51 protein-coding genes and 1 pseudogene are annotated in these 49936 nt (G+C 37.3%); 40 read left to right on the top strand and 12 right to left on the bottom strand.

Going from position 1 to position 49936, the window contains the following annotated elements; all coding sequences use genetic code 11:
• The first annotated feature begins 440 nt into the window (after window positions 1-440).
• From BEN26_RS11685 to BEN26_RS11675, 3 genes are read left to right on the top strand one after another with little or no spacing between them, the layout of a single operon-like run.
• Window positions 441-1172 carry a (Fe-S)-binding protein gene (locus BEN26_RS11685; RefSeq protein WP_069799501.1) on the top strand — a complete coding sequence of 244 codons (732 nt, stop codon included), beginning with the start codon at window positions 441-443 and terminating at the stop codon, window positions 1170-1172.
• On the top strand, window positions 1169-2590 hold the full coding sequence (locus tag BEN26_RS11680; protein WP_069799499.1) for a LutB/LldF family L-lactate oxidation iron-sulfur protein: 1422 nt from the start codon (window positions 1169-1171) through the stop codon (window positions 2588-2590). The genes BEN26_RS11685 and BEN26_RS11680 overlap by 4 nt, the downstream gene beginning before the upstream one ends.
• Entirely contained in the window at window positions 2587-3288 is a 702-nt protein-coding gene (locus BEN26_RS11675) for a LutC/YkgG family protein (protein WP_084818820.1), read from the top strand. The genes BEN26_RS11680 and BEN26_RS11675 overlap by 4 nt, the downstream gene beginning before the upstream one ends.
• A gap of 78 nt (window positions 3289-3366) precedes the next feature.
• On the opposite strand, the gene BEN26_RS11670 is transcribed toward BEN26_RS11675, so the two are convergent.
• Window positions 3367-4695 (bottom strand): FMN-binding glutamate synthase family protein, encoded by a 1329-nt coding sequence (locus BEN26_RS11670; protein WP_069799497.1) that lies wholly within the window; start codon window positions 4693-4695, stop codon window positions 3367-3369.
• A 229-nt stretch (window positions 4696-4924) separates the two neighbouring features.
• Here BEN26_RS11670 and BEN26_RS11665 point away from each other — a divergent pair, with 229 nt between their 5' ends.
• Window positions 4925-6034 (top strand): UDP-N-acetylmuramoyl-tripeptide--D-alanyl-D-alanine ligase, encoded by a 1110-nt coding sequence (locus BEN26_RS11665; RefSeq protein ID WP_255421899.1) that lies wholly within the window; start codon window positions 4925-4927, stop codon window positions 6032-6034.
• A 20-nt stretch (window positions 6035-6054) separates the two neighbouring features.
• Here BEN26_RS11665 and BEN26_RS11660 read toward each other — a convergent pair whose 3' ends face one another.
• Window positions 6055-7107 carry a CapA family protein gene (locus BEN26_RS11660; RefSeq protein ID WP_084818819.1) on the bottom strand — a complete coding sequence of 351 codons (1053 nt, stop codon included), beginning with the start codon at window positions 7105-7107 and terminating at the stop codon, window positions 6055-6057.
• A gap of 177 nt (window positions 7108-7284) precedes the next feature.
• Between BEN26_RS11660 and BEN26_RS11655 the strand changes: the two genes are divergently transcribed.
• A complete protein-coding gene (locus BEN26_RS11655) occupies window positions 7285-7851 on the top strand; it encodes a GNAT family N-acetyltransferase (protein WP_069799493.1) in 567 nt (188 codons plus the stop codon).
• 2 nt (window positions 7852-7853) lie between these two features.
• Here BEN26_RS11655 and BEN26_RS11650 read toward each other — a convergent pair whose 3' ends face one another.
• The 3 genes from BEN26_RS11650 to BEN26_RS11640 form a co-directional block, all read right to left on the bottom strand.
• Window positions 7854-8324 (bottom strand): NUDIX hydrolase, encoded by a 471-nt coding sequence (locus BEN26_RS11650; RefSeq protein WP_069799491.1) that lies wholly within the window; start codon window positions 8322-8324, stop codon window positions 7854-7856.
• A gap of 171 nt (window positions 8325-8495) precedes the next feature.
• On the bottom strand, window positions 8496-9524 hold the full coding sequence (locus BEN26_RS11645; protein WP_069799489.1) for an aldo/keto reductase: 1029 nt from the start codon (window positions 9522-9524) through the stop codon (window positions 8496-8498).
• A gap of 133 nt (window positions 9525-9657) precedes the next feature.
• Entirely contained in the window at window positions 9658-10044 is a 387-nt protein-coding gene (locus BEN26_RS11640; protein WP_069799487.1) for a PaaI family thioesterase, read from the bottom strand.
• Window positions 10045-10251: 207 nt separating this feature from the next.
• Between BEN26_RS11640 and BEN26_RS11635 the strand changes: the two genes are divergently transcribed.
• From BEN26_RS11635 to BEN26_RS11615, 5 genes are read left to right on the top strand one after another with little or no spacing between them, the layout of a single operon-like run.
• Window positions 10252-11670 (top strand): isochorismate synthase, encoded by a 1419-nt coding sequence (locus BEN26_RS11635; protein WP_069799485.1) that lies wholly within the window; start codon window positions 10252-10254, stop codon window positions 11668-11670.
• The gene (menD, locus tag BEN26_RS11630; RefSeq protein ID WP_069799483.1) at window positions 11660-13432 is read left to right on the top strand and encodes a 2-succinyl-5-enolpyruvyl-6-hydroxy-3-cyclohexene-1-carboxylic-acid synthase; all 1773 of its coding nucleotides are present in this window, start codon (window positions 11660-11662) and stop codon (window positions 13430-13432) included. Before BEN26_RS11635 ends, menD begins: the two co-directional genes overlap by 11 nt.
• On the top strand, window positions 13416-14255 hold the full coding sequence (gene menH, locus BEN26_RS11625; protein ID WP_069799481.1) for a 2-succinyl-6-hydroxy-2,4-cyclohexadiene-1-carboxylate synthase: 840 nt from the start codon (window positions 13416-13418) through the stop codon (window positions 14253-14255). The genes menD and menH overlap by 17 nt, the downstream gene beginning before the upstream one ends.
• On the top strand, window positions 14245-15063 hold the full coding sequence (gene menB, locus BEN26_RS11620; protein WP_069799479.1) for a 1,4-dihydroxy-2-naphthoyl-CoA synthase: 819 nt from the start codon (window positions 14245-14247) through the stop codon (window positions 15061-15063). Before menH ends, menB begins: the two co-directional genes overlap by 11 nt.
• Window positions 15064-15086: 23 nt before the next feature.
• Window positions 15087-16562 (top strand): o-succinylbenzoate--CoA ligase, encoded by a 1476-nt coding sequence (locus tag BEN26_RS11615; protein ID WP_069799477.1) that lies wholly within the window; start codon window positions 15087-15089, stop codon window positions 16560-16562.
• A gap of 43 nt (window positions 16563-16605) precedes the next feature.
• Here the strand turns inward: BEN26_RS11615 and BEN26_RS11610 are convergent, their stop codons facing one another.
• Both BEN26_RS11610 and BEN26_RS11605 read right to left on the bottom strand, forming a co-directional pair.
• Window positions 16606-17388, bottom strand: coding sequence for a DUF4367 domain-containing protein (locus BEN26_RS11610; RefSeq protein WP_069799475.1), 783 nt, complete (start codon window positions 17386-17388; stop codon window positions 16606-16608).
• Window positions 17385-17951 carry an RNA polymerase sigma factor gene (locus BEN26_RS11605; RefSeq protein ID WP_069799473.1) on the bottom strand — a complete coding sequence of 189 codons (567 nt, stop codon included), beginning with the start codon at window positions 17949-17951 and terminating at the stop codon, window positions 17385-17387. Before BEN26_RS11605 ends, BEN26_RS11610 begins: the two co-directional genes overlap by 4 nt.
• Before the next feature lie 297 nt (window positions 17952-18248).
• On the opposite strand from BEN26_RS11605, the gene BEN26_RS11600 reads away from it, so the two are divergent.
• From BEN26_RS11600 to BEN26_RS11555, 10 genes are all read left to right on the top strand, one after another.
• Window positions 18249-18395 carry a hypothetical protein gene (locus BEN26_RS11600; RefSeq protein WP_181482282.1) on the top strand — a complete coding sequence of 49 codons (147 nt, stop codon included), beginning with the start codon at window positions 18249-18251 and terminating at the stop codon, window positions 18393-18395.
• A 68-nt stretch (window positions 18396-18463) separates the two neighbouring features.
• Window positions 18464-18829 (top strand): hypothetical protein, encoded by a 366-nt coding sequence (locus BEN26_RS11595; RefSeq protein WP_069799469.1) that lies wholly within the window; start codon window positions 18464-18466, stop codon window positions 18827-18829.
• A 521-nt stretch (window positions 18830-19350) separates the two neighbouring features.
• Window positions 19351-20325: an IS21 family transposase gene (gene istA, locus BEN26_RS11590; protein ID WP_181482281.1), complete on the top strand. Its 975-nt coding sequence runs from the start codon at window positions 19351-19353 to the stop codon at window positions 20323-20325.
• Between the two features lie 274 nt (window positions 20326-20599).
• Window positions 20600-21058: an ATP-binding protein gene (locus BEN26_RS11585; protein ID WP_069799465.1), complete on the top strand. Its 459-nt coding sequence runs from the start codon at window positions 20600-20602 to the stop codon at window positions 21056-21058.
• Window positions 21030-21224 (top strand): NUDIX hydrolase, encoded by a 195-nt coding sequence (locus BEN26_RS13990; RefSeq protein WP_220126435.1) that lies wholly within the window; start codon window positions 21030-21032, stop codon window positions 21222-21224. Before BEN26_RS11585 ends, BEN26_RS13990 begins: the two co-directional genes overlap by 29 nt.
• Window positions 21225-21458: 234 nt before the next feature.
• Entirely contained in the window at window positions 21459-22196 is a 738-nt protein-coding gene (locus BEN26_RS11575; protein WP_068725454.1) for a class I SAM-dependent DNA methyltransferase, read from the top strand.
• A gap of 169 nt (window positions 22197-22365) precedes the next feature.
• A complete protein-coding gene (locus BEN26_RS11570; RefSeq protein ID WP_069799463.1) occupies window positions 22366-22734 on the top strand; it encodes a BlaI/MecI/CopY family transcriptional regulator in 369 nt (122 codons plus the stop codon).
• Window positions 22731-24905, top strand: coding sequence for a M56 family metallopeptidase (locus BEN26_RS11565; RefSeq protein ID WP_069799461.1), 2175 nt, complete (start codon window positions 22731-22733; stop codon window positions 24903-24905). The genes BEN26_RS11570 and BEN26_RS11565 overlap by 4 nt, the downstream gene beginning before the upstream one ends.
• Window positions 24906-25130: 225 nt before the next feature.
• Window positions 25131-25313, top strand: coding sequence for a hypothetical protein (locus tag BEN26_RS11560; RefSeq protein ID WP_068725444.1), 183 nt, complete (start codon window positions 25131-25133; stop codon window positions 25311-25313).
• A complete protein-coding gene (locus tag BEN26_RS11555) occupies window positions 25298-25504 on the top strand; it encodes a type II toxin-antitoxin system RelE/ParE family toxin (protein ID WP_069799459.1) in 207 nt (68 codons plus the stop codon). Before BEN26_RS11560 ends, BEN26_RS11555 begins: the two co-directional genes overlap by 16 nt.
• 545 nt (window positions 25505-26049) lie before the next feature.
• On the opposite strand, the gene istA (BEN26_RS11550) is transcribed toward BEN26_RS11555, so the two are convergent.
• A complete protein-coding gene (gene istA, locus BEN26_RS11550) occupies window positions 26050-27060 on the bottom strand; it encodes an IS21 family transposase (protein ID WP_308789542.1) in 1011 nt (336 codons plus the stop codon).
• 344 nt (window positions 27061-27404) lie between these two features.
• Here istA (BEN26_RS11550) and BEN26_RS11545 point away from each other — a divergent pair, with 344 nt between their 5' ends.
• Window positions 27405-27635 carry a hypothetical protein gene (locus BEN26_RS11545; protein ID WP_181482283.1) on the top strand — a complete coding sequence of 77 codons (231 nt, stop codon included), beginning with the start codon at window positions 27405-27407 and terminating at the stop codon, window positions 27633-27635.
• A gap of 27 nt (window positions 27636-27662) precedes the next feature.
• Here BEN26_RS11545 and BEN26_RS11540 read toward each other — a convergent pair whose 3' ends face one another.
• Window positions 27663-28583 (bottom strand): LysR family transcriptional regulator, encoded by a 921-nt coding sequence (locus tag BEN26_RS11540; RefSeq protein WP_069799453.1) that lies wholly within the window; start codon window positions 28581-28583, stop codon window positions 27663-27665.
• 234 nt (window positions 28584-28817) lie between these two features.
• Here BEN26_RS11540 and BEN26_RS11535 point away from each other — a divergent pair, with 234 nt between their 5' ends.
• From BEN26_RS11535 to BEN26_RS11485, 11 genes are all read left to right on the top strand, one after another.
• Window positions 28818-30650 (top strand): thiamine pyrophosphate-dependent enzyme, encoded by a 1833-nt coding sequence (locus BEN26_RS11535; RefSeq protein WP_069799451.1) that lies wholly within the window; start codon window positions 28818-28820, stop codon window positions 30648-30650.
• Window positions 30650-31210, top strand: a complete 561-nt coding sequence (locus BEN26_RS11530) for a 2-oxoacid:acceptor oxidoreductase family protein (RefSeq protein ID WP_069799449.1) — start codon at window positions 30650-30652, stop codon at window positions 31208-31210. The genes BEN26_RS11535 and BEN26_RS11530 overlap by 1 nt, the downstream gene beginning before the upstream one ends.
• On the top strand, window positions 31210-32586 hold the full coding sequence (locus BEN26_RS11525; protein WP_069799447.1) for an SLC13 family permease: 1377 nt from the start codon (window positions 31210-31212) through the stop codon (window positions 32584-32586). Before BEN26_RS11530 ends, BEN26_RS11525 begins: the two co-directional genes overlap by 1 nt.
• Window positions 32587-32668: 82 nt before the next feature.
• A complete protein-coding gene (locus BEN26_RS11520; protein ID WP_069799445.1) occupies window positions 32669-33574 on the top strand; it encodes a dihydrodipicolinate synthase family protein in 906 nt (301 codons plus the stop codon).
• A gap of 113 nt (window positions 33575-33687) precedes the next feature.
• On the top strand, window positions 33688-34728 hold the full coding sequence (locus tag BEN26_RS11515) for a YeiH family protein (protein WP_069799443.1): 1041 nt from the start codon (window positions 33688-33690) through the stop codon (window positions 34726-34728).
• 46 nt (window positions 34729-34774) lie between these two features.
• Window positions 34775-36142, top strand: coding sequence for an MmgE/PrpD family protein (locus BEN26_RS11510; protein WP_069799441.1), 1368 nt, complete (start codon window positions 34775-34777; stop codon window positions 36140-36142).
• A gap of 321 nt (window positions 36143-36463) precedes the next feature.
• Window positions 36464-37399 (top strand): NAD(P)-dependent oxidoreductase, encoded by a 936-nt coding sequence (locus BEN26_RS11505; RefSeq protein WP_069799439.1) that lies wholly within the window; start codon window positions 36464-36466, stop codon window positions 37397-37399.
• Window positions 37377-38432: an Ldh family oxidoreductase gene (locus BEN26_RS11500; RefSeq protein WP_069799437.1), complete on the top strand. Its 1056-nt coding sequence runs from the start codon at window positions 37377-37379 to the stop codon at window positions 38430-38432. Before BEN26_RS11505 ends, BEN26_RS11500 begins: the two co-directional genes overlap by 23 nt.
• A gap of 20 nt (window positions 38433-38452) precedes the next feature.
• Window positions 38453-38923: a tripartite tricarboxylate transporter TctB family protein gene (locus BEN26_RS11495; RefSeq protein WP_069799435.1), complete on the top strand. Its 471-nt coding sequence runs from the start codon at window positions 38453-38455 to the stop codon at window positions 38921-38923.
• Window positions 38924-38943: 20 nt separating this feature from the next.
• Window positions 38944-40449 (top strand): tripartite tricarboxylate transporter permease, encoded by a 1506-nt coding sequence (locus BEN26_RS11490; protein WP_084818812.1) that lies wholly within the window; start codon window positions 38944-38946, stop codon window positions 40447-40449.
• A gap of 41 nt (window positions 40450-40490) precedes the next feature.
• Window positions 40491-41522: a tripartite tricarboxylate transporter substrate binding protein gene (locus tag BEN26_RS11485; protein WP_069799433.1), complete on the top strand. Its 1032-nt coding sequence runs from the start codon at window positions 40491-40493 to the stop codon at window positions 41520-41522.
• A 30-nt stretch (window positions 41523-41552) separates the two neighbouring features.
• Here the strand turns inward: BEN26_RS11485 and BEN26_RS11480 are convergent, their stop codons facing one another.
• The gene (locus BEN26_RS11480) at window positions 41553-41987 is read right to left on the bottom strand and encodes a transposase (protein WP_069799431.1); all 435 of its coding nucleotides are present in this window, start codon (window positions 41985-41987) and stop codon (window positions 41553-41555) included.
• A gap of 192 nt (window positions 41988-42179) precedes the next feature.
• Here BEN26_RS11480 and BEN26_RS11475 point away from each other — a divergent pair, with 192 nt between their 5' ends.
• The 5 genes from BEN26_RS11475 to BEN26_RS13980 all read left to right on the top strand — a co-directional run bounded on the left by BEN26_RS11475 (window position 42180) and on the right by BEN26_RS13980 (window position 46254).
• On the top strand, window positions 42180-43886 hold the full coding sequence (locus tag BEN26_RS11475; RefSeq protein ID WP_069799429.1) for an aldehyde ferredoxin oxidoreductase C-terminal domain-containing protein: 1707 nt from the start codon (window positions 42180-42182) through the stop codon (window positions 43884-43886).
• On the top strand, window positions 43876-44094 hold the full coding sequence (locus BEN26_RS11470) for a MoaD/ThiS family protein (RefSeq protein ID WP_069799427.1): 219 nt from the start codon (window positions 43876-43878) through the stop codon (window positions 44092-44094). Before BEN26_RS11475 ends, BEN26_RS11470 begins: the two co-directional genes overlap by 11 nt.
• Window positions 44095-45088: 994 nt before the next feature.
• The gene (locus BEN26_RS11465) at window positions 45089-45382 is read left to right on the top strand and encodes a transposase (protein ID WP_069799425.1); all 294 of its coding nucleotides are present in this window, start codon (window positions 45089-45091) and stop codon (window positions 45380-45382) included.
• 62 nt (window positions 45383-45444) lie between these two features.
• Complete coding sequence (locus tag BEN26_RS14315; RefSeq protein ID WP_399168419.1) at window positions 45445-45681, top strand: IS3 family transposase; 237 nt, start codon at window positions 45445-45447, stop codon at window positions 45679-45681.
• Between the two features lie 12 nt (window positions 45682-45693).
• Window positions 45694-46254 carry an IS3 family transposase gene (locus BEN26_RS13980; RefSeq protein WP_308789541.1) on the top strand — a complete coding sequence of 187 codons (561 nt, stop codon included), beginning with the start codon at window positions 45694-45696 and terminating at the stop codon, window positions 46252-46254.
• A gap of 102 nt (window positions 46255-46356) precedes the next feature.
• Here the strand turns inward: BEN26_RS13980 and BEN26_RS11455 are convergent.
• Both BEN26_RS11455 and BEN26_RS11450 read right to left on the bottom strand, forming a co-directional pair.
• Window positions 46357-46512 (bottom strand): annotated as a pseudogene (locus BEN26_RS11455) (IS4 family transposase); the annotation flags it as partial.
• Between the two features lie 10 nt (window positions 46513-46522).
• Window positions 46523-46825 (bottom strand): thioredoxin family protein, encoded by a 303-nt coding sequence (locus tag BEN26_RS11450; protein WP_084818811.1) that lies wholly within the window; start codon window positions 46823-46825, stop codon window positions 46523-46525.
• Window positions 46826-47089: 264 nt separating this feature from the next.
• Here BEN26_RS11450 and BEN26_RS11445 point away from each other — a divergent pair, with 264 nt between their 5' ends.
• From BEN26_RS11445 to BEN26_RS11435, 3 genes are all read left to right on the top strand, one after another.
• On the top strand, window positions 47090-47908 hold the full coding sequence (locus BEN26_RS11445) for a GTP pyrophosphokinase (RefSeq protein WP_181482280.1): 819 nt from the start codon (window positions 47090-47092) through the stop codon (window positions 47906-47908).
• Window positions 47898-49307 carry a dipeptidase PepV gene (gene pepV, locus BEN26_RS11440; RefSeq protein WP_069799419.1) on the top strand — a complete coding sequence of 470 codons (1410 nt, stop codon included), beginning with the start codon at window positions 47898-47900 and terminating at the stop codon, window positions 49305-49307. Before BEN26_RS11445 ends, pepV begins: the two co-directional genes overlap by 11 nt.
• A gap of 84 nt (window positions 49308-49391) precedes the next feature.
• The gene (locus BEN26_RS11435) at window positions 49392-49604 is read left to right on the top strand and encodes a YneF family protein (protein WP_069799417.1); all 213 of its coding nucleotides are present in this window, start codon (window positions 49392-49394) and stop codon (window positions 49602-49604) included.
• Window positions 49605-49936: the final 332 nt, after the last annotated feature.

Here is a 49936-nt window from a genome sequence, read left to right as displayed (position 1 = left end):
ACTATTAGCATCCCGATAGCTCTGTACGATGGATAAATAAATGCGACCAGTTTTTTTATTTTTCACTTGTCTAAGAAACATGAACATGGCTCCCTTAATTGAATACGATTTTACCTTCATTATACCATATTATTCTACAAAAGTCTACTAAAATATGACAAAAAATAAAATAAAAATCCCCGGAAACATCAATGAAATCAATGCTTTCGGGTTAATAGTTGTTTAAATGTGTTGCAAAATTGGGGAATAAAAGTATTGATGTAATCTCTTTTTTTCATTAAAAAAAGTGGCAAATTTTAAAAATTTTCTATTGTACTTACAGAATATGTGAAATAAAATAAAAGGAGTAGATCATAGAACAACCTCATGATGTGATGAGGTTGTTTTTATAGGCAGGTCATCTGATGACCATACAATCTTATGAATGGGTGTGAGGAGAAATGAAGGTATCGCTTTTTGCAACATGTATTACAGACATGTTTTATCCAGATGCGGGGAAGGCGGCAGTCAATCTGTTACGACGTTTTGGCGTAGAGGTTGATTTCCCACAAGGACAAACTTGTTGTGGACAGCCATCTTATAATAGTGGTTACATGGAGGAAACTCGTCAAGCAGCTAAACAGATGATACGAGCATTTGAAAACAGTGAATACATTATTGGCTTATCTGGTTCTTGCAGCTCAATGTTAAAAGTTCACTATCCAGAACTCTTTGAAAATGACCCAGAATGGTATCCAAAGGCAGTGGCATTATCTAAAAAGGTGTATGAATTTTCTCAGTTTTTTGTTGATGTATTAGGTATTACCGATGTGGGGGCAGAGTTGGATACAGCAGTAACCTTGCATATTGCTTGTCATACACGTAGAGGGATGGGGGTTGTTGATCAACCAGAGGCAATGTTGAAAGCGGTTAAAGGATTAAAATTTGTGCCTATTCCAAATGCAGAGGATTGTTGTGGATTTGGTGGAACCTTTTCAGTTAAAAATCACCTGATATCTGAGGAAATGGTTCAAGAGAAATCTGAGCATGTATTAGAAACAGGGGCTAAGATCTTAGTTGGAACCGATATGGCTTGTTTAATGAACATTGGTGGTCGGTTACGTCATAATGGTAAACCGCTTCCAATGATGCATATCGCAGAATTATTAGAACGGGGGTTGGCGAACAAATGAGTAATGAAACCCAACAAGCTTTCGTTGATCGAGTAAAAAAATCAAAGGAGGATGAATTCCTTAAACTTTCGCTTCAGCGGGCACAAACTAGATTTCGTGATGGAAGACAGGCTAGGTCGGAAGAATTAGGCAATATCGAAGAATGGAAGGAAAGGGCAAGCCAAATTAGAAGACACACAATCGAGAATTTGGATAGCTACTTAGAACAATTTGCAACAAATGTGCGCAAGTTAGGTGGACATGTACACTTTGCCCCAACAGACTCAGATGCTTTAGACTATATTAAAAAAGTAATGAAGGAAAAAGATACTCATTCCATTGTTAAATCAAAATCAATGGTATCTGAAGAAATGCATCTTAATGAAGCTTTAGAAGAGATTGGGATCCGGATGGTTGAGACAGATTTGGGTGAATATATCATTCAACTAGCTGGAGAAAAACCTTCTCATATTATTGTTCCCGCTATTCACAAAAATAAGGAACAGGTTGCAGAATTATTCTCAAAAGTAGCTGGGGAAGAGTTACCTGCAGATCCAGAAAAGCTAACGGCGTTTGCAAGACAAAAACTACGTCAGGAATATCTAAAGGCAGAGGTTGGAATTACTGGTTGTAATTTTGCTGTAGCAGAGTCGGGTTCCTTTGTATTGGTAACCAATGAAGGAAATGCTCGTATGTCTACTTCTTTTCCCAAAACCCATATTGTAATTATGGGAATGGAAAGAATTGTACCTACGTGGGAGGATTTAGACGTCGTTGTTTCCTTGTTGCCAAGATTTGCGACAGGGCAGAAAATCACAAGTTATGTAACCGCTTTTACGGGTCCAAAGCGGGAAGAAGATGTGGATGGTCCGGAAGAATTACATGTGGTCATCGTCGATAATGGACGTTCCGAAATTCTAGGGACAAAATATCAAGAGGTCCTAAAATGTATCCGCTGTGGTGCATGTATCAATGTATGCCCAGTCTATCGCCATATTGGCGGTCATGCCTATGGCAGCGTTTATCCAGGCCCAATAGGAGCCGTTTTATCACCATTATTAGGAGAAAAAGACGAACACAAGGAGTTACCTTTTGCTTCAACATTGTGTTATGCATGTTCAGAGGTGTGTCCTGTTAAGATTCCATTAGCTGAATTGTTGGTGGAACATCGTAAGGATTATGTGGATAGCAAGAAAACTGCCTGGGCTGAAAGGATTGCAATGAAAGGCTTTGGTATGGTGATGGGCAATCAAGGCTTATATGAAAAAGCAATAAAGGCTGCAAGACCATTATCTAGTCCCTTTACAAAAAATGAATATTTTGATAAATCATTACCCGTTTTAAAGAATTGGACAGATGTCAAGGATCTGCCTCGACCAGCAAAAGAGACTTTTAGAGATTGGTGGAATAAAGAAGGAAAGGATGCTGGTAAACAATGAGCATAATGACAAATCAAAACCAAGAAAAGTTCTTAAATCATCTGGCCAAAAGACTAGGTCGTGATCGAAAGTCAGGTGTTACTTCACCAAAGCATGAGCATTTTCCTTGGGATCATCTGTATCAAGATTTAGATCAAAATGGATTTATTAATCAATTTATTAAGAATTTGCAGGATATTGGTGGACATGTCAAAAGAGTTTCTTCTGATATGGTAACAAAAGAAATCGACCAAATCATTGTTGAACATCAAGCCAAAAAAGTCATTACTTGGGATGATCCTGATTTAGAGGGATATCAACTTGAGAAACATTTACAAGGGAAAGCAGAATATGTGAAATGGGATATAAATAAAAAGTTTGATTCCTTAGTCCCTTATGCTGAACAAAGCCAAATTGGGATTACGATGGCCGACTTAGGGCTTTCTGAAACAGGTACGATCATGCTATTTAACCAAGGTGGAAGAGGAAGAAGCGTGAGCTTATTGCCTGAAGTTCATATCGCTATTTTACCCGCTGAAAAAATTGTGCCTAGGATTACTCAAGCGATGAAAAAAATTAAAGAAACACTAAATGAAAAAGGTCAGCTCCCTTCACTGATCAATTTTATTTCCGGGCCTAGTCGTACTTCTGATATTGAGATGGTGTTAACTATTGGGGTTCATGGACCTAAAAAACTATATGTTCTGGTTGTTGATTGATAAAGAAGCCTCTTTTCTTTTTTTTGAAAAGAGGCCTATTTTTACATTTGTGGGCTCTTTGTCATTCATTTGAAAAGATTAAGGGTTTGGCTCTCCTGCATAGCCAATGTTTAATGCGTTTGCCAAATCCTTATTTACACTGACTAGATCGTTTCGACTTAGTTGACTAAAAGCAGTTTTCCCTAACCCAATAACTGCAAGTTTCATATCTTCAATCGATGAGTTTAAGAAGTTAGCTAAATGCTTAGCTCCTTCTTCAATATCTAATTTGTCAATCATTTTACCAGTATGAAGTAGTAGTTGCGGTGGAGGACTAAATGGTAATGTTTTTTCTACTTGAGATTGTGCTAAGGCCATTAAGGCAATGGTTCCAATATAGACTGCATCTGCCCCTAAAGCTATTGCTTTTAAGAATACACCAGGGTCTTTCATCCCTCCTGCGATGATCACTTGATATTTATCTCGTACACCTTGTTCTTCTAAATAGCGGATTGTCCGGGAAAGTCCATAAATGGTAGGCAATCCAACATGGTCTTGTAGTAAGGAAGAAGCAACAGCTGTTCCTCCTTCAGCCCCATCAATTACAATGTAATCCACATCAGACTGGATGATCACTGCCAATTCTTTCTCGATATGGTGATTGGCCGCTATTTTAATTCCAATGGGTACATCATAGTCTTGTTTTAATTGATTAAGAAGTTGGATGACATCTTGAGGACTATTTACTCCCTTTAGCCTAGAGCTAAAGACTGCGTCTTGGCCCTCTTCTAATCGCCAAGTTTTTCTTAAATGTTCATCGATTTCTGACGCTTTTTTTGTGGAAGGTGTAGCATTTCCGTATGCCCCTTGACCAAGCTGAACTTCAATTGCATCTAATTGCTTTAGGTCGTCTGGCATCATAAAGTGTCCACGATTTAACTGACCAATGAGTAGAGCAGCAGCAGACCTCTCTTCATCAGAAACGGCCGATTCACCCGTATTGGTGCTCGTTCCAGCCATGGTTGCCCCCTTTGCTAAAGCTACTTTAGTATTTAAGCTTAGAGAACCTCCATAGGACATGCCAGTAATCATGATTGGTATACTTAAATGAAGTGGTTTTTTTGCACGCGGTCCGATCGTTACACTCGTATCAATAGGAACTCCTTCCATCGTAGGTAATTGAAAGAGTTGAGTCGAATTCAAGTAGAGTAAATCCCAATGAGAATGATTGATTGGACTTCCTAAAGGGCGAGTGATACTTTGTCCCGATTGGGCTCTAATTCCAGCCTCTATGATAGAACGAATTCCTAATCGTTGTGTAACAGTAAGACCTTCTAACAAATTATTATCATAGGGTTCTGTCATGATCTTGTGAATCATCTCATCAGTCATACTGTTTAAGATTTTGTTGAAAATGTATTCAAGCAAGTAAAAATCACCTCCTAAATTTTCTTCAATTAGTATTTGATAGAAAATAGAATTTATCCAAACTCATACTATACAGAAGAAACACCAGCAGGATGGACACCTGGGCAACCGATATTAAAACCAAGCCCAAGAGGTTTTTTTCATCTTTGCCTATACATTTGATTAGCATTTTACATAGTATAACATTAAGATGCTCTATTAATGGCAGATGGGGGGAGGGGATTTTGTATTGCCTAATCCTATGATTCTTAGTATTCCTGTCATCGCGATAACAGGGAGTGCTGGTAAAACAACAACAAAGGAAATGGTTGCATCTATTCTACAAAAACGGTATAAAATTTTAAAAACACAAGGTAATGCCAATACTTACAAACATACAGCAAAATATGCAAATATGATTCAACCCTACCATAAGGCTCTTGTGCTTGAATATGCAATGTTACATGCAGGTGGGATTCGACGACATTGCCAGATCATTCAACCAAACATTGGAATTATTACAAATGTTGGAACAGCACATATTGGAAATTTTAATGGAAAGATTGAGGGTGTTGCCAAAGCAAAATCAGAACTGATTCAATATATGAAACAAACAGGCTTACTTGTAATCAATGCGGATGATGAATATTCTAAATTATTAAATACCAAGAAGTTTAAAGGGAAAATACTAACCGTGGGAATTGATCAAAAGGCAGATATTCAGGCGAAGAATATCAATTATCTAAGAAATGGTATGACGTTTAAGGTATCATTAGTAAATAAAGAATATGAATTTTACATCTCAGCCTTAGGTAAACACAATATTTATAATGCATTAAGTGCAATCGCAGTGACAAACCATTTAGGTTTTACACCGAAAGAAATTCAAGAAGGATTAAAATCATTTAAGCGACCATGGAGAAGACTTAATATTTACCAACTACCAAATGGCATAAAAATCATTGATGATACCTATAGTGCCAACCCTCATGCGATGAAAGCAGCGATTGATGTTTTATCGCAAATAGGGAAGGGAATGAATATAGCCGTTTTAGGTACAATGTTAGAAATGGGAAAATACTCAAAAAGAGCTCATCAAGAAGTTGGAAAATACATTGTAAAGAAAAAAGTGGATTACCTTTACACATATGGAAAAGATGCAACCTTGATTGGAAAGGCAGCTAAAGAATTAGGGTTTCCTCCAAAAAGAGTATTTCACTTTACCAACAAAGAAAAATTAAATCATTTTCTCACTAAGTATTTAAGGCCAAATACGACGATTTTAGTGAAGGCATCACATGGAATTAGAATGAATGAAACCGTAAAATATCTGATTGCGTACAGCAAAAAAGCCATTTGATTATAAATGGCTTTTTTGCTCTATATTTTTTGCTCTATATGAGTTGTCGTGTTCTTCCATATTTTTTTCATTGTGTGAATCTCTTCGGTGGATAAATGAGAGTCTGGTTGGCGTAAGAACTTTTCAATAGGTAAGACTCTATAACGAATTTTGCGAAGTTTATGATTCTGTTGTGTCCATGTGGGGACGTAATCAATCTTTTTAATATTCGTTTCTCCTTTTTCATTTTTTTCAACAGTAATATTTACGATAACTCCGCTTTCTGTGTGGATATTTTTCCACATTCGTTTGGAAATGAAGTTCCCTAATGAGTTAATCACGATCCCCTTTTTTGTGGTTCCATCAAACCTTGTAATGTCTTTAAAAATCATGGGTTGAATCACATGGGGATGCGAACCCAAAATAATGTCTGCTCCGTGTTTTAATAGTGTGTTAGTTATTTCTATTTGCTTTTTGCTAGGATAACGATGAAATTCTCTACCGAAATGTAAAGAAATAATCGTTACATCTACTTTTGGTTTAATTAAGTAAAGATCAGTTAAGATCTTTTTTAGGTGAATCCGATTTACTAACCAAGGATGATCCTTCGGTACAGGAATATAATTGGTGCCATACGTATAATTGAGGATCCCTATTTTAATCCCCTTGATCGTTTTTATCAGTAAATTTTTGGATTCTTTGTATGTTCTAAATGTACCTGTATGTTCAATATTAAAATGATCAAGAACGTCTAACGTTCTTTTCAACCCTTTAATACCGCGATCCATACAATGATTATTAGCAGTTGTTATCACGTCAAAGCCTGCTTTTTTCAGTGCTGGTGCTAATTCATCAGGGCAATTAAACATGGGATAACCAGTTTTCTCATTTTTTTGTTGATATTTTTTTTCCCTTCCTGAAAGCGTTGTTTCCAGATTGCCAATGGTGAGATCTGCACGTTTAAGATAAGGTGCGATTTCTGTAAACATATGGTCGAATGAATAACTTCCTTTATTTGGGATTCTAGCTGCTTCAATTTGACTGTTCCACATTAGAATATCTCCAACAGCTGAAACTACGATTTCAGTCGACACTATATCCCCTCCTTTTCCAATTCGTTACACTTTTATGGTAAGATACATACGATTGTTATAATAAATAATACAAATCCAATCATGATGTTTTTTTATAGTTTATGCGAAAAGAAAAGATACGGTTTATGTGGTTTATACTAAAAAAAGCATAAAATCTATCGTTGATGGTGAAAAGAAATGGTGGTAGCTAAAAATCAACTTCTGTTTAAGCCCTTTCAATGGGAATGGGCAGTAAATATGTACAACTACCTAAAAAAAGAAGAGGTTAAAAGATATTTGGATCTCCCCTTGTTCTCTTATCAAGCTTATACAGAATGGCTAAAGCAGATCGAATGGTTAGAATGGATAGGGCAAGCCTATCATCGAACCATTTGGAATCAGAACGGGGAAATGATTGGTGGTGTTTTTCTTCTAAAGATTGATGAGGATAATCGTGTAGCAGAAATGGGTACATGGATCAGAAAAAGAGACTGGGGAAAAGGATTTAATCAACAACTGAAAGAAAAGGCCTTAAATGACACTTTTGAAGAAATGAATATAGAAGTCGTTTTATTTTTTGTCGATCAAGAAAATCTACGCTCAATTAAGGCTTTGCAAAAGTTGCCATATGTTAAAGAGCCAGAAGTAGGAGAATATCAAGAACTTTTACGAAGAAAGGAATTTAAGCTAGGGAAACCCCTTCGTTTATTTCAAACAAAAAGGGATGATTTTAAAATCATCTCTTGTGGTATCAATAGATTGTAGTATTAATCAATGAGATAACGTACAAGCGTTTTATCTCGATCATGATAAAATCTCGCAAAGCTAACTTTTTGTTTTTCTAACATTTGTGGAATAAAGAGTTTATCATTTCTGCCAACTGGACGATTCCAAATCTCATTTAACGGAATCCATTCTAGTTTTCCTTTATTTGATTCCTTTTGTTCTCCACTGAAATCTTCTGAATAGAAGACATATAAGGTCGTTTTGGCCAAAACCTCATCCTCTGGCTTTGGCTGCATCATGAAATTAACAATTCCTCTTAATTCTAGGGTATTTAAGCTTAGGCCTGTATCTCGTTGAATCTCTCTTTTTGCAGTATCAAAAGGACTTTCATGTTCTTTGATTTCTCCTCCAGGAAATAGCCATGATCCAATATGGCGACCTTTTTCCTTCTGAAGCATAAGAATTTCCCCGTTTTTCACCATTAGGCAAGTGACAAAGAATTTTTGTTCCATCTATTACTCCCCCTGTTTAAAAAATGAAGTCTATTAAAAGTATAGTTGATTTTTTTCTTTTTTTGATGTCTAAACTTGATGAAAATGTAAAGATTTGATGACAATTAAGAAAAATACCCACCTTTTAGGTGGGCAAAAAAAGACGGTACTTATACCTTTATAGGCTACTTCTTATTGTACTACAAGTTTAGCAGGTTTGTTTTTACTATTGGAAAAAGGTTGGGCTAACCTTTCAGCATAACCATTGACCCAGAGGGATTTAATTCGATCCAATTCTTCTTGAGTAAGTGGTTGTTTATCTGAGCTCTCGGCAAATTCTTTTAAATTCTGTTCATTTGTTATATTAGGAAAGACCGATTTTACAGAAGGTCTAGCTAAGGAAAAGAGAATCGCCAACTGGCCAATTGTCCGATCGGTTTCTTGATATAATGGTTTCAATTCGCGAACAACCTCTAAACCAGCTTTCATCCATTCGATTGGACGATGGTTACGGTGATCGCTTTTATCAAAGTGTTTATCAGGATCATAAGTTCCATCCAATAGACCAGAGGCATGTGGTACCCTAACGATCAGGGAAGTCTGATGTTGGTCTGCATGAGGGAAAAAATCCCTTGCAGGATCTTGTTCCAAAATATTATTAATCACATGAACCACATCATATTTTTCAATGGCGGCAAGCCCTTCTTCTTCCCAACCAATATCTGGACCTAAAGCTACACCATAAAAACGAATTTTCCCTTCCTCTTTAAATCGTTCAAGTGTTTCGATTACAAGATCACTTTGAATCGTGCTCATTCTTGCATTATGTAATTGATAGAGATCAATATAGTCAGTTTGTAGTCGTTTTAAACTTTCTTCTAATGAACGACGCATCGATTCAGGACGCCAATCTTGCGGAAGTTCAGAGTGACCTGTTCTCTCACCACGGTTCGTATAAATATCGTAACCCCCTTTTGTAGCAAGAAATAAGTTTTGGCGTTTATCCTTTAATGCTTCCGCTATGATGGTTTCACCACGTCCATTCCCATAAACATCTGCTGTATCAAAGAAATTGATTCCGTAATCTTCATAAGCAGAACGTAAAAGTTTCTTTCCCAATTCTTCATCTGTCACACCCCACCATTTGGTTGCAACAGTCCAGACCCCAAACCCTACTTCAGACACTTTAAAATCGTTTCCTGGTAACTGACGGTATTTCATCATATTTCACCTCGTTATTTTAAATGTTATCACTATGATTATAGTGTAACATGTTGAAAAAAGATAGGTTGAAAAAAGATAGATAGAGAAAATGAAATCATAAATATGGCATAAGGATTATCTTTTTCATACATTATCTCTTAGTTGTAATGGCCACTGTGCATCGGGAAACACAAACTTTTTTATTTTCTTCATCGGTAATATCGATTTGCCAAACCATAATGGTTCTTCCCTTATGCACAGGGGTTGCCGTCGCATAAATGATTCCTTCTTTTTTGCTACGAAGATGATTGGCGTTGATCTCAACTCCAAACGCTGCTTGATTCTCTTGATCAATATTTAGCATCGTTCCAATGCTTGCAGCGGATTCGGCAAGAACAACGGACGCACCACCATGGAGGTAACCCAATGGCTGCCTTGAATTCGGGCCAATAGGCATCATTAAAACCACTTGATCCTGTTCCAATTTTACAATTTCGATTCCTAATGCTTCATGAATCGTATCTTTAATCAAATCCATCATTAGCACCTCCAATAATATTGTTACATATATAAATATTCTTTGTTTATGATCTCTTTAAGTTTATCATTGTTCTACTTGTTGAAGTCAATCCTTTTCAATTAGATGATTTATCGATATAATGATAAAGGAAACAAAATAATGAACGTTGATTCATTTTTTTAATTTTAAACTGAACTATGGTTCATTTCTTTCGAGGTGATTTATATGATCACAATCAATCAAGATCGATATTCCAAATGGATTTTTGATGGGATAAAGCATGCAACACGAAAGGAACAACCCTTGATCCTATCATTTGTACAAAAGATAAAATCTCTAGATCCTTTACAATTCTTTAAGAATGCATCAGCGCTATTTTTTGGACAACGAATGTTTTGGTCGGATTCTGCTGGTGAAATGTCGATTGTAGGGGTTGGACATACCTATGTAATAGAAGCAGAAAAGACGAGGCCATTTCAGTCGGTCAAAGAAAAATGGGCAACATTATTAGAACAGGTTCTATTAAATAATGATTCAGAGAATAAAGGGATAGGAACAGGCCCGCTTTTGCTTGGTGGTTTTTCTTTTGATCCTTATAAATCAAAATCAAGTTTATGGCAAGAATTTAAAGAGGGAATCCTGTTTCTACCTACTTTTATGTTAACTCAGATTAAAGGAGAAAGCTGGTTAACAATCAACCTTCAAGTTACTAAGGAGGGTCATCCTGAATTTCTTGCTAAGAAACTTGGGAATGAATTAAATATATTATTACAAGAGAATGAAAACTTGAATAATGAAGGAGACCAAGTGACACAGCCAATGATTCAAGAGGTAGACCCTGAAACTTGGCTGAATTCGGTAAGGAAGGTAACAAAGCACATTCAACAAGGAGATTTAGAGAAGGTTGTTTTAGCTCGTGAATTACAACTTCAGACAACTAAACCTATTTTTGCAGAACATGTCCTAATTCGTTTACGTGAGCAACAACCAGATAGCTATCTTTTTGCAATAGAGAACGGGGAAAAATGTTTTCTCGGCGCTTCACCTGAACGATTGGTGAAAAAAGCAGGTGACAAACTTTTAACCACTTGCTTAGCAGGAACCATCTGTCGTGGAAAAACCATTGAACAAGATGTAGAATTAGGCCAACAACTACTACATGATCGTAAAAATCGCTATGAACATGATCTTGTGGTACAAATGATTCGATCTGTAATGGAAGAAGGGTGTAGTAAGGTAGTGACTCCATCTGAACCCATATTATATAAATTAAAAGATGTTCAACATCTGTATACCCCGATTGTCGGCTATAGTGATTCCACTTCCATCTTAGATATGGTGGAGCGGTTGCATCCTACCCCTGCCTTAGGTGGGTATCCAAGAAGTCAAGCTATGGAATTGATTCGAAAAGAAGAGATCTTAGATCGGGGCTGGTACGGTGCTCCTATTGGCTGGTTTGATCGCGAGGGAAATGGTGAATTTGCGGTGGCGATTCGTTCGGGAATGATTCATGGCAGGTTCGCTTCATTGTTTGCTGGTTGCGGAATTGTGCAGGACTCCATTGCAGAGAGTGAATATGAGGAAACGATGATTAAATTTAGACCAATGTTAAAGGCAATTGGGGGTAAAATAAATGAGCAATGAGGCAATGACTTATTACCTCGCATCTTTTGTTGACGAGCTAGCAAGGTTAGGTGTTTGTGATGCTGTAGTTAGCCCAGGATCAAGGTCTACACCAATCGCTATCCTGATGGCAGAGCATTCTAGAATCAAAGTATGGATGCATGCTGATGAACGATCTGCAGGTTTCTTTGCTTTAGGGATGGCAAAAGAAATGAGAAAACCTGTCGTACTGCTTTGTACCTCTGGGACTGCAACTGCGAACTATTTGCCAGCGATTGTGGAAGCTCATCAATCTAGAATTCCTTTATTGGTTTTAACGGCAGACCGTCCACACGAATTAAGGGATGTAGGAGCACCACAGGCCATTGACCAAATCCATCTGTATGGAAGATACGCAAAATGGTTTGTGGATATGGCCTTACCGGAGAGCACGTTCTCTATGTTACATTATGTTCGTACGATGGCTGGAAGAGCAGTAGCAATGGCGGCAAATGGGCCAGCGGGAGTTGTTCATCTTAATTTTCCTTTGCGTGAACCTCTTGTTCCCAACTTAGATTTACAAGATTTATGGGAAAAGGGTAGAAGTGAAGGGAAACCATACATAAAAGTGACGAAAGGGAATCTAGAACTAAGCAGTGATGAACTTAAGCTTCTAGCTGAAGAGCTGCAGGAAGTTGAGAATGGTTTGATTATTTGTGGGCCTGAAGATCACCTTGAACTTAGTCAAGCTCTTACACGATTAGCAGATAAGCTTCAGTTTCCAATTTTAGCTGATCCATTGTCACCTCTTCGCACGGGGAGCCATAGCAAGCAATGGGTGATCGATAGCTATGATTCCTTTTTACGCAATGACGAAGTAAAAACGAGCTTTAAACCAGAGTTGATTCTCCGTTTTGGGGCAATGCCGATTTCAAAAGCATTGTTACAGTATATACAACACCATTCAGAGGCACGTCAAATCATTATTGATCAAGATCAAGGCTGGCGAGAACCAACCCTGATGGCATCCAAAATGATTTATGCTGATCCAATCCGTTTTAGTTACTCGCTTGCTGAGTATCTAGAAAAACGAAAAGAACCTTCATTATGGGGGACAAAATGGAAGCAATTAAATGAAATCAGTCAGTTCCATATGCAAACCTTTGGTAAGATGGAATCCTTATTTGAGGGACAAGTCGTCATTGAACTACAGCAGCTTCTTCCAGAACATGCAATTCTCTTTGTTGGAAATAGTATGCCTGTTAGAGATTTGGATACCTTTTTGGCTAACACGGATAAGCCACTACGAACGATGGCTAATCGAGGAGCCAATGGAATCGATGGGGTTGTCTCTAGTGCATTAGGAGCAACTGTGTCAGGTTCTCCTTTAGTTTTAGTGATTGGCGATCTATCCTTTTATCATGATCTAAATGGATTGCTAGCTGCTAAGCTGCATCAATTAAATGCAACCATTGTCTTAATTAACAATAATGGTGGAGGAATTTTCTCCTTTTTACCGCAATCCAAACAAGAGAAGCATTTTGAATTGTTGTTTGGTACGCCACTAGATTTGGAATTTGAACATGTGGTGAAGATGTATGGCGGACGTTATAAGCGAATCAAGGATTGGCAAGAATTCCGTCTAGCCGTAAATCAAAGTCTCTCAACCGTAGGGCTTGATGTTATCGAAATCCTTACGAATCGCCAGGAAAATGAGCAACTTCATCGGAAGCTTTGGCATTCTTTATCTGAAAAGATTTCAAAATGGAAAGTGCAGGTTGATCAGGATGAGAATCGAGGTTAACCAGGTTTACTATCATGTTAAGGTGGTTGGACAAGGTCCTACCTTGATGCTCCTTCATGGATTTACTGGGTCAATGGAAAACTGGGAACCTTTGATTCAAGCTCTAAGTCCTTTCTATCAACTGGTGCTGGTAGATATTTTAGGTCATGGGCAATCAGATAGTCCTAGTGATCCAAATCACTATGAGATTGAACAAATTTGCGATGATTTAATTCAAATCTTAACAGAGCTAAAACTAGATAAAATACATCTGTTAGGTTATTCTATGGGGGGAAGGTTGGCGTTAACGTTTGCCATCAAGTATCCTGATCGCGTCTTTTCTTTAATCTTAGAAAGTGCATCTCCAGGAATTGACTCAAAGGAGGAAAGAGAGGAGAGAAGGATCAAGGATAGGATTTTAGCTGATTTTATCGAAGAGAAAGGGATTGAGGCTTTTGTAGATTATTGGGAAAATATCCCACTTTTCTCAACGCAAAAACAGTTACCACTAGATCTACAACAACGTATTCGTTCAAATCGGTTAAAAAACAATCCATTGGGTCTTGCAAATAGTCTTCGCGGAATGGGGACAGGTCAACAACCGTCATGGTGGGAGCATTTACTCCAACTTGAACTACCCGTACTGATCATTACTGGTGACATGGATGAGAAGTTTTGCCGAATTGGGCAGCAAATGGTTAATCGATTGAGGGATAGCAAACATATTATTGTTGAACATGCTGGTCATACCGTTCATCTTGAACAACCAGCTCAATATATCAATATTTTAAAGAATCATTTAGCATTACATAAAACAAAGGAGGATTATTATAATGGTTATTGAGTGGGTAAAAGAAAGAGAATATGAAGACATTCTGTATGAGACATACAATGGAATTGCAAAAATTACGATCAACCGTCCTGAAGTGCGAAATGCATTTCGTCCAAAAACAGTGATGGAGATGATCGATGCCTTTGCCTATGCCAGGGATGATTCCAAAATCGGTGTCATCATTTTAACAGGAGCAGGTGATCAAGCATTCTGTTCAGGTGGTGACCAAAAGGTACGTGGTCATGGTGGTTATGTAGGTGATGATCAAATCCCTCGTTTAAATGTGCTTGATTTGCAGCGTTTGATCCGTGTCATTCCAAAACCAGTAGTTGCAATGGTTGCTGGATATGCAATTGGAGGTGGCCATGTGTTACATGTTGTTTGTGATTTAACGATTGCCGCAGATAATGCCATCTTCGGACAAACAGGACCTAAAGTAGGTAGTTTTGATGCTGGTTATGGTGCTGGTTACCTTGCCCGGATCGTTGGTCATAAAAAAGCAAAAGAAATCTGGTTCTTATGTCGCCAATATAACGCTCAAGAGGCTTTAGAAATGGGTTTGGTCAACACAGTTGTACCTCTTGAAAAGCTAGAGGAAGAGACGGTTAAATGGTGTGAAGAAATGCTAGAAAAATCTCCAACTGCTCTTCGCTTCTTAAAGGCAGCCTTTAATGCTGATACAGATGGATTAGCTGGAATACAGCAATTGGCTGGGGATGCAACCCTTCTTTACTACACGACCGATGAAGCAAAAGAAGGTCGCGATGCTTTTAAAGAAAAAAGAAATCCAGACTTTAAGCAATTCCCACGTTTTCCATAAGCCATTAAGTGAGGCCAAGGAAGATGGAAGAGAAGATGTTGAATTGGCTTTATAAAAGAGCTGAGCTTACCCCTAATCGTATCGCATTACAGATCGAAGGCCAGACATGGACCTTTTCTGAATTGCACCAAAATGTACGAATGCTCGCTTATCGCATGTATGGTTTAGGCATGAAAAAAGGAGACCATGTGGCCTTCTTGCTAAATAACGACCTGTATACGGTTGAAATCATTCATGCTTTAACCTATGTGGGTGCAGTGGTGATTCCATTAAACACAAGATTAAGCAGACAAGAAATTGCTTATCAATTGCAAGATGCAAAAGTAGACTATTTACTTTTTGATCAAGAATATGCGGAGCAAGTTCCAGAACCAAATGGTAAGGGATTATCAGTAGTTCGTGTAGAAGAACTTTATCGTACCAAACTAATTGAAGGTGCCATTCAAACTGAGATTGATTTAAACCAGACTTTTACCATCTTGTATACATCGGGTACTACAGGAAAACCAAAGGGAGTTATGTTAACCTATGGTAACCATTGGTGGAGCGCAATTGGCTCTGCACTAAATTTAGGATTAGATGTGAATGATCGCTGGTTAGCTTGTCTACCATTTTTCCATGTCAGTGGTTTATCCATTTTGGTTCGAAGTGTGGTCTATGGGATTGCTGTCGTATTACATAAAAAGTTTGATGCGAAAAAGGTGAATCAATCGATAAAAGAAGATCGAGTGACTCTTATTTCCGTGGTGAGTACCATGCTTTCTCAGATGATCGAGGATTTAGGTGACTCCTCTTATCCGGAGTCCCTTCGCTGTGTCCTTTTAGGAGGCGGGTCGATCCCTCAACCATTACTTGCCAAAAGTAAACAGTTAGCGATTCCTGTGTTTCAAACCTATGGAATGACAGAGACCGCTTCGCAGATCGTTACCCTTGCACCAGAGTATATGTTGGATAAATTGGGTTCAGCCGGTAAACCCTTATTCCCATCACAAATAAAAATTGTAGATGGAGATCGGGAAATGAAGGCAGGAGAAGCAGGGGAAATCGTTGTAAAAGGGTTTAATGTAACAAAAGGCTATTTTGGAAATGAACAAGCGACAAACGAAGTAATCTATGATGGTTGGTTACGTACTGGTGATATAGGTTATCTTGATCAAGATGGATTCCTCTTTGTTCTTGACCGGAGAAAGGACTTAATCATATCGGGTGGAGAAAATATCTACCCAGCCGAAGTGGAATCGGTTATCTTAGAACACCCTGCCATTGAAGAAGCCGGAGTGGTGGGTCAATCTGATCCAAAATGGGGACAAATCCCTGTGGCCTTTGTGAAAGTAAAAGAAGGACAAGAGGTTACGGAAGCAGATTTGATCTCGTTTTGTAAAGAAAGACTTGCAAAATATAAAGTTCCCGTCTCCTTTACATTTGTAGACGAACTCCCTCGAAACGCTGCAAAAAAACTATTAAGAAGAAAATTAGTCGAACAATTGCAGAGCAAATAGTGATATAAAAAAAGGTGGAAGGAAAAATCTTTCCGCCTTCTGTTTATAAGGACTTTGCAATTTGGATGATTTCTTCTTTTGTTAATTGGCCTTCAATCGAATAATAAAGATTTTGGTCCACCCAGAAAAGTTTCACAATCCCATTTTTAAATGTTAATAATGAAGCTTCCCGATCATACCATAACACTTTTTCCACTTTTGTATCATCAGTATCCACAATCGAACCTGAGCCAAATCCGTCACCAATCGTCATTTCGTTAATTGAAAAACTTCTTGTATCACTCCTAAAATGAAGATAGATGTTATCACTCTTTTCATTTTGCTGTTGCAATACGGTTACATTCATCAAATTAAATTCACTAGGAACTTGTTTTGGTATTTTAATAGGGAAAGCAGTATTTTTTTTCGCTTCTTCTAGACTCATTTGAACACTCACAATTTCGGAACCTTCAACAACAGAAAATTGATCCGAATCAGGAGGGGGATTTTTACCTTTTTGATCTGTTTGACTACTGACCCTTGTAAACAATTGGGTTACTGGCCCTTTCACCTTAAAAAAGATTTCTGTTACTTTACTAAATGCTGAACCGTTTTGTGGGATTAGTATAGCTGTAAGTAGTAGAATAAGAATAAGAGAAGAAGTATACAATGACTTTTTCTTCGATCGAAAAAATCTTTTCCATGGGTTGTTATTTTCTCTTAATTTCTTTTGAATCGCTTCCCATGCTTCTTCCTTTGACAATCGTGGAGGTGGACATTTTTCGATTTCCTCAAGAATGACTTCTTTCATCAATTGATCAAAATTAACATTTTTTTGATCGGTCATCCTAATTCACTTCCTTTTCCTTTCATTTGCTTTCGAATATTTTCTATTAATTTTTGTTTCGCTCGGTGAATCTTGGATTTTACTGTTCCGAGACTTTGGTGTAATTTTTCCGCAATCTCTTCATCTTTGAGACCATAGTCATATTTTAATATTAATAGTTCCCTGTAATCAGGTTTTAATTTTGATGCTTGTTCTTGGATTAGTTTTCTTAGGTATTGATCTTCAAGTATTTTTTCAACAGGAGAAATTAGTGGATTAGACGGGTTTCTATCTATATAGACGTCATTAATCGTAAAATCGTTCCATTTTTTTATTTTTCTTAGAAAATCAATTGCTGTTCTTGTCGTGATGCTCCCTAACCAGGGACCAACCTTGTTAAGGTCTTTTAAAGTATGAAATTGATTAAAGGCTTTAATAAAGGTTTCTTGTGTGACATCTTGAGCAATGAATTCATCTTTTGTGATGTAATAGGCTGTTGAGTAAACCTTATAATAATATTTTTCAAAAATCTCTTCTTTGAAGAGGTCATTCTTTTTTACATTCAAAAAATATTCTTGAGCCAAGTAATTCACCTCCTAAACTTAGGCAATTTTTAACTATTATAACGTAGATTAGCAAATGTTGATATGGTTAACAATTGGGCCGGATGAAAGTGATGTATTTTCAATCCAAACAGGTTATAAAGAACAATTAATGGCAAAAACTTTTGTGAAAAATTTTGATGTTTTAACTGGGTTTAGAAAGTCAAACCCTATTGCAATGATTATTGGACATATAAATTACACTCGCCTGAAGAAGGAGAGCTTCAATATACACCTTATTACAGAACTGACGGCTATTTACCTCTTCAATGGGTATATATGGAGAATTTCCATGATGATAATGCTTTAGCTAATATGGCTGTGAATGGATTTGAACAAAAAAGAATAATTTATGATAATTCTTTTGGTGGTGAAGTAGTCCTAGAAGGAGATTGGGTTCAACAAGGAACACCTTATCCAATGTAAAACTAATAATAACTTTAAAAAGGTTATGCTATAATTTAAGCATAACCTTTTTTGGGGGAGGTAAAATCGTGAAAAAACACCTTGGTTTTATTACTATTCTTCTTCTATTGTTATTGACTTCCTGTTCACCAAAACTTTCAAATAAAGAGCCAGGAGATGCTGCTTGGTTAATCATGAGATCTATTCAGGAACCGTTTAAGTATACCGAGTTTGAAAAATATTTTAATGAAGGATTGCCTTCTGAAGAAAAAAAACAGATTTATGAAAAATTAAAAGATTACACTAAGGGCATCAAATCGTTTAGAAGTAGAACGATTGTAGTAATAGAACCTATTATGGAAAATAACCAAGCCGAATATAATCAAAAAAAAATCGAAATGGTTGTAGTAAAAACTGACGAGGGATATAAAGTTCAAACAATCAATCTGAAATAAATGTGACAGAAATCTTTATTAGATTTTGTCTTTTAATTGGATTTCTTGCTTGTTCTAAACGGGATTTTAATTTTGATCCCGTTTGACAATTTGGCTTAAATGATTGGATTAAACAAACTAATGAAAAAGAAACTCAAAATCAATCGAATAATCAAGAGGAAATTCAACAAAGTCAGAACGATTTGGAACAGACACAGACAACAACATCGGAAAAAATCATAGACATATAAAATGAGCCAGGGCTAACGTGGATAAAAGTCAATCGTAATTTAGAGGAACTTAAAAAACTTTAAAAAGAGGTAGATGAAGGACTTAAAGTGGGGAATCTTGATCCCGAGAATGTTGCGTATGAATTCATTGTTTATGAATTAAAGATGGATAAACCTTATGAGCTGAATAAAATAGAGAAATAAGCAAGCTGCTAAATAAAAAGCCTTGCCAGTCATCCCAAAATCTATTAACCTCTTTCATGGAAACACAGCTAATATTTTCATGAGGGGGAAACAGAAAGGATGCTAGCAATGGCTCAACAAAATTATATCAAACACTTGAGGGAACGAGAAGACTTAGCAATTAATAGTATTGCTAAACAAATGAATATTAATTGGAGAACAGCTAAGAAATATGCAGATAAAGATGATTGGAACTTAGATTTGAAAGAAAGAAAAAAACGTTATCCAATCTTAGGAGACTATATAGAGATTATTGACACATGGTTAGAGGAGGACTTGAGAAAACCTAAAAAACAAAGACATACACAAATCCGAGTTTATCAGCGTTTAGTTGATGAATGTGGCTTTACAGGAGGAATACGTACCGTTACTGCATACGTTGCAAAGAAAAAGAAAGAGTTAACTAAAACTACAGATAAATTTATAGATCTTCAACATCCTGATGGTGAAGCTCAGGTCGATTATGGTACAGCAGAGGTAAATCATAACCAAAAACTCATTCAAATAAAATACTTAGCCATGTCTTTCCCATACAGTAATGCCGCGTATATTTGGTTATTACCTAGTGAAAACATAGAAAGCTTTCTAACTGGATTACAGCAATTAATGCAGCTTGTTGGGGGAGTTCCAAGGAAAATATGGTTTGACAATCTCTCTGCAGCCGTCGTGAAAATAGAGAATTACAGAGATCGCAAAACAACAGAAAAGTTTACACAGTTTGCAATGCACTATGGATTTCAATATGAATTTTGCAATGCTGGAAAGGGGCATGAAAAGGGAAACGTAGAAAACAAAGTGGGATATACACGTCGAAACTGGATGGTTCCTCTTCCTACCCTTACAAAGTCTGTGCTATTAAAGATTCACTGGGATTATGTTGAGGTGATGGATCAACATTATAAAATTTTAGGAGAATTTATGCGTCCTTACTCGTTTAAGGAGCATGAGATTGATTGGAAAGCTGAATTATACATAAGAAACCAAAAGCAGCTACTTATGCTTGGATTTATTCACAGTTACCTCCAACGGTACAAATCTATGTGAATATCTCCGACCTTAACAAAAGAAAGTCACGGATTGGATGGCTAATTAAATAGATAGATGGGGGTTATAGCGTCAATCAAATCTCACAAGCGATTGAGAGAACATCAGTATACCAGCAAGATCAAGAAGGAGTTTTATATCACACCTTGTATCAAATTACACACCCTGTTTCCACCATGGAAAGTATAGAGGAGGATTATACACCGAACATATTTAAAAATTATGACCCAGACCTGGATGTATATGACCAACTGTCGAAAGAGGGTGTAACCCCATGAGCCATCAATTGATACAACAGTGCTGTAAACAGTTAAGATTAGGGCATATTCCAAAGGTGTATTCAAAGTTGAATGATGAATCTAAGGAAGAATATTTGTTAACATTATTACAGTCGGAGATTCAAGCACGAGCATCAGCAAAGATTAACAGATTAATTAAAAAGGCAGGATTCAGCCAACAGAAGACATTCGAGGATTATGAACTAGGCTCAGCAGCAACAACGTTTAATGATTCTTTATCATTTGAAGAATTAAAAGACTTGGTATTTATGGAACGTAATGAGAACATCATGATGCTTGGAAGTGTGGGAACTGGAACAACCCATTTAGCCATCGCTACTGGTATAGAAGCCTGTAAGAATGGGAAAAATGTACGATTTTTTCGAGTCTCTGATCTCGTATCCATTCTACTAGTGAAACATCAAAATGGATCATTCAAGTATAGAAGCAGCTGAGAGAGAAACGTTTGAGGAAATAGGTTATAGAATTGATTTGTCAAATGAGCGACCATTTTTTGCTATAAATTTTGAAGAAGGTTTTGATGATTATTATCTAGTTGAACGAGAAATAGATATTGAATCATTGACACTGCAATATGAAGAAGTTCAAAAGGTTAAATGAGCAAGCAAGGATGTTATATTACAATTAGTAAGAGAGGGCAATTTTATAGATTACTGGTTTACTGAACTTTTATTTGAAATGAGAAAACAACGAGGCGCAATTCGTAAACAGGATTTTAAGAAAACGAAAAATGATTAATAATTTATTGAAAACACGGTCAGACAACGAAAGAAATAACCGGGCTTTGTGAATTTACGGGATTTTATCGGAAATATATTGAAGAGGTGAATAACCTTGTATGAGAAAATAGCTAAATTTTATGATCGTCTCGGTTGGAGTCAGTTTCCTCTTAAATTGTGGGATCAAATGGAAAATTATTTTAAACAGGAAAATTTCCATCCATCTAATCACCTTGATATTGCTTGTGGTACAGGAGTACTATCTATCAAAGCTGTTACAGAAGGTCTTCTCTCAGAAGGACTTGATTTTTCAATAGATATGCTAGAATTTGCAAGAGAAAACGCAAAATCGAAAAACGTAGATATAAATTTCTATCATGAGGATATGAGGAATTTTAATTTGAATAAGAAATACGATCTTATTACCTGTACTTATGATGCAATAAACCACCTTCTTACAATAGATGAATGGAAACAAACTTTTACCCAAGTTAAAAATCATTTAAATAATAATGGAATGTTCATATTTGATTGTAATACACAGAAAGCTTTAAAGGAACGTTGGAATAGTATTCAGATTAATAAAGACAGTAAAGGAAATTATATGATCCAAAAAGCTATTCATTATGAAGATAAAGGAATCTCTACTGCTTCATTTACGGTATTTTTTAAAGAAGAAAATGGGCTATTTGATAGTTTTGAAGACACATTTACAGAAATTGCTTTTTCATCAACTGAAGTAATCAATCTTCTTAGAGAAGTTGGCTTTGAAGAAATCAGTATAACAGATACTAATTTTAACAGAATCGACCATCCAGATGAGGAATACAGAAACGTATATATTTGTAAGTAACTGATATATATTTCCGCAAAATATTCCCATGTCTGTATAGCCGGTGAGTGTGTACACCTGGTAAATATCATAATGGATGTCATGTTCCCTGTTCTATTGACAAAGTTTGTCTATTTCAATAGATTAATATTGTCTACTGGAATAGACAAACGAAGGGGGCATTGAAAATATGGAACAATATAAGCTGTTTGACGCAGAGTTTAAGTTTATGTGTATTGTATGGGATGAAGAACCACTAACGACCCGAAGGCTTATAGAACTGTGTCAGGAAAAATTGGGTTGGAAAAGAACCACAACCTACACCGTACTCCGCAAATTGAGTGACCGTGGAATACTTAAGAATGAGAATTTCATCGTTTCTTCTATTATTAAGCGTGAGCAGGTTCAAAAATATGAAAGCGAGGTTATCGTTGAAAAATCATTTGGCGGCTCGCTACCTAAATTTATCGCGGCATTTCTAAATGATAAAACCCTTTCTGATGATGAAGCCGAGGAGATGAAACGGCTGATAGATCTCCATAAGGAGGGTCAAAAATGAGCTTTTTGGAAGATGTCTTTATTTCCACACTTAATATGAGCATTACGGCAAGCTATGTGGCTATTGCCGTGATGATCGCCCGTTTGCTGCTGAAAAAGGCTCCAAAAGTGTTTTCCTATGCCCTCTGGAGTGTTGTGTTATTTCGGCTGATTTTCCCTTTCAGTTTTTCCTCGTCGTTTAGCCTTTTAGGACTCATCCAGCCCGTACAAACCGGTGCTTCTTCAACGCAGTACATCATGCAGGATATCGGCAAGATGGAGGTACCTACAGTAAATACGGGGGTTGACAGCGTGAATGCAGCTATAAACGCCTCGTTGCCGACTGCGATCCCTGTAGCAAGCGTAAACCCGATGCAAGTTTGGATTACTCTTGGGACACTAATTTGGCTTATAGGTATAGCCGTTTTACTCATATCTGCCATGACCTCTTACCTACGTCTGAAAAAGCAAATCAGTATGGCTACATTTGTTACGAGTAATATTTATGAAACGGATCTAATTCGCAGTCCTTTTGTCTTCGGAATGGTGAAACCAAAAATTTATCTGCCACTAAGCCTTACAGAGCAGGAGCGAGGATATATCCTGTGCCATGAGCAAACCCATATTAAACGGCTTGATTATCTGACCAAGCCAATTGCTTATCTCGCGCTTGTAATCCATTGGTTTAATCCTCTTATGTGGCTGAGCTTCTCCCTTATGACCAAGGATATGGAAATGTCCTGTGATGAACGGGTTATGCAAATAAGGGGCAGCGAGAATATCGCTGGCTACAGCGACTCTCTACTTGCCTTAGCAACATTTAAGAAAACACCTTCACCAAGCCCATTTGCTTTTGGAGAAGGCAATATCATAGCAAGAATAAAAAACATCTTAAATTATAAAAAGCCAGCATTTTGGGTTATTGCTACTTCAACTATTGCAGTAATAATCTTAGCGGTTGTTCTGATTTCAAATCCTATTAAAGGATTTAGTATTTATGAGCATCCTGAAACTCAATCTCTTTTTTTAGGCCAAAACAGTCTGAGAGTACCGGCAATGGTGCGTATTGTTGATGAGATCAGTGGTGACGAATATATTCTGACCGATACAAATGAAATAGCTAAGGTAACGGAAATTGTGGAGGAGATGCGCATACCAAAAAAGGAATTAAGCAAAGCTCGCGGTGGATCCAACAGCCGTTATTCGATTTCATATTATGATGATATAAATAACAGCATTTCGGAGTACCGTTACATCATTCATGTCGCTCCGGTTTGGATTGATAACAACGTAAAACCAAGTTTTAGCTTTGATCTTATTAACCAGAAGGATATCTTAAAACGACTCGAAGAGGTATTTGCCAGTAAGAACGGCACGGCTATGTATAACATTAATTCTTTGCTGGAAAATAAAATGCAATATATTGGCGACAATGCAAAGGTTGTAGCCCTTATTGATGCTCTGCCTTTGCCGAAAGGAGTGAAACGTGATTCGATTGAACTGTTCACATCTAAAGCTCCCTATGGCGTGCAGATCAATTACAGTTTGGAGGATGATTCTGTCCAAATAAGCGAGGAACAGTTCTTAAGAAACTCTATTCTACTTCTTGGTTTGATCAACAATGCTGAGGAAATCACTCATATGGGCTCTTGGAATAATAAATTACTTTCCTCAACTCCTTTTAAATTCACCTATACCCGTGCTGACGCTGAGAGGATTGTCGGTGGTGATGTACGGCAGTTTGCTGAGAATCAGGAAAGTCTTGCTGAACTTATCGAAATCATTCAAATGTTAAAGAATGACTATAAACGTGACGAACAGGCCGTGCAAACCCTAGTGAAACGATTCGGGAAAAAGCTGCAAATGGTTTCCCTCACGGCTCCCAATGATTTGGTCGCTGCAAGCATCGCAGAAAACTACAGTGATTATGTAACGCCGGAACTGATGCAAAAATGGCAGGCTGATCCGCAAAGTGCACCTGGTAGAGAGGTTTCTAGCCATTGGCCTGACCGGATTGAGATATTGCGGATGGAAAGAGGCGATACAAACCACTATATCGTGTACGGAGAAATAATTAAGGTCACCAGTGTCGAGCTCGTTAACGGCGGAGCTGCTGCCAAGCACCCGGTCACGCTTACAGTACAAAAGGTCAATGACCGTTGGCTGATCAGCGACCTGACTATGGGCGAATAAGATGCCTAACGCTAAAGTTGAAGTATTTAAAAATGCATGAAACCAAGTAGGTTGTTGCGTTAGCCTGTCAAGTGTGACAAGGCATTAGCAATTACCTGTAAGCTCAGAGGTGTCGGGGATACGAGAACGTTATGTGAAAGGTCGGAGAACGTTCTTTTTCTAAAGCAGTTTCACTTGATAAAAAATGTGATATAATTTATTTAAAATTTCAAGGAGATGTTTTATATGTTAAAAGATGAAGTGAAGAAAATAATTGATAATCTTCCTGATAATGCTTCATTAGAGGATATACAGTATACTCTATATGTACAAATGAAAATTAAAGAAGGTTTAGATGATTTAGATAAAGGGAATATAATATCTCATGACGAAGTAGAAAAGCGTTTAGAAAAATGGTTAAAACAATAGTATGGTCCGAATCTGCTGCTCGTGATTTAGAAAAAATTATTGCTTATCTGTATGAAGATTCACCAGCTTTTGCTCATTCTTTTTACTATACCACAATAGATAAGGCTAGAAGTTTAGGTGAATTTCCAAAAAGAGGACGTATTGTACCAGAATTAAGATGGTGCAAGGGAACTAAATCATCTTGTAATTGACCCACAATAAATAAACTAATTGTGGTTTTTTTTATTATTGAGGGAGAAATTTGTGAGTAGAACAACGATACATTCCTTTAACTAACCGAGTCAGTCGTTGCATTAGCCTTCCAAGTCTGGTAAGGCATTAGCAAATCCTTGTAAGCTCAAGGGAGTTGGGGATACCCAGGACGTTATCTAAAAGAGTCTACATAAGCAGTTCATTGAAGATTTATCAATATATGGAGGTGTTTGCTTTGAAGTTATTTCATTATCATCATTGGACACCAATCAGAAACTTTCTTTCAAAATTGAATTACAAAGAAATTTTAATGTAGTAGATCAATTAAGTGATTTTAGAATTAGAGAAATGAAAATCAACACTCCAAATATTAATATAATTGAAGAGTTATGTCATGTATTAGGTGGGAATTATAAAGAAAATAAAATTATTTCAAATACATGGGTAATTGAATTCTTGAAAAGTGAGATGGATCAATTAAATGAAGTTGTTTTTAACTTCCCTCCCGTTTGACAATTTGGCTTAAATGATTGGATTAAACAAACTAATGAAAAAGAAACTCCCAAGGTATGGGTCTTGCTTCATTCATGTAAGGACGTGGTCCCTTGTAAATAATTTCACCATCACTTGTTATGCAAGAGAATTGATTCCATTCTTTTTTTATGATTAATGTTTGTTTGATTGGAGCATGAGGAATTAACACTTTTTCTTTATCGATAGTTATTTCTCCATATTTGTTAACTACAGCTTTATCGACAGTGAAGATTGGATATTCTTTTAAAGGTAAAGCTTTTAATTTTGTTTTTTCTTTCTCCCATAATTCATCAATCAGTAGTTCTTTTTCATAATGCAGACGCTTACGATCCTGTATCATTTTTTCTTCTAACCAAGCGGCTAATTGTTTAAAGTTTTCCATTAAGGGAGCTGTTACGAAAAAGTTGTTTCTTGTGTAATCTACTTTTTTCTCTACATTACCTTTTTCATTTCCACGTCCTGGATTGCAGGGCTGTACCTCAAAGCCATAATGGGCTTGAAAGGCTAAAAACGCATCGGTATATACGCGCTTATCTCCTTTTCCTATGGACACTACTGCTGCAGAAAGATTATCCATTCTTAAATATGTCGGCACTCCTCCTGCTTGGTGAAATAACTGCTTAAGCCCTTCTAAAAAACATTCTGTATTTTGGGCAGGTAGTGGGTAAGCAAATCCTGCATTACTGCATGGAAAACTTAGAACTAATACGTCAATATCTTTGTATGCTCCATTCTTTACAACCGTCATTGCCCCAAAGTCCACTTGCGCTTCGCCTGGCGGGTGATCTAAATGTTCATGACGCTTCTCTTTTTCGAGTTTTAATTGAGGTTTTCTACGTTGTATGTAGTCGCATACAGTACGATATGAACCAGGAAAGTTATATTCATCTCTAAGTTGTTCATAAATTTTTTTCCTTGTTCTTCGCTCTTTTTTCCTAAGTCTCATATCCTCCTCTAACCAGTAATCTACAATTTCCCCATAACCATTTTCATACATCATTCCACGTTTCTTGGATTTAATTGTTGGGATTAGAACATCACCATCTGCAAATTTTTTCGCTGTTCTCCAGTTACAACCTATTTTCTACTAATTTCTGAGATTGATAGGTCTTCGTTTTCTCTTAAATGTTTGATATAATTGATTTCAGGCATTGCTAGCATCCTTTCTTTACCTCCATTTGTTTCGAATTTGACACTCAAAACAATAGAGGTTATTTGGGGAGCTGGCAAGCCTTTTTTTATTTTTTCAGGCTCTGCACTTTTTTACTGCAAAACTCTGTACTTTTATTTTGCCATAAACATTATCTGTTATCACCAGTATCCAAACATCGGCGAAAAGGGAGAAAACGAAAGAAAGTAAACAATTTGACTCAAATAAAAAAGCAGCAAATGGTCATTTACCATTGCTTGCAGTGTGAATTAGTAGAAGAAATACCTTTAAGAGTTGTGCAAGATTTTGACGCAATGGATGATGGAGACCTTTCGGTTCCACCTATGTTTACTTGTGAAGAGTGTGGGGGAGAAATGTACCCTGAATATTATAAAGGGTTACAAGGTAAAGAATATCGACTAAGTGATATTAAATCACCAAAATAAAAAGGACCGGGCTATGCCCGGTTTTTCTTAATCATTTGCCAACATATCAATCGTTTGATTAGTCTTCCAATAAGAATGATTAACAATATAATCCATAAATCTACTCATTACTGCTGTATTATTTGGTTGTTTATTGTATATCAATGATATAGGTCGAAGTAACCGCTTACCTTTAATTCTTAATGGTTTAAGCACTCCTGCAGCAATCTCATATCTTGCAGCAGGGAGACTAATAAGAGTTACTCCTAGTCCAGCAGAGACCGCCCATTTCATTCCGTCAGTTGTTGGCAATTCAACAGCAATTTTTGGTTTAATTCCTAAACTTCGGAGAATACCCTCAACATAATGTCTAGTGGAAGTACCAGACACCGGTAATACCATTGGATATTGTCCAAGTTCTTCAGCGCTAACCTCTTCAGCTTGTGCTAGTGGATGATTATTTGGGACTAAAATAACAAATTCATGTTGGGAAAGCTGACGAGTCTCAAGGCGAGAATCAGCTACTGGGCCCCAAATCAATCCAAAATCTAGCTCATCTTCAACAGTTTCCTCGCGTATACGATCTGCAATATCTGTTTTTAGAACCAATTTGACATTTGAAAGTGAATTTTGGTAAGAGTCTAAAAGGCTTGGAATACAGTAAACAATTCCTGTAGCCAAACCTAATACTACTTGACCAGATAAACCTAATCGAAAATGTTCTAAATCTGTTTTCGCTTCATTTTTTAAATTAATAATACTTGAAGCGTATTTGTAAAGCATTTCCCCAGCAGGTGTTGGTCTTAGATTTCTTCCAACTCTTTCAAAAAGTTTAACACCAAGATCCTGTTCTAATGTCCGCAGTTGAATACTAACAGCAGGTTGAGTCACGATAAGATCTTCACTGGCACGAGTAATACTATTGTGTTTATAAATAGTAACAAAAACTTCAAGTTGTGCGAACCGCATCGTTTCATCCTCCCACTCAACAATAAAGTATAAGTAAATAGTTATAAATCGATATAGTAAATATTTATTGGACGTTAAGTATAATACAATTGTATAATTATTTCAGAAAATTTTAAATATATTTTTTATTCTGAGTAGAAAAATGATTGGAGGTTTTACCAAATGCGTTTTGGGATAAAGAAAATGGTGCTATTAGTGACTAACGGCAAATAAATGGAAAAGGAGGCATACTTAATGGTAAAAAACAATCAGAACACTACTTTATTAACCGGTAACGAAGCTGTAGCATATGGAGCTTTAAAGGCTGGCGTAGGGTTCGCAGGATGTTTTCCGGGTGGACCTACGACTGAAGTGGTTTATACTTTAGCGCGATTAGCAAATGAAAATGAAGATAAACCACACGTAGAATTTGCTGTTAATGAAAAAGTAGCACTAGAATCAGCTTCAGGAGCAGCGATGAGTGGAGTACCTGCTATTTCTGTAATGAAGCATTTTGGGATTAATAATGCTGCAGACCAATTGTTCTCTATAAATCTAATGGGTATTCCAGGTTTGGTAGTTGTGGTAGGGGATGATCCAAATGGGCATAGCTCGCATAGTGAGCAAGACACTCGAGCTTATCCTATTGCTGCGGAGATTCCTTGTATTGAACCTTCTACTCCTCAAGAGGCTTATGAAATGATTCAAGAAGCTTATAAATTGTCATATAAAGCAAAGCTGCCGGTCTATTTTAGATTGGTTAAGTGGCTATGTCATGGTGCCGCACCGGTTGAGCTTGACACAGAAAAGACAGTAATTAAAGAACCTTATTGGGATGATACTCATTTTCAGACAAGACCAATAGTTGAAAAACATATTGAACTTCATAAAAGGCTCGAGGCAGTAACTGAAATGTTTGAAAATTGGTCCTTTAACCGTGTTGAAGGGCCTTTGGGAGAGGCTCTCTTTGGAATTATAGCAGCAGGGTATGCTTATGTAATAGTTAAAGAGGCGATTGATGCTTTAGGGCTTACTGACCATGTTACTGTTTTTAAGCTAACTACCATAAATCCATTTCCAAGGAAATCACTTGCCAAGTTCTTAGCAGGCCACAATAAGGTTCTTATTATAGAAGAAGGGGAGGCTATCCTTGAAGAGAAACTTAAACTTATAGCTTATGAGGAGAATATATTTGTAGAATTAGTCGGTCGAAAAGGCAATTACATAGCAGAGGCTGGAGAATTGAAAGGAGATAAGGTAAGAAGTTCAATAGCTAAGTTAGCAGGACTATCATGGAGTGCACCACAATTACCAGATGATTTAGCTGAACTTGCAAAGTCCCTACCTCAACGCAAACCATCACCAAGACCCGGTAATCCTCATCGTTCAACAATCTATGCCGTGTATGAATTTATTCGACGTTCACCTCGTAAGGTAGTTTTCATGGGTGATGTTGGTGAATCAGCAACAATGGCTCGACCTTTAATGAAAAGTCACGCAGCTATGGGGGCTGGTATTGGGATGGCCATAGGGGCATCTAGTATAGATCCTTCAGCAACAGCGCTAACAATTGTTGGAGATGGAACTATATTTGGTTTTGCACTAAATGGTTTAGTTAGTGCAGTTCACAACAATAACAGGGTTATTACTTTAGTAGCTGATAATGGAACCATGGAATCAACAGGTTGGCAGCCTACCCCTACCTCAGGTATGAATTTAACTGGTGAAGCACCAAAGGTGGATATTGCTGCAACACTTAGAGCGATTGGATTAAAGTCCGTTGAAGTTGTTAACTCTCGTGACACACAGAGTGTATTAGAGGCTCTCGAAAAAGTGGCAGAAATAGATGGTCCCACAGCAGTTGTTGCAATTGGACGCTATGATGAAGTGGAACCAGCCTACAATAGAATTGAGATTGTACCCGAAAATGCTAGTAAACTAAGAAACTTTGTAAATGAATTTGCTTGTCCAGCCCTTGGATGGAACGGAGAAGAAGCATATATTGATGAAGCGATTTGTACGTTCTGTGGAGATTGTTCAACCGCTCGTCCTGATGATATTAAGGCTATCCTTAAGGAGGTGCAATAATGAACTACAGTGTAATTGTAACTGGAACGACTGAACAACCAGTTTATTGGACAGGTCAAATTCTAAGCAGTGTAGCTAAGAAAAGAGGATATCAGGTCTATTTTTCTGGTTCTCCTGAAGCGCGTGCTGGTAAGGGGGTTATGGCACAAATTCGTTGGGGAGAAGGGTTATTAAGTCCTTTAGTGCCCCGTGGTGATTGCCAGCTAGTTATCGGCTTAGAAGCACTTGAGGCTACTCGTGTTGCTCTTCAGCATTTTACTTTGGGTATGCAAGTGGTCACTTCAACAACTGTATTAAAACCAACCAGTGTTACCCATGGTGGCGCTAAGTATCCAGAGGTTGACGAACTATTTAATCGTCTGGAGAAAGGTGGAATAACAACTAACGTAGTGGAAAGTAAGCTAGATTCTAATCCTAAAATAACGGCTATATCTTTGTTGCTTCAAGCGACAGTAGATAGTAAGCCATTGGTGGAATTGAAAGAAATAGAAGATGTTTTGATAGAGATGGGCGAGGAGGAATTGGCGAAAAACCTAGTTAGCTCAGGAGTTTTGAGATAATGTTTCTGTTCAGGATGAGCTTACCCATTGCACTATCTTTAATGGTTGGATTGATTATGCTTTCATTTGACTTACCAATAAAACAAGTATTAGCAGCTTCTATTTTGGTACTTTCTATAGTTGGATGGACCACAGAGATAGTTGCTCCAGCTGTTGTTTCTTTAGGAATTATATCCTTGTTTGTAATTTTTGGGGTACTAGATTTGGAAACAGCAACTTCGGGATTCTCATCTGGCGTAATTTGGCTTTTACTTGCAGTAAGTATACTTGGGTTTTCATTAGAAAAATCAGGATTGGTTGATAGAATGGCTAGAATAGTGGTTCGTTTAGGGGGAGGAAATGTCCCAAGAACATTTCTAGTTATGTTAATTGCTATCTTTGTTGTAACTGTTCTTGTTCCAACTGCGGTTGCTAGGGCAGGTCTGGTAGTTGTATTAGCAAATGGTATTATTCGTGCTATAGGTTCTCAGTACGCAAAGTCAGTATCTCTAATGGCTGTTATGTCAGTTTTTGCGTTACAGCTAAGTGTGATAACGGGCACAAATGGTACTCTTTATCTAGTTGCATATTTGGAAACACATGGCCCCACTACAATGGATTACTTAACATATATGGGGTTAATGGCACCCTTAGGAATTGGGATGGGTTTAACTGTTTGGCTATTGATTGTATGGAAATTTAAATTGTTTAAGGTTAAATTGGAGTCTTTGGAAATTGATTCAGAACAAGGTAATACATTATCTGGTGAGCAGTGGCGAGTCATTACTATTTCAATTATAACCCTTATTATTTGGATGGTGGGTCCTTGGTTACATATCAACATCCATGCTTATACATTATTTCTAGTAGTTTTATTATTGCTTCCAGGAGTTGGAGGTATTTCTTGGGAAGAAACAAAAAAGGTAATTCCTTGGGGAACATTATTACTTTTCGGAGGTGCATTAGCTCTTGGATATGCTGTAAGGGAAACAGGGTTAGCTGAACGGTTAGCTGGATACGCATTATATTTAATTAAGGATGCTCCATTATGGTTAATTGTTATAGAGGTTATCTTGTTTTTCCTTATTGGGAGAATCATTTTTGTTAATCTCCTTTCTTTATTAGTAACAATTTTACCTATTATTCTTCTTGTTGGAAGTGATATTGGATGGAACCCTGTATGGTTAGTAATGTTAGGTTTAGTAGCTGGTTCGTCAGGTTATTTAGTTCCAGCTCAATCTCCAGTGGCCCTAATTATGTTGGGAGAGAGACATACTAGTGAGTCAGAACTAATGCGAATAGGATTCATCCTGCTTCCAGTATGGTCTATATTAGTGGTTATTGCAGCTTTTACATACTGGCCTCTCTTAGGTATGAGTCCAAGTTTAACACCTTAATTATTTTTTAAGGTGGATGAGTATAAAGTATTTTTCTTATATTATTGCGTACTAACTGATTAAATTTAAAGGAGGATACAAAATGAAATTACAATTAAAGGGAATTGGTGTTGTTGTCGCTACACCTCTTAATGAGGATGGTACTATTAATGAACAGGAGTATAGAAGACATCTACGTTGGTTAATTAAGTCTGGCGTAGGATATGTTCAGCCTGCTGCTGCTACTGGGCAAGTAATGCAAACAACGGATGATGAATATCGCCGTTTACTTAAAATAGCGGTTGAGGAATGTAAAGGAACAGGTGTTTTAGTTACTGCTTATCCTGGCCGTGCTGACACAGCTCATTCTGTTGAATTAACAAAATATGCCGCTGAAATTGGTGCAGATGCTGCGTATCTTGTACAGCCTTTGTTTAGCCGCCCAGATGTAAAAGGCTTATATGAGCATTATAAAGCAATTTTAGATGCAGTACCTGGTTTTCCTATCGTTATGTATAACAATCCTGATAGAACATCTGTGCAGGTTCCAATTGAGTTAGTTGAACGTCTTTCAGAGGAGTATCCTCAGATTATTGGGTTTAAACAAGCAGACCCAGCACAGGTGCCAGAAACTTTTAGACGTTTTGGACAAAAAATGCATGTTTGGTCCCGTGGTGAGTTTGATTTACTAATGGTGTTATCAATGGGAGCACCAGGCTCTATCAGTTTTTCAGGTAATATTATTGCTCCTCAATTGGTGGAGGTTCAGCGCCTTTGGGAATCAGGAGACATTGAAGCTGCACGTAAATTATTCTACAAGGTATTCCCAGTTATAATGGCTTGCCATTGGGGCCCAATTCCTTCAACTATTAAGTATATGATGCGTCGTACAGGTTGGAATGTAGGTGTTCCAAGATTACCAATTATTGATGTAGATGATGCACTTGCAAAACGTGTTGATCAAGCATTAGTAGATGCGGGTGTAATAGAAGCAAGTGAATTAAAATAAAATATTGATTAGTCGCTGTAAGTATGCGCTATTCCTATAGTGGAATGGCGCAATACTTTTATAAAAAGCAATGTAACTATTAAAAATTTGAAGCCCAAAGGGGGAAGTTAAACATGTCTCAAATAAAGGTTAGAAATGCTAATATTTCTTCAAGAAAATTAGAAGGTGTAAAAAAATACATTCCAGGTTTGGCAGTTGTTTATCTTATAGCATCAATATCCTATTTATTAGGTAAGACCTTTCCCTTAATAGGTGGTGCGTTTTTTGCAATTGTTATTGGAGCAGTCTTGAAAAATTTAGTAGGAGTAGAATCATATTTAGATTCTGGTATTAAATATTCTACCAAAAAGATTTTGAAATACGCGATTGTATTGATTGGTGCTGGACTAAGTATAACTGAAATTATGAATGTTGGTGGTAAAGCAATGTTAATCATTGTGGTTACCATAGTGTTATCTCTTGCCTTAATTATTCCAATTGGAAGGTTGCTAAAGCTAGATACTAAACTGTCTTCTTTAATAGCGATAGGAACTGCAATTTGTGGTAGTACCGCTATAGCGGTTACTTCACCATTAATTAAAGCTAAGGAAGAGCAGGTAGCTTATGCAGTTTCTACTATTTTCTTGTTCAATATTATTGCATTAATTATTTATCCATTTATAGGTCATACCTTTCAGATCTCAGACCAAATGTTTGGTACTTGGGCTGGAACCGCAGTACATGATACATCTTCTGTTGTGGCAGTAGGATTTTCATATAGTGATGAAGCAGGAAATATAGCAACAATTGTAAAGCTAACTAGAACTCTATTCTTATTACCATTATCATTATTGATTGTTGGAATAGCTATGATAAAAGGACAAAACGATGATAGCAGCACTACTACTAAGAATATATTAAATGCTGTTCCTTGGTTTATCTTTGGATTCCTTGCGATGGCATTAGTAAATACATTTGGTCTATTGCCGAAATCTGCATTGTCTGAATTAACCTTCATTGGAAAGTTCTTAATTATTATGGCAATGGCTGCAATTGGACTAGGTGTTGATATTGAGAAAATTAAAAGTGCAGGATTGAAGCCTATGATGTTGGGGCTAATCGCTTCTGTAATTATTAGTGTAACAAGTATCATTTTAATCACTATTATTCTTTAATAGATTAAATTAGTTTCTTTATAGAATGTAAATGGGGGTATTAATTATGCTTACTAATGGTCACACAGTTATTTTAGCGGAAGCTTTGGCTTCTTTAACAAAGGAAGATGTTCCTACCTTTGTTTGGGAGAAAACAGGTCTAGCAATCCTTGATACATTAGGGGCAATGTTTGCTGGATCGGTTCATGCTTCATCTTACAGACTCATGCTAGAAACGATTGATGTATTGGGGAGTAAAGGAAATTGTACCATTGTTGGAAAAGGTAATGGTTTTTCGCCAGTCTGGGCAGCTCTTGTAAATGGAGTGGCTGCACACGGTTTAGATTTGGATGATTCTCACCGTTATGCTACTGGTTATCATCCTGGTGCTACAGTATTACCTGCCTGTTTAGTAATAGCAGAATTAACAGAAGCATCACTGGAGGATCTTCGTCTAGCTGTTCTTATAGGATATGAAGCTGCTGGGAGAATTGGTCGAGCTATTAACCCTTCCCATCGATATCGTGGTTTTCACTCTACAGGGACTGTTGGTGTATTTGGTGCAGCTGCAGGAGCGGCAAAAGTGCTAGGTCTAAATGCAGAGCAGTTTGCGTGGGCCTTAGGTATTGCTGGTTCCATGTCTGGAGGAGTGTTTGAGTTTTTAAATGGGATGGCACCTACTAAACATCTCCATGCAGGTCATGCCGCGATGGCAGGAGTTTTGGCAGCTGTAATGGCTCAAAAAGGTTTTTCTGGACCAACAACAATTTTAGAAGGGGAAGAAGGTTTTTTTAAAGCTTATACAGATGATGCACGAATAGAGGAAATAACAAAGGATTTAGGAAAAAGATTTGAAATGGAAGCCGTGTATTTCAAACCTTATGCTGCTTGTGGACATTCGTTTTCAGCAATTGATGCAGCATTAGAACTTAGGAACAAGGGGATTAGACCCGAAGAAGTTAATAGTATCTTAGTTAATACTTACAAGGCTGCTGCCGTTCTTTCTCGTCAAAACCCAACCACATTACATCAAGGAGAGTTTAGTATTCCGTTTTTGGTAAGTCTGGCATTACATAGGGGAAGCTGCAATATAAACGATGTGGAAAAGGGTTTAAAAGATAAAGATATTATTGAATTTGCAAAAAAAGTTACGATTTCAGAAAGCAAGGAAATAACAGATAATTTCCCTAAATTAAGGTCCGCAGTGTTAACGGTTAAATTGCAAGATGACAGTACCGAGACAGTGAGAATTGATTTGCCTCGTGGTATGCCGGAAAACCCACTATCTTCGGATGAACTTACGCAAAAATTTCATCAACTAACTGATTCACTTCTAGGAAAAGACAACGCCACAAGAGTTAAGGATGCAATACTAAATGTAGAAGGTAACTTAAAGGAAATATTAACAATTCCTATTATAACTGACTCTAAATAGTTACATTAATTTTAATAAAACCCTTTGGCGATTTATTCATTATTTAAATGAGGAAGAAAATAAGTCTTATTGTTATTAAACATAAGTAAAAGATTATAAATTGATTAACTAAATACTAATTGGATTTTATTAAAAAAGGGCTGTATAATAATTTTGAATTATTAGAAAATTATAAATATTATAAGTAGAATTACAATTTTTCTTATGTATATACAAAAAAGTGTATATACAAAAAAGAATAGATACAAAAGAAATAATTAAATTACAAAATTTTTTAACAATATTATTCTGATAATTATGACAATTGGAGAGGGAAAAATTATGAGTAGAGATTTAAATATAGGGTTTATAGGTTTTGGTGAGGTTGCCTATCAGTTCATGAAAGGAATTGCACCGCAATTAAAGGGGAAAATTGCTGCTTATGATGTTGCTATGGATAACCCTATGTTCTCATCAAAAATTAAGGAGCGAGCTAATGAAGTAAATATAGAGCTTTTAGGTTCTCCTGCCAATGTTGCAAGCCAATGTGATGTTATTTTTGGAGCTGTTCCTGCAGCCTTTACATTGGATGCCGCATCTCAAATAGTCCCCCATCTAACTACAAATCATACATATCTAGATGTAAGTGCTGCACATCCTGAAGTAAAAAAGAAAATTGCTGAAATGGTTTTATCGAAAGGTGCAACATTTTGCGATATTGCTATTACTGGACCAGTTAAGCTTCTTGGTCACAAAGTTCCAATGATGGCTAGTGGTCATATTCCGCCAAAAGTATATACAGCTTTAACACAATTAGGTATGCAGATTGAGGTGATTTCTGATAAAGCGGGTGAGGCTTCTGCCATAAAGTTATGTCGTTCAATCTTTACAAAAGGTCTGGAGGCGCTTTTAGTAGAAACAGTTCTCGTTGCACAAAGTATGAATGTTGATAGAAAAGTTCTTGAGTCAATCGAGCACACCCTATCACAACAAAGCTTCTTAGCCGCGGCAAATCGTTATATTACTGGAAACGCGATTCATGCTGAACGAAGGGTTCATGAAGTGGAGGAAGTTGTTTCAATGATGGGGGAATTTGGGATTGAACCTTTAGTTACAAGTGGTGTATTAAATCGGATGAAATGGTGTGCAGAACGTGACGGGCGGAAAGTATTTGGCTTAGAGCAGCCGGCGCTTTACGGAGATGTTATTGATTATTACCTTAATTACGATCCAAAAAAAGAAGATGGTGACAAACATGCCTCACATACTGGTTGGTAAGGTAGCTCAATATGCAAGCGGAATATTTAAAGCACTTGGATTACCAGAGAATGATGCTGAAGTAGTAGTAGATAATCTGTTGTTTGCAGATCTAAGAGGTGTTCCATCACATGGTATGTCTCGAGTACCAACATATGTTAAGCGTATCAAAGGGGGAGCAATTAATCCAAATCCTAATATACGAGCAATTATTGAAAGACCAGCTTTAACAGTTTTAGATGCCGATGGAGGTATGGGGCAGGTAGCTGCAATGGATGCTATAAATCAAAGTATAGATGCTGCAAAACGTGAAGGTATTAGTACCGTTTTTGTAAGAAACTCAAACCACTTTGGGATGGCATCCTATTATACTCGAATCGCTGCTTCTAAAGGAATGGTGGCAGTTGCTGTAAGTAATGCACCTCCAGCAATGGCTGCATGGGGTGGATCAAAACCGGTTTTAGGAACTAACCCACTTTCATTGGCATTTCCTAATCCACAAGGAGACCCAATAATAATTGACATGGCAACTAGTTTGGCGGCTCGTGGTAAAATTCGTGAGGCTGAGAAAGAAGGACGATCTATTCCCCTTGGTTGGGCGCTTGATAAAGAAGGAAATCCTACTACAGACCCAAAAGAAGCGTTAGCTGGTAGTCTTTCACCTTTAGGGGGAGTAAAGGGTTACGCTTTAGCGGTAGCTGTAGAATTATTAAGTGGTGTGTTATCAGGAGCTGGTTTTTTAACAGGAATAGAGCAGATGGTTGGTGGGTCTACGGGATCACTTTCTGTGGAACAAAGGGTTGGCCATTCCTTTGTCGTTATAGATGCAGGAACTCTATTACCAATTGAGGAGCTTACTTCGAGGATGACTATTTTTGAAAAGATTATAAAGGAAGGACCAAAAGCGGAGAGAGTGCAAGAAATTTTCCTTCCAGGACAAATAGAGGCTTTGAAGGAAAAAGAACAGCTAGCTAAAGGTCTATACCTAAGCAACCAGACGATTACGGCTTTAAACGAAATAGGCGATCAGCTATCTCTTGGAGCTCTTTATTAAATTGTAAAGGAGGGGAAACCTTGAGGACAAATCAGAAGGTAAAAAGCGATATAGTGAGTGGAGTATTATTCGTGATAATTAGTATTTATGTAATCATAGAATCTTTAAGATTTAAGGATTTACTCGAATATCCAGGTTCATTAGGACCACACGTGTTTCCAATTATCGTAGGTATTCTCTTAGCTTTTAGCGGTATCGTCTTGATTTTTAAAGGGTGGAACAATGTTCATATAAAGTCTGAAGTTCAAGGGGGAATTTGGTTCAAAAATAAAACCTTTCTTTTGGTGGTAGTAATTATTTTTGGTTACGCACTTATCATAAATCATCTTGGTTATTCCATTGCGACCTCTATCTTTCTACTAAGCATGTCGAAGACTTTGAATGTAAATTGGAAGTTAGCTATTGCATTATCAGTTATTCTTACCGCAGTAATATATTTACTCTTTGGGTCTTTACTTGGGGTACCACTGCCAACTTTTACTCTATTTTAGAAGAAAGGAGTTGAATATAAGTGAATGATTTAATGCTGGCTCTTGAAACTATTTTAAATATACAGGGAATGCTTTATTTGTTCATCGGAGTAGCCCTTGGTGTCCTTGTTGGTGCTCTTCCAGGACTTACAGCCACAATGGCTATTGCTGTACTTTTACCATTTACGTTCAATGCTCCTTTAAACTTAGGACTAATGCTACTACTAGGTGTTTATAATGGTGCTATTTATGGCGGATCTATTTCAGCTATACTTACTGGTATCCCCGGTACACCAGCTGCAGTGGTTACAGCTTTTGACGGAAATGCTATGGCTGAAAAGGGAGAGGCAGGCAAGGCTATTGGGCTCGCTACTATAGCATCTTTTATTGGTGGGTTTTTGTCAACAATTGCTTTAGCGGTAGGTGCACCAATACTAGGACTGGTAACTAGTAAGTTTGGAAGTCCAGAATTCTTTATGTTAGCCATATTTGGTCTTGCTGCTATTGTTAGTGCTTCTAAGGAATCAATGATAAAAGGAACAGTGAGTGGGCTTCTGGGTATTTTGATTGCGATGATTGGAGTCGACTCTGTAACAAGTATCCCTCGCTTTACCTTTGGCTGGTTAGAGCTAGAATTAGGACTAGCCTTTGTACCAATGATGATTGGTCTATTCGGAATGAGCGAAGTATTAAATAAGACGCTCCATATGGAATCAACAGTTGTGATTACCCAAAAATTAAAGGGATTGTTACCATCTAAACGTGAATTAAGTGGTCTCATGCCTACCATACTTAAGGGATCAGGGTTGGGTATTCTTGTTGGAGCCATACCAGGAGAAGGTGCCTCGGTTGCATCCTTATTGGCTTATAACGATACAAAGTCCAGAGCGAAAGATCCTGATTCATTTGGCAAAGGAAATCCCAAAGGAATTGTAGCTCCCGAATCAGCAAACAACGCTGTAACTGGTGGAAGCCTAATTCCGATGTTAACGATGGGGATTCCAGGGAATTCTACAACGGCTATATTAATGGGTGCATTTATGATGCATAATGTTGTTCCTGGTCCATTGTTATTTAAAAATTCTTTAGATTTGATATACACCATTTTTATAGGTATGGCTATTGCAAACGTCTTTATGCTTATTATTGGATTGGGAGGAGCACCATTTTTCGCCCGTCTGTTAACCTTACCTACTGGTGTTCTACTACCTGCAATTGCAACCTTTAGTATTGTTGGTTCTTATGCGGTGAACAACAGTTTGTTTGATGTTGGTTTAATGCTAGTATTTGGTGTTATTGGCTTTGCATTGCGCAGAGGTGGATTTCCTATTGCACCAATGGTATTAGGTCTCATATTAGCTCCAATTGCTGAATCTAGTCTTCGCAGAACTATTCTTATATCCGATGGCGATTGGTTATACTTTCTTCAACGACCAGTAGCATTATTAATTCTTATGTTAACTGTGTTATCCTTGGTTTTGCCTTATATATCTAAAATTCGCAAGTCTAAAAATAGTGGGGGAAATAGTATTGCCATGAAAGGATAACGCGAGATAACAAATAAATAAAATTAATTAGGGGGGTAAGTATGAAAAAGCGTAGTTTAGTTTTTAAGTTTACTTTAATTAGTTTACTAGTACTAGCAATTTTAATGTCTGGTTGCAGTACACAAACAGCGAAAGACGAGACTCTAAAACAAGATAAGCAAGAAAGTCCAGCAGCAAAGAAAAGTAAATTTCCTGAGGGACCTATTACCTTTATTATTCCGTATAGTCCTGGTGGAGGTTCAGATTTAACAGGCCGACTTTTAGCCAACCTAATGGAAGAGGATTTAGGTGTTAAAGTAAATCCAGTTAACATAGCAGGTGGATCTGGAGTAAAAGGATTAGCAGAGCTTGCCAAATCTAAACCAGATGGTTACACTATTTTGGTTATTACCTCTTCACTATCAGCTTTAAAACCTATGGGAAGGTCAGAATATTCATCAAAGGATTTTGAAACTGTTGGTATGGCTCAGGCTGAGGCTTATGCTTTAGCAGTAGCTCCGAATTCTCCTTATAAAACTTTCCAAGACATAATAGACGCAGCAAAAAGTGGAAAAAAAATCAATGTTGGTACTACAGCTGTAGGGGGAAATAACTACTTGGCTGCAGCAGTGACTGGTAAAGCTGCAAAGGTTAAATTTAATTTAATTCCATTCGGTGACGGAGCAGCTGGTGCTGTTACTGACTTAGCCTCTGGTACGCTAGATGCGGCCTATGCTTCACCTTCAGAATTTAAGGCTCAGCGTGATGCTGGTAAGGTTCGTCTTCTGATGGTAACCGCTGAAGAACGTGTTGATGCTCTTTCAGATGTACCTACTTTAAAAGAACTCGGATATGATGTTTCATTTGAGACAGTCCGTGTAATACTAGCACCTAAGGGGACACCAGCTGACCGAATTGAGGTTTTAACAAAGGCAATCAAAAAAGCTACTGAGTCAGAGAAATTTATTGAATTCATGAAGAACGCTGGTTCATCTGTTCGTTACAAGAATCCTCAAGCCACTCGCGAATTCGTGAACCAACAGGACAACGTGTATGCAGAGTTAATTACAGAGTTAGGGCTACAAGCTAAATAGTAAATTATTCCTTAATAATAAGTATAAACTCTATAATCTAAATTTCACATAAAAATTAGGAGTAGTTATTGCTGCTCCTTTTTGAATAAGGGTGAAATTCCGTTTAAAAAAGTCATAAAACGTACCAATATTAGGAACATTGTCTTGAGAAAAATCACTAAGAATGACGAAAACGGGAGTTGTTTTTAAGGTAAACACCCATCGATCTAAGCTAGTTTCGTGTTGATAATGCATAAATAATAAACTACGGAGCATATCACAAGGATTCCGTGGTTTCCTTCCTCTAGGATTAGTTGAGTATCGATGTTTAAGCAGTGCAGCGGCATCAGTTAGATTTACCAACGAACACCAAACAATTGGTTCAAAGTAGAAATCCTTTAAAAATGTTTTGTTCTTGAACAGTATGTCTAACTGTTTAACCACAAAGTTTAGATAAGATTCATGAGTACGAATGTCTGCAAGCATAATTATTCCCCCTTTTAAGTGATTAAAAAAAGCCTTAATTCAATTATTAGGGGAATGCATGTTTGTTAAGAGAAAAATTTGTTCTCATCCCTGTTTTGGGGGTGAAGCAATTAAAAAGCCCTAGTCGAAAGACTAGAGCTAATGCGGAAAATTAATTTCCGAGAGACTATATAAACTTGAAGGGGTAGAAAGATGAAGATACTACGTATTAATATGAAGAATTTAACTGTTTCAGAAGACAAAACAATGGCATATAAAGGTTTAGGAGGAAGGGGTTTAACATCAAAAATCGTACACGATGAGGTTCCACCTTCTTGCCATCCGTTAGGTTCCTTTAACAAGTTGATTTTTGCCAATGGCTATCTTACAGGCTCTGGAGCATCAAGCTCAGACCGATATTCTATTGGAGCAAAAAGCCCACTAACAGGGGGAATAAAAGAAAGTAACGCAGGTGGCGAATCTGGATTATTTATGGGTAAGCTTGGAATACGTGCACTTGTTTTTGAGGATGTAAGGGATGATTTTAAAATAGTCTATATTTCAAAGGATGGTGTTACATTTGATGATGCAACTCCTATTCTTGGTAAGGAGTTAAGTGAAGCTGTAGATATTTTGAGAAATACATATGGTAAGCATATCGCTGTATTTCTAATTGGTATAACTGGTGAAAAGAAGATGAATATAGCAGCAATTGCAGGTCAGGATAAAGAAAAAGAACCCACAAGGTTTAATGGTAGAGGTGGTCTTGGGGCAGTTGCAGGGTCAAAAGGTATAAAAGCAATTGTTTTAGATGCTGAAGGAGTAGAAAGAAATAAACCAAAGGATAAAGAGCAATTTAAAACCGCACTCAAAACCTATCATAAATGGTTAATGGAAACACCTGGTACTGCAAAGATATTCCCTGAATTAGGAACAGCTGGATTAGTAAAAACAACCAATGCTTTGGGAGCATTACCTACAAGGAACTTTTCCACAGGTTCATTTGAGCTAGCAGATAACATTTCTGGTGAAAAGTTAAGAGAAACCATTTTAGAACGTGGTGGCGAAGGTACTCCTACACATGCATGTATGCCTGGATGTATCATTCGTTGTTCAAATGTATATGCAAATAAAGCAGGGAAACGGGTAACATCACCAGTAGAATACGAGAATATAGGACTGCTAGGCTCCAATCTAGGAATAGGTGACTTAGATGATATTGCTGAAATTAATAGATTAATTAATGAATATGGCGCAGATACAATAGAAACAGGAGCAACCTTAGGAGTATTAATGTCACAAAATATTCTTTCCTTTGGGGATGCTGAATCAGTCTTAAATGCAGTTAAAGAAATTAAAGAAGGTAGTCCATTAGGAAGAATAATCGGTGGTGGAGCAGAGCTAGCAGGTAAGCTTTATGGAGCTTACCGTGTCCCAACTGTAAAAGGACAATCATTCCCTGCCTATGACCCTAGGGGTGTGAAAAGCTTGGGAGTTACTTTTGCAACATCACCAATGGGAGCAGACCATACAGCGGGGCAAACTATTCGTGCTCAGGTAGATCATCACTCACCGGAAGGTCAAGTAAAGACATCAAAGCTAGCACAACAGGTAAATACATTGTTTGATGCTCTTGGAATGTGTTATTTCAGTGCAGGTGCTGTTCAGGGTAGATTTGAACTTTTGGCCGATTTAATTACAGCATATACAGGTGAGAAAATGACTGATACCAAGCTCAAAAATATAGCTAGTGAAACGCTAAGAATAGAGCATGATTTTAATAGAAAAGCTGGATTTACAAAAGCACATGATAGATTACCAGAATATTTATATTATGAAATGAACGAAGCAAGTAAGACGGTATTTGATGTACCACAAGAGGAAGTAGAATCAATAGGAGTAGAAAGTAATGACCGTTAAAGTAAAATCTAACATTCCCTATTTGAAGCATTTTAATGGTGAACATATGATAGATGAAAATATTACGGTTAAAGAATTTCTCCAAGCACATGGTGTAAAGTGGGATAATGATGCATTAGTAATTTTAAACGAAACATTTAGTAAGGGTACTGAAATATTAAAAGACAAGGATATGATTAAATTACTTATCCCTATAGCAGGTGGATAAAAATTTTCTTCAAAATGCTGTTCAAACGAGCAGCTTTTTTTATGTGCGCCCAGCAGCATGGGCGCAAACTTGTCGGTGAAAGTCCGATACGGAGGCTGGTAGTGCCAACCGTTAGTCTAAGACAAGGATGTCTATCGTGAGATGGAATCTGAAGGTAGTCAGCGGCAAAACTCTGGTCTGAGGCACACGAACTACATTTGAGACTTATCCTTGTTGGTGAGTTTGCATAACAAAACAAAGCCCAATCACTACCCGAAACAAGGAGAGTAGATGTAGCAGATAGATATATGGAGTGAAAGTTTGCGCTCTTACCTGGGAGATCTGACAGATACACTATGGAAGTTAAATTTGAAATAGTAACCCATGTAGTGATGCATGACTGAACTGTCAGAAGTCAGCCGAAGCCATAGTGCGTGCGTGGCAGCACGATCATCAGGCGGGTTAAAGTCCCGCTGAGCCTCGGACTAGGGGGCTCATATCCAAACCCGGGGGTAATGCCTCGGGGGCCGGCAATTTTGTTGCCGGAGGGCAGGGCGTCTGTAGCGAGGCAGAGTCTGAAGGGCTTGAGGAGAAGTACCAGGCCGTAGTGAAACGGGGGTGCCCGAATTGCGAACCGGTCGGCCAAAGATGGGGCAAGGTCGAGTCTGTACTATGGAGACGAAGGCGTTCTAGTCCACCCATCGCACCAAGGTGTGTGCGGACGGCATGGTACGGAAGATGACGATGTGACCCACGGAGATCTCGTCATGTCTGAAACCAATGCACTTGCAGGACGAGTGGGTAAATAAAGTCGAAGCGGTCGTGCCGCGCCCGCCGCTTCAAAGAACGCGCGGCAGTTTCAGAAACGGATGTTATAAGGAACCCCCGAAGTGCATACCGGACGCATAGCGAGAAGTCGGAGAGTGATGCTAGAATAAAAATAGGACAACTTAAATAGAGATTTTTCCTAAGTTTAGTATAAAATAAATATAACTGAACCAGGGGGAAATGTTTAATGGGAAATCAAAAGAAACAATACAGTGCTGAATTTAAGCAGGATGCTGTAAACTATTATCATTCATCAGGCAAAAGCCTAGAACAAGTAGCAGGAGATCTAAAAGTTAGTAAATCTGCAATAAGTAAGTGGGTATTAAATGCTAATACAAACAATGGTACCGTTAATCACAGAGGATCAGGTAATTATAGCTCAGACGCTGAGAAAGAAATTGCTCGTTTAAAGAAAGAATTAAAAGATTCAAAGGATGCGTTAGACATCTTAAAAAAGGCTATAGGCATACTGAACAATTAACAGAATCTATTTATACAGAAACAAAGTTAGTATCGGAGGAGCGCAAGATTTCTGTTAACAGTGTGCTCAAACTATTGGGCGTTTCTTCATCAGGATATTACAGTTGGGTTAAAAGAATACCATCCAACCAAGAAAAAAGGAAGCAACAGGTAAAAGCGGAAATTATACAAATTTATAATGAGTCCCATCAGATATATGGAGCACCTAAAATAACGTCTATACTTCAGTCAAGAGGTCATGTAATAGCAGAAAAAACGGTTGGTAACTATATGCGTGAAGAAAATATTAAAGCTATTTAGGTTCGACCTTATATTAGAACAACTATTGATCCTGATTTTGATAATAAGTTAAAAAATATTCTTGATAGAGATTTTAAGCCAGTGGCACCTAATACCGTCTGGGTGACTGACATAACCTATATACACACCCTATCGGGTTTTGTATATCTTACGAGCGTAATGGATTTATTTTCACGAAAAATCATAGGTTGGCATGTATCTAATAGCTTATCAACAGAACATGTAATAAAAGCCATTGAGAAAGCAAAAGCAAGCCGAAAGCTAAGTCAACCAGTTATTATTCATAGTGATCGAGGAAGCCAATATGTATCTAAAAGCTATATTGAAGCTACACCAGCAGCACAATTCATACACAGCTATTCAAATAAAGGTAACCCATGGGACAATGCATGTATTGAATCGTTTCATGCTTTAATAAAACGTGAATGGTTGAATCGTTATGTCATCAAAGATACTAGGCATGCACATGAACTAATATTTGAGTACATAGAGAGCTTTTATAATACAGTCAGAATTCATGAATATTGTGGTATGCTGTCACCTTATGATTTCGAAAATGCTTTAGTGTGTTAATTTACTAAACTGAAATTATATCTACTTTTAACTTGTCCGAAATCTTGACATAAGACCAGTAGCTTACTCGAAAGAATCTTAGCTAGGGAAAATATGCTCCTTGCTACCTTCGGGAAGAGTACAACTTTCGATTTCTCGTATGACGGCATTTTTCTTTAGCATTGATACAAAGAAGTAACCATCATCTGTCATTCGATCAAAACGTTCATAGTCAACATACCCGCGGTCAAACACATACATGGCTTCCTTGTCATCTACTCCTTCTCGATTACTTATCTTCATTTCCGTTTTCTTCCTCATTATTTTCTTCAGCTTCAGCAAACAATGTACTCCAAATATCTTCGTAGTTTTCTTCTTTTTTCACATAATTTTTTAGGGTGTAGTAAAGATCATCAGGTGATCTCATGCCGAATAAGGTTTGAACGACTTCACCATCAACAAATAGTTTAAAGGATGGAGCCGCTGAAACCTGATATTTTTCCACAATATTTGGTGAAAAGTTCACATTGCATTTAAAAGCAGGGAACTCAGGCAATTGAGGTAAAACTTCTTCTAGAAATCGCTCCGCGATTTCACACTTTCCTCAGAAAGGGGTAGAAAACAAGACAAGCACAAAACCCTCTTTTTTATCTATTTCTTGCATAATTTCTTTTTCATTTGTTTCTATCATGTATAATCCTCACCTTCACATCAAAGATCTTCCTATGAAATCATACATAAGGTATGAAAAAAATGCAATCTTTACTCTTTGAATATCGTACTTGTTTTTATAAAGGATAATCAAGGTAAATGTAGAAAAAGATATATATGAGGTTTTATAATGGAGGAAATTTCAGTGAATGAAGAACAATGGAGTCATTTTTTTATTCCTTATGAGCAAGCAGTTGGCGAATTAGTGGTTAAATTTATCCATTTAAAAAAAGAATATCGAAAAAGGAAAATACATTCACCTATCGAGTTTGTTTTCGGTCGAGTAAAAACGGTAAACAGTATCTTAAGTAAAGCAAAGATCCTTAATATGCCGGTTGATCAAGAAATTTCAGAACATATTAGGGATATCGCTGGAATACGGATTATCTCTCAATTTGTCGATGATATTGATACAGTTGTACAAATGATTGAACAACGTAGTGATATGAGAATTGTTGAAAAGAAGGATTACATTCGATATCCTAAAAAAAGCGGATACCGAAGCTATCATGTTATCGTAGCCTATGAAGTGATTACAATCAATGGACCAATCGAGGTCTATGTTGAATTTCAATTAAGAACGATGGCAATGAACTTCTGGGCTACTATCGAACATTCCCTCAGTTATAAATATGATGGGAAGATACCTGAACATATCCAATTGAGGTTGACACAAGCAGCGGTGGCTTCTGCAAAGTTGGATAGTGAAATGTTTGAAATTCGTGGTGAAATTATTCAAGCTCAGCTTTATTTTAACTTATATCGCGAAATCCAAAATTTAATTCAAATGATATATTTGCTAGGAGCTATTTCTGAGAACCAAGACCTGATTGAAAAAGCTAATCAATATATGAATGAGACTGAAAATATAGACAAATTAGAAGATATCCGTAACCAACTTGCGAAAGTAGTTGAAGATGCAAACAAAATCGGTTTGATAGTGAGGGATGGAAATGATGATTGATTGGTTAAAAGAAGTGGAACTTAGAAAAGAAGATCTGATAAGAGACACCCAGGAATTTTTAAAGATCAAAAGTGTATTAAATGAAGAAGAGAAAAATGAAAATGCTCCTTTTGGAAAAGGAATTAAAGAGGCATTAGAATATGCGTTAGATACATGTGAAGCTTCAGGAATGAATGTCAAAAATCTTGATGGTTATGCTGGCCACGCAGAAATTGGCCAAGGGAATGAAATCATTGGGATTCTTTGTCATGTTGATGTGGTTCCTGAAGGGGATGGTTGGACTACTCCTCCATATGCTGCAGAAGTAAGAGATGGTAAAATTTTCGCAAGGGGTGCTATTGATGACAAAGGGCCAACAATGGCCACTATTTACGCTGCAAAAATTGTAAAAGACCTTAACTTAAACTTAAATAAAAGAGTTAGAATTATTTTTGGAACAGACGAAGAATCGCATTGGCGAGGAGTTCATTATTATTTTGAACGAGAAGAAATGCCTGCAATGGGGTTTGCTCCCGATGCAGATTTTCCGATCATTATTGCTGAAAAAGGAATTGCTGATATTACCTTAGAAGCTAAACATCAAGAAAGAGTGAATAGCCAAAAGGCATTTGTTCAATCTTTTGTATCAGGCAAACGACCTAATATGGTTCCAGATCTGGCAAACGTTGTGATTCACGGGATGACAGAGCAGCTTGAACAAATTCAATCTTCCTTTGAACAGTTTTTAAAAGAATATCCACATCATGGAGATGTATCGTTAAATGGTGAGAATATAACCCTTACATTAGCTGGAGTTTCTGCTCATGGCATGGAACCAGATAAGGGGGTAAACGCAGGGTTAGAACTGATTCACTTTCTAATGAGAGTCGAGCGATGGCTTCATATTGATCCTTGGATGAAGTGGGCAGACCAGGTTTTATATCGAGATTATGATGGAAAAAAACTAGGGATTAACTATGAAGATGAAATAACAGGTGACTTAACCGTAAACCCTGGTATTTTAAAAATGGAAAAGGATAAAGCTACGATTACTTTAAATGTTCGTTATCCTGTAACGACTCTATACGAACAAATGATTCGTAAAATAGAAGGAAATGGTATACTATGGGGAATTACCATTACAAATATCGACAATTCTAAACCGCACCATGTCGACAAAAATCATCCTTTGGTCAAGACATTGCAAAAGGTATACAAGGAACAGATAGGGGAGGAAGCCACGCTTCTTTCTATCGGAGGCGGTACTTATGCTAGAGCATTACAAGTTGGTGTAGCATTTGGTCCCTTATTTCCCGGGAAAGTCGAAACAGCTCACCAAAAGGATGAATATATCGAAATAGAGGATTTATTGAAAGCAACAGCGATTTATGCGCAAGCGATCTATGAATTAGCAAAATAGAAATGGCTAAAATCTGCCACTGTTCAGCATCACGATTTTCCGTTAAGATAGTAAGGGAGATTATATGTTAAAGGAGAAGTCATCATGGATATCGTAATTCCAATTGTTACATTTATTGTAGGTGGTATAGCAGGATTTGCTGGCGGAGTATATTATTTACGTAAACAGATGAAAAATATGTCAATGGATAATAAGCAAATTCAACAAATGGCTAGACAGATGGGTGTAAATTTGAACCAAAAACAATTAAATCAAATGAATAAGATGATGCAAAGTATGAATAAAAAGAAAAAGTGAACGATAGAAATAAGAAAAGGACTGATTATTTTTTGATATGATCCCTCTATGGTAGACAGAAAAGGGTTGTACTGTTGACTTAGGAGGGATTTTTTATGGGGAAAAGGGAATTGTTTGGATAATGCGAACATGAAGAAAATTTGCTTGAGAAATGGCGGAAGCTGTTAAGTGATTCTATAAAATTTTATAACGAGGAACGAATTCAAGTGAACTACCCGCCACCTACGCTTCGCTTAGAGGTGGGGGCTTCTAAGGTAATCGCACCTAACGGTACGAAATTTACTTAGCTATCGAGCCTGTTCCATGCTCTATTTATGATTATACTAACAGTC

This window comes from Tepidibacillus sp. HK-1, from assembly GCF_001748485.2.
GTDB classification, from domain to species: Bacteria; Bacillota; Bacilli; order Tepidibacillales; family Tepidibacillaceae; genus Tepidibacillus_B; species Tepidibacillus_B infernus.
Note: the sequence above shows the minus strand (reverse complement) of the source record. Positions and strands in the feature narration are given on the sequence as shown.

Excerpts from the sequence above, each read along its gene's own strand:
- BEN26_RS11435 (WP_069799417.1), top strand. The coding sequence starts at position 49,392 with ATGGATATCGTAATTCCAATTGTTACATTTATTGTAGGTGGTATAGCA.
- BEN26_RS11480 (WP_069799431.1), bottom strand. The coding sequence starts at position 41,987 with ATGCTTGCAGACATTCGTACTCATGAATCTTATCTAAACTTTGTGGTT.
- BEN26_RS11570 (WP_069799463.1), top strand. The coding sequence starts at position 22,366 with ATGGAACAATATAAGCTGTTTGACGCAGAGTTTAAGTTTATGTGTATT.
- menH (WP_069799481.1), top strand. The coding sequence starts at position 13,416 with ATGAGAATCGAGGTTAACCAGGTTTACTATCATGTTAAGGTGGTTGGA.
- BEN26_RS11520 (WP_069799445.1), top strand. The coding sequence starts at position 32,669 with ATGAAATTACAATTAAAGGGAATTGGTGTTGTTGTCGCTACACCTCTT.
- BEN26_RS11645 (WP_069799489.1), bottom strand. The coding sequence starts at position 9,524 with ATGAAATACCGTCAGTTACCAGGAAACGATTTTAAAGTGTCTGAAGTA.
- BEN26_RS11680 (WP_069799499.1), top strand. The coding sequence starts at position 1,169 with ATGAGTAATGAAACCCAACAAGCTTTCGTTGATCGAGTAAAAAAATCA.
- BEN26_RS11610 (WP_069799475.1), bottom strand. The coding sequence starts at position 17,388 with ATGACCGATCAAAAAAATGTTAATTTTGATCAATTGATGAAAGAAGTC.
- BEN26_RS11615 (WP_069799477.1), top strand. The coding sequence starts at position 15,087 with ATGGAAGAGAAGATGTTGAATTGGCTTTATAAAAGAGCTGAGCTTACC.
- BEN26_RS11505 (WP_069799439.1), top strand. The coding sequence starts at position 36,464 with ATGAGTAGAGATTTAAATATAGGGTTTATAGGTTTTGGTGAGGTTGCC.
- BEN26_RS11640 (WP_069799487.1), bottom strand. The coding sequence starts at position 10,044 with ATGGATTTGATTAAAGATACGATTCATGAAGCATTAGGAATCGAAATT.
- BEN26_RS11515 (WP_069799443.1), top strand. The coding sequence starts at position 33,688 with ATGTCTCAAATAAAGGTTAGAAATGCTAATATTTCTTCAAGAAAATTA.
- istA (WP_181482281.1), top strand. The coding sequence starts at position 19,351 with ATGGCTCAACAAAATTATATCAAACACTTGAGGGAACGAGAAGACTTA.
- BEN26_RS11685 (WP_069799501.1), top strand. The coding sequence starts at position 441 with ATGAAGGTATCGCTTTTTGCAACATGTATTACAGACATGTTTTATCCA.
- BEN26_RS11565 (WP_069799461.1), top strand. The coding sequence starts at position 22,731 with ATGAGCTTTTTGGAAGATGTCTTTATTTCCACACTTAATATGAGCATT.
- menD (WP_069799483.1), top strand. The coding sequence starts at position 11,660 with ATGAGCAATGAGGCAATGACTTATTACCTCGCATCTTTTGTTGACGAG.
- pepV (WP_069799419.1), top strand. The coding sequence starts at position 47,898 with ATGATGATTGATTGGTTAAAAGAAGTGGAACTTAGAAAAGAAGATCTG.
- BEN26_RS11500 (WP_069799437.1), top strand. The coding sequence starts at position 37,377 with ATGCCTCACATACTGGTTGGTAAGGTAGCTCAATATGCAAGCGGAATA.
- BEN26_RS11475 (WP_069799429.1), top strand. The coding sequence starts at position 42,180 with ATGAAGATACTACGTATTAATATGAAGAATTTAACTGTTTCAGAAGAC.
- BEN26_RS11555 (WP_069799459.1), top strand. The coding sequence starts at position 25,298 with ATGGTTAAAACAATAGTATGGTCCGAATCTGCTGCTCGTGATTTAGAA.
- BEN26_RS11600 (WP_181482282.1), top strand. The coding sequence starts at position 18,249 with ATGGAGAATTTCCATGATGATAATGCTTTAGCTAATATGGCTGTGAAT.
- BEN26_RS11525 (WP_069799447.1), top strand. The coding sequence starts at position 31,210 with ATGTTTCTGTTCAGGATGAGCTTACCCATTGCACTATCTTTAATGGTT.
- BEN26_RS11535 (WP_069799451.1), top strand. The coding sequence starts at position 28,818 with ATGGTAAAAAACAATCAGAACACTACTTTATTAACCGGTAACGAAGCT.
- BEN26_RS13990 (WP_220126435.1), top strand. The coding sequence starts at position 21,030 with ATGGATCATTCAAGTATAGAAGCAGCTGAGAGAGAAACGTTTGAGGAA.
- BEN26_RS11560 (WP_068725444.1), top strand. The coding sequence starts at position 25,131 with ATGTTAAAAGATGAAGTGAAGAAAATAATTGATAATCTTCCTGATAAT.
- BEN26_RS11540 (WP_069799453.1), bottom strand. The coding sequence starts at position 28,583 with ATGCGGTTCGCACAACTTGAAGTTTTTGTTACTATTTATAAACACAAT.
- BEN26_RS11585 (WP_069799465.1), top strand. The coding sequence starts at position 20,600 with ATGAGCCATCAATTGATACAACAGTGCTGTAAACAGTTAAGATTAGGG.
- BEN26_RS11510 (WP_069799441.1), top strand. The coding sequence starts at position 34,775 with ATGCTTACTAATGGTCACACAGTTATTTTAGCGGAAGCTTTGGCTTCT.
- BEN26_RS11465 (WP_069799425.1), top strand. The coding sequence starts at position 45,089 with ATGGGAAATCAAAAGAAACAATACAGTGCTGAATTTAAGCAGGATGCT.
- BEN26_RS11650 (WP_069799491.1), bottom strand. The coding sequence starts at position 8,324 with ATGGAACAAAAATTCTTTGTCACTTGCCTAATGGTGAAAAACGGGGAA.
- BEN26_RS11470 (WP_069799427.1), top strand. The coding sequence starts at position 43,876 with ATGACCGTTAAAGTAAAATCTAACATTCCCTATTTGAAGCATTTTAAT.
- BEN26_RS11485 (WP_069799433.1), top strand. The coding sequence starts at position 40,491 with ATGAAAAAGCGTAGTTTAGTTTTTAAGTTTACTTTAATTAGTTTACTA.
- BEN26_RS11635 (WP_069799485.1), top strand. The coding sequence starts at position 10,252 with ATGATCACAATCAATCAAGATCGATATTCCAAATGGATTTTTGATGGG.
- BEN26_RS11655 (WP_069799493.1), top strand. The coding sequence starts at position 7,285 with ATGGTGGTAGCTAAAAATCAACTTCTGTTTAAGCCCTTTCAATGGGAA.
- BEN26_RS11530 (WP_069799449.1), top strand. The coding sequence starts at position 30,650 with ATGAACTACAGTGTAATTGTAACTGGAACGACTGAACAACCAGTTTAT.
- menB (WP_069799479.1), top strand. The coding sequence starts at position 14,245 with ATGGTTATTGAGTGGGTAAAAGAAAGAGAATATGAAGACATTCTGTAT.
- BEN26_RS11675 (WP_084818820.1), top strand. The coding sequence starts at position 2,587 with ATGAGCATAATGACAAATCAAAACCAAGAAAAGTTCTTAAATCATCTG.